Raw genomic sequence first — 55,920 nt, 5'->3', positions numbered from 1 at the left:
TGATCCACACCTGCGGCAGCGACTCCAACATCGGCAAGAAGACCGCCGCCCTGCAGATCTGGAACGAGGCCAACCGCAGCGGCATCAGCACCGGCTTCGCCGCCACCGGCCAGAGCGGCATGCTGATCTCCGGCCACGGCATCGCGGTCGACGGCGTGCCCGGCGACTTCATGGCCGGCGCCGTCGAGCAGGTCGTCCTGGAGGCCGCGGCCGGCAAGGAATGGGTCGTCGTCGAGGGCCAGGGTTCGCTCAACCACATCGGGTTCAGCAGCGTCGCCCTCGCCATCCTGCACGGTGCCCTGCCGCACGCCCTGGTCTTCTGCCACCGCCTCGGCGCCGAGCGCACCAAGGTCTGGAACACGCCCATCATCCCCATCCCCGAGCTCATCCGTCTGAACGAGGAGCTCTCCGTCTTCGAGCGGCCCGCCAAGGTCGCCGCCATCAGCGTCAACAGCTTCGGCTACTCCGACGAGGACTACCGCCGCGAGGCCGAGAAGCTGGAGGTCGACACCGGGCTGCCCGTCGTCGACCCGGTCCGTGAGGGCGGCGCCCGGCTCGTGGAGATCCTCCGCGCCCACCAGCGCGAGACCGCGGCCCTGCACTCCGCCCGCCGGCGCTGAGGGCGACCGAGGAACTGCGAGGAGATGCACCGATGAAGCGAGCGATCCTGCTCCTCATGCACCAGGGCAAGTCGTACACCGAGGAGATCGCCGCGGCGGCCGCCGGGCTCGGCCTCGCCCTGGTCGCCCTCAGCTCCCGGCCGGAGACGCCGGGGGTCCTGGAGGCGAGCCGCCCGCACCTGGCGGACTGCGTGGTCACCGAGGAGCCCGAACTGGGCTCCGGAGACCTCGACAAGGCCGTGTCCGAACTCGCCGACCGGGGCTACCGGGTCGAGGCCGCCCTCGCCACCTTCGAGGGCTACCGGCTGCTGATGGCGGAGCTCAACGAGCGGCTCGGTGTGGCCGACTCCGCCGAGTCCGTGCTGCGCCTGTGCCTCGACAAGTACGAGCTGCGCCGCCACCTCTTCGCCGAGGGGCTGAGCGAGGTCCGGCTCCACCGGCTCACCCCCGGCGTGACGCCCGATCTCGATCCCTCCGCGCAGTGGTTCGTCAAGCCGGTACGCGGTGCCTCGTCCTTCGCGACCTTCGTCCTGAACGACGTCGCCGACCTGGCCGACCTGCCCGCTCTTCAGGAGCAGATGCGCGCCGACCAGCGCATGAAGGCCATCTTCATGGACCGCTACGACTTCCTCGTCGAGGAGTACGTCGAAGGCCCGGAGTTCAGCTTCGAGACCGTCGTCATCGACGGCCGGGTCCACCACCTGTGCGTCCACGAGAAGGCCCGCGTGGAACGCCTGGAGCGGACGGTCCTGGAGGGCATGTCGGTCAGCCCGCCCGTGAGCCTCGACCCCCGGCTCGTCCTGGAAGGAGCCGACCACGTCACCCGCTGCCTCACCGCGCTGGCGGAGCAGGGGACGGTCGCCGGCGTCTTCCACATCGAGGTCAAGTACTGGGAGTCGAGGAAGCGCTGGGAGATCATCGAGATCAACCCCCGGATGGGCGGCAGTCTCATCGACGCCAGCGTCCAGACCGTCACCGGGCACTCCCTCCTGGACCTGTGGACCGAGTCCCTGGTGCTGCCCGACGGCGAGCGGGACGCCTTCCACGACCGGCTCACCGGCGCCTCCCAGCTGGAGGCCCTGCGCACCGGCGCACCCACCCGGGCGGCCGTGTTCCTCAGCAAGTACGGGGAGAAGGGGCGGACCGTCGATGCGATCCGCTTCGAGCCGCCCACCCGCCCGCCCCGGATCCTGCGCATCCACGTGGCGGAGGGAACCGAACTTGACGCGTCCGACCGGGGGATCTGCCTGATGGACGCCCTGTGGGACGTGGCGGCCGACGACCTCGAGGCCGAGACCGCCTTCCTCGACCGACACGCGACGGAGCACTTCCAGGTCGGCTACCGCTGACCTGTGGCAGCACCCTTCGTCCCTTCCGTGAACATCCCCTCGAACCCTCTTGTGAAGGAGAACGCGATGAACCGCGTGCAGAACTCCGGGATCGCCTACCCGAAGCCGTTCTACAACGAGGAGCAGAGCCGTCTGAAGAAGGCCGAGCTCGACAGCTACCTGGACAAGAAGATGGCGGAGTGGAAGGCCACCGTCCCCTTCGCGTCCCACCTGACCGAGCCCGAGCTCCACCAGGCGTACTACCGCCGCACCCTCATCGAGCACGTGTGGCGCATCCGCCTCTCCCGGGTCAGCCAGTCCAAGGCCATCTACAAGATCGCCCAGGTCTCGCCCCGTGCCGCCCGTGACTACGCGCAGTACCAGGCCGACGAGATGCTCCACGACAAGCTGTACGTGAGCGACGCCGCGGCGGCCGGCGTCACCGAGGAAGAGATCCAGGCCACCGAGCCCTACCTCTCCACCCGTCTGCTGGAGGGCTTCTTCTACTACACGCTGGAGCACGAGTCGTACCTCGCCCCGGTCGTCTCCAACTACCTGGTCGAGTACACCCAGATCAAGCTCCAGCCGGCCATCGTGGAGAACCTCCAGGACCGCCTCGGCAAGGAGAACGTCAAGGGGCAGGCCGCCCACCTCCACGTGGACTCCACCGAGGACCACTCCCAGGAGATGTGGGACATCCTCCACCAGCTGCTCTTCAGCGAGGAGGACTTCCAGCAGGTGCTCAAGTACATCGACGACGTCCAGGACATCCTCGCGATGTTCTTCCGGGAGATCTACGAGGACACCGTCGCCAAGCACGCGCAGCCCGCCGCCGTGTGACCCGCACCTCCCCGGACCCACGCCGACGACAGAACCGGCACCCGGGGACGCCGGGCGCCTGAGGAGTGAACCGTCCGAGGGATTCGCGGGGGCCGTCCGTGCCCCCGCGTCGGACCGGAGACACAACGGGCAGTCCGCGAGCGCCCTGGCCGAGGGGCGCTCGCGGCCGCCGTCCCCGGCCCGTACGGGGCCCGGCCGCGATGCCGGCCGATGGCTCCTTGGAGCCGTCCCGTCTCCGCCGGGCGGCCGTCGCCGGGCGGACCCGTACGCGCCCCACCCCACCGCGCCCCCGCCACGCAGCAGAGAGGAACCCCGCCATGCCCGCAATTGACACAGCCGCGTTCGTCAAGGAATACCGCGAGAACGGCTTCGCGGTCGCCGAACGTCTCTTTGACCCGAGCGAGGTCGCCGCGCTCAACACCGCCATCACGGAGATCCTCGACGTCTCCGACATCGGCTCCGTCGCCGAAGTGGAGCCCGGCGACAACGGCATGGCGCGCCGGATCTGGTCGCCCACCAAGCAGCACGTCGCGTTCGAGCGGGCCGCCGCCCACCCCGGACTGCTCGACCACGTCGAGGCACTCATCGGCGGCAACATCCTGTTCCACTACAGCAAGCTCCACCTCAAGGCCCCGCAGGTGGGCAGTGTCGTGGACTGGCACCAGGACTTCGCCTACTACCCCCACACCAACACCGACCTGGTGACGGCGCTCGTCTATCTCGACGACACCACCACCGAGAACTCCGCCCTCCAGGCCGTCCCCGGCTCCCACCTCCGCGGCCTCGCCGACCACTACGTCGACGGCCACTTCCGCGGCAAGGTGGTCGGTGCCGACGCCCCGGACGCGGCGGACGCCGTGGCCATCGAGGCGCCCGCGGGCAGCGTGGTCTTCATCCACCCCCTGCTCCTGCACTACTCCTCCGCGAACCGCTCCGACCGCTACCGCCGCGCCTTCCTGCCGGCCTACCGGGCGGCCGACGCCTACCCGATCCACTTCGGCCCGCACGCCGGCCACAACGAGGCCGGGGTCAAGCTGCTGCGCGGCGAGGTGTCGGACACGGCACGTGTGGAGGCCGGGGCATGGCGTCTCCCGCTCGCGGAGCGTCCCTTCGGCTCGCTCTTCCAGCTCCAGGAGGGCGCCCACCAGACCGAGGACGCGGCGACCACCGGGTACGCCACACTGGAGGACGCGAAGTGACAGCCTCATGAGCACGCCGAACGTGACGGTCGTCCGCGCCTGCCTGCGGGGCGACGCGGGCGGCAGCCCGACGGTCGTCGTCCTGGAGGACGACGCGGACGGCGCGCCGCTGGGCGACGACGAGCGGCGCCGGATCCCGGTCGCCCACGGCACCTCGCACGCCGTTTACGTACGTCACGTCGGCGACACGACCGAGCTGCGCTTCTTCACCGCGGAGGAGGAATTGCCCGCCTGCGGGCACGGCACGGTCGCCGCTCTCGCCTTCCTCGCGGCACGGCACGGCGGCGCCGGGCCCTACCGGGCCACCCTCCGTGCCGGGGGGCGCGTCTTCGCCGGGCGGGCCGAGCGCGCCGGTGAGCTGATCACCGCCGCCTTCGACCCCGGCCCCGTCGATCTGCGCGAACCCACCGCGGAGGAACGCGCTCTCGTGCTTCCGGCCCTCGGTCTCGCGCCGCACGAGGCCGGGCCGGACGTCCGGATCGCCGGTGTGGGCCGCGAACGCGTTCTGGTGCCGGTCCCCACCCGGGACGTGCTCGCCGGGCTGCGTCCGGACCTCGACCGCCTCAGGGCGGTCTGCGACCGGTTCGGCCTGCTCGGCGCGTACGTCCACTCGGAGCCTTCGCCCGAGGGCGCGCTCGCGGCCAGGATGTTCGCCCCTTCGATCGGTGTCCCGGAGGACCTCGCCAACGCCAACAGCACGGCCTGTCTCGCCGCGCACCTGGCCGGCCGGGGAGTCCACCGGATCGCCGTCGACATGGGCGATTCCCTCGGCAGCCCGGCCACGGTCACCGCCACGGCGGGAGTGGACCTGAGGGTCGAAGTCGGCGGTCCCGCGCGGGTGATGACGGAGCGAGCGGCCGACCGGCTCTCCTGAGCGCGGCCGGGCCGTCTCGGCCGCGGCGCCGGCACTCCGGCCGGCCGGGCCGGTCACGCTGTTCCGTCCCCATCGAGGGCGGCGTCCGCCACAGGGCTGCCTGACGCGCGGACCGTGCTCACCGCCCGGCCCGACAGGCGTGGAGGACCCGACGCGTGAGGGCGCCCGAGCACAGCCATCACGGAGTTGGAGGGACAGCCAGTTGGACACCACCAGTCAGCGCCAGCCCGGCGAACGGATCGAGCCGCCGGGCGGGCAGGGCACCGAACGGGGGGCACTGGCCTGGCTGGTGGCCCGCGGCCTCATACCCGAGACGGCCCCCAAACGCGCCTTCGCCGTCGCGACCTTCATCAGCCTGATCGGCAAGGGCCTCTTCATGGCCGGGGCCGCGCTGTTCTTCACCCGCTCCGTGGGCCTCCCGGTCGGCCAGGTCGGACTGGCCCTGGGCGCCGCCGCCCTGATCGGACTCGGCGCCGGCATCCCCGTGGGCCACCTGGCCGACCGGTACGGCCCGCGCGAGGTCTTCCGGCTCACGCTCGTCGTGCAGGCCGTCGCCGTGGCGGGACTGCTGCTCGTGCGTTCCTTCCCGTCGCTGGTCGCGTGCCTGTGCGTGACCGAGCTCGCCGTCTCGGCCGGCACGGCCGCCCGCGGCCCGCTGAACCGCGCCCTGGGTGCCCCGAACCCCACCCGCTACCGCGCCTACCTGCGGGCCCTCAACAACATCGCCGCCGGCTGCGGAGCCCTCGCGGCCGGTGTCGTCATCCAGGTGGACACCAGGGCCGCGTACGTGTGCCTCATGCTCGGCATCGCCGTCCTGTTCCTCGCCTCCGCTGCCGCCTGCTCCCGCGTCCCGTCCGTGCCGCCGGTGGAGGTCCCGGCGGGAGGCAGCCGCTGGCCGGTGCTGAAGGACAAGCCGTACGTGGTGCTCACGGTCCTGGACGGCATCATGGCCATCCAGAACCAGGTGCTGGTCTTCGCCCTGCCGCTGTGGATCGCCGGACACATCGACGCACCACGGTGGTTCGTCGGCGCGAGCGTGGCCATCAACGCCGCCCTCGTGGTCTGCCTGCAGGTGCGGGTCAGCCGCGGTGTCGTCGACAACATGTCGGCCGGCCGCACCATGCGCCGCGCGGGGGCCGTGCTCCTCCTCGCCACCGCCCTCCTCGCGGCGGCGGGCGGCGCGCCCGGGTGGGTCGCCATGGTCGTCGTGCTGCTCGGCGTGATCTCCCTGACCTTGGGCGAACTGTGGTACGCGGCCGCCTCGTTCGAGCTGTCCTTCGGCCTCGCTCCCGAGCACGCGCAGGGCCAGTACTCGGGTCTGTTCGCCATCGGCCAGGGCCTGTCCAACGCGGTCGGCCCGCCGGTGCTCGGCCTGCTCTGCCTCGGCTGGGGCGAGCCGGGCTGGCTCGTCGTGGGAGCACTCTTCCTCGTCGCCGGCCAGTTCGTACCGCTCGTCGTGAGGTGGTCCGACCGCACGCGCACCCACACCCCGGGCTAGGCCGGCGCGGGACACGCCCCCGCCGGCCGTACCGGCCTGTGGATAACCCATCATCGGGTCCACTTGGGGAAGGATGGGGGACATGCCGAACCGCCTGGCGCATGAGACGTCCCCCTACCTCCTCCAGCACGCCGAGAACCCGGTCGACTGGTGGCCGTGGTCGCCCGAGGCATTCGAGGAGGCGCGGCGCCGCGATGTGCCCGTGCTGCTCAGCGTCGGGTATTCGAGCTGTCACTGGTGTCACGTGATGGCTCACGAGTCCTTCGAGGACGCGGAGACCGCCCGTTTCCTCAACGAGCACTTCGTCTCCGTGAAGGTGGACCGCGAGGAGCGGCCCGACATCGACGCCGTGTACATGGAGGCCGTCCAGGCCGCCACCGGGCAGGGCGGCTGGCCCATGACCGTCTTCCTCACCCCCGAGGCCGAGCCCTTCTATTTCGGCACCTACTTCCCGCCCGGGCCCCGGCCCGGCTCCCCGTCGTTCCCGCAGGTCCTGGAGGGCGTACGGGCCGCGTGGGCGGACCGCCGGGCGGAGGTCGGACAGGTGGCGGGGCGGATCGTCCGTGACCTGTCCGAGCGCACCCTCGCCCTCGGCATGGCCGAAGGGAAGGACGGTGCGCGGCCGCCCGCCGCCGAGGATCTGCACCAGGCGCTGATGGGCCTGACCCGGGACTTCGACGCCGTGCGCGGCGGGTTCGGCGGCGCGCCGAAGTTCCCGCCGTCCATGACCCTGGAATTCCTGCTGCGCCACCACGCCCGCACGGGCTCCGAGGCGGCCCTCCAGATGGTGCGGGCCACCTGCGAGGCGATGGCGCGCGGCGGGATCTACGACCAGCTGGGCGGCGGCTTCGCGCGGTACGCGGTGGACGCCACCTGGACGGTGCCGCACTTCGAGAAGATGCTCTACGACAACGCCCTGCTGTGCCGCGTCTACGCGCACCTGTGGCGGGCGACGGGATCGGACCTCGCGCGGCGCGTGGCGCTGGAGACCGCCGACTTCCTGGTGCGTGAGATGCGCACGGAGCAGGGCGGGTTCGCGTCCGCGCTGGACGCGGACAGCGCCGTGGCCGACGGTTCCGGCGCGCACGCGGAAGGGGCGTTCTACGTCTGGACCCCCGCGCAGCTGCGGGAGGTCCTCGGCGAGGAGGACGCGCTGTTGGCGGCCGCCCACTTCGGTGTCACCGAGGAGGGCACTTTCGAGGAGGGCGCGTCCGTCCTGCGACTGCCCGACCGGGAGCAGCTCTTCGACGCCGGGAAGCTCGCGTCGGTGCGGGCCAGGCTGCTGGCGGCGCGCGAGCAGCGGCCCCGGCCCGGCCGTGACGACAAGGTCGTGGCCGCGTGGAACGGCCTGGCCGTCGCCGCGCTCGCCGAGACCGGCGCGTACTTCGACCGCCCGGACCTCGTCCAGGCCGCGACGGACGCCGCCGACCTGCTCGTGCGCACCCATATGGACTGGCACGCGCGGTTGTTCCGCACCTCTCTGGACGGGACCGCGGGCACCCACGCGGGTGTCCTGGAGGACTACGCCGATGTGGCCGAGGGCTTCCTGGCGCTCAGCGCGGTCACCGGCGAGGGTGTCTGGGTCGACTTCGCGGGGCTGCTGCTGGACACCGTGCTGATCCACTTCACCGGTGAGGACGGCAGCCTCTTCGACACCGCCGACGACGCCGAGACCCTCATCCGCCGCCCGCAGGACCCCACCGACACCGCCACCCCCTCCGGCTGGACCGCCGCTTGTGGCGCGCTGCTGACGTACGCCGCGTACACCGGCAGCGGCGCGCACCGGGATGCGGCGGAGCGCGCGCTCGCTGTCGTACGGGCGCTGGGGCCGCGCGCCCCGCGCTTCATCAGCTGGGGGCTGGCGGTCGCCGAGGCGCTGCTCGACGGGCCGCGGGAGGTCGCGGTCGTCGGCCCGGAGGACCACCCGGCCACCCGTGAGCTGCACCGCACGGCCCTGCTGTCCACCGCGCCCGGCCTTGCCGTGGCGGTCGGCGCCCCGCCCGCGGACGGTGACGCGACGGGCGCCGAGGTGCCGTTGCTGGCGCACCGGACCCTGCTCGACGGCCGCCCGGCCGCCTATGTGTGCCGTGCCTTCACCTGCGAGGCGCCGACGAGCGATCCGGAGGTGCTGGCGGAGCGCCTGGCGGGGGAGGCGTGAGCGCCGTCAGAGGGTGAGGCCGCGGTCGAGGACGTCCAGCGTGCGGGTGATGAGCGGGATGAGGTCTTCCCGCTGGCCCTGTTCGACCCAGTACATGAGCGCTTCGTGCATCGCTCCGAGGATCGCGCTGGTGACGACCCGCAGCTCCATGTCGTCCGCGTCGCGCCCGGAGCGCTCGGCGAGGACGGAACAGAGCATCCGGGCCGACCGGCTCATGCTCTCGGCCTGCCGGCCGCGCAGGGAGGGCACTTCGCGGACGAGCCTGGTGCGCTGCCTGAGCTCGGCGATGTCGTGGTCCATGATGTGGCGCATGGCTTCGAGCACGCCCTGCCGGATGGCCTCGACCGGCGGTTCGTCGGCGGGCCGGGCCCGGATGGCGGCCTCCATCACCGGGTCGTACTCGTCGGAGAGGACGATGTCCTCCTTGGTGGGGAAGTAGCGGAAGACGGTGCTGGGGGAGACGTCCGCGGCCTCGGCGATCTGGTCGATCGGCGTCGCGTCGTATCCCTGCCGCTCGAAGAGCAGGTAGGCGGCGCGGCGGATCGCCTGACGGGTCTGGATCTTCTTCCGCTCGCGCAGCCCGAGCCGGGGCTCTGACGGCATGGCGGACGAGGTGTTCGCGGGGGCCATGCCTGCATTCTCGGGCATCGGCCTTCTCGGGGACCACAGCCTGACCGGGGGCGGACGACCGGCCGGGGCGGATGTCGGGCGGGAAGGCGGCGGTGGGCCTCGCGGCCACAGTGGCGGCGCTGCCGGTGACGGGCGGGGCGAGGTCCACGCCGTGGAGGTACGCGGCGTCCGCCGACCGGGTGCGGGCCTCGCCGCTCAGGCGGGCCGCCACCTGGCGCGCGGCACCACCGGAGGCGCCTGCCGGGCCGGCCGCCGACGGCGGGAGCCCGGCCGCGCCGGGGCCGGGGGCGCGCGCGACCGCGATCAGGCCGCCGAGCGCGGCGACGCCGACGGCGCCCGCGACCTGACGTAGCGTCACCCGCGGTCCCGAGCCGTTGCCCGCGCGGTCGCGCGGCAGGGCGGCCGGCGCGCCGTCCAGGGCGCGACGCTGCGACAGTGACTCTCAAAAGGAAGTAACCGTCAATCACTACGGGCTCTTAATGACATGCTGATTGTCAGTGGGGTATGTGACGCTGGGTGCTGGGCAGGGGTGGGAAGAGTGATGAGCCGAAGGGGGTGGCGGCCGTGCTGGCTGTGATGAAGCTGCTCGCTGTGCTGGTGGGAGCGCTGTGTGTCGGGGGCTATGTGATCGTCGGCGAGATCGCCGTGCTGCTGGTGGTGCTGGCCGGTGTCGGTGGCCTGACATGGCGAGTGGCCGTGGCATCGAGGCCACGGCCACTGGGTGCGGCTGGCGGGGGGCGCGCCGCGCGCCCTGCGCTCAGGGGCTCAGGCGTGCGAATAGGCGACGAGCGAGATGCCCACGTAGTGGACGACGAAGGCCGCCAGCGTCAGTGAGTGGAAGACCTCGTGGAAGCCGAACCAGCGCGGTGACGGATTGGGGCGCTTGATCCCGTAGATCACGCCGCCCGCGCTGTAGAGCAGGCCGCCGACGATCACGCAGACGAGCACGGCGATGCCGCCCGTGCGCAGGAAGTCGGGGAGGAAGAAGACGGCGGCCCAGCCCATGGCGATGTAGCAGGGGGTGTAGAGCCAGCGCGGCGCGCCGACCCAGAAGACGCGGAACGCGATGCCCGCGGCCGCCGCCGCCCACACCGCCCACAGCAGCACCTGCCCCCGGCCGCCGGGGACGAGCAGCATGGTCAGCGGGGTGTAGGTGCCCGCGATGATCAGGAAGATGTTGGCGTGGTCGAGGCGGCGGAGCACGGCGTTGGCGCGCGGGCTCCAGTCGCCGCGGTGGTAGAGCGCGCTGATGCCGAAGAGCAGGCAGGCCGAGAGCACATAGACCGCGCAGGCGATCCGGCCGCGGGTGCTGTCGGCGAGCGCGGTCAGGAAGACGCCGGAGATCAGCACGGCGGGGAACATCCCGGCGTGCAGCCAGCCGCGCAGCCGCGGCTTGGCGGGGAAAGCGGAAGCGTCGGGCGAGCCGTCGGCGGAGGCCGCGACGGCCTGGCCCGAGGCCGGTCCGGGAGTCCGGTCGGCGGTCCGGTCGGCGGCCTGGCCCGGGGGCGGGCCCGCGGGCCCGCCGTGCGCGGCGGTGGACGCCGCTCCGGTCGCTGTCGGTCCGTTGGCGTGGGGAGGTGCGGCGGGAGGTTCGGCGGCCGCTGCGCCGGCGGAGGCGGGGTGCGCGGGAGGCGCTGCGTCGGGCGCGGAAGTCATGGCCGTCATGCTACCTACGCAACCGTAAGTTACGGATCAGTATCACGTGGCGATGGTCACGGGGGTGCCCCCTGGACAGAACGGAAGCGGAGTCGGATGATCAAATGAGTGCGGGCGGCACCGGATGAGCGGTCACGAAGCGTCTGGGTCGCAGCCCCCAAGGGGCAATCCATCCAGGGAACATCCAGAAGAAACGGACCACGCCGTCGGAGCAGCTGCCGCGGCCTGGCCCGTCAACCCTCAACATCTACGCCGGGGCAGCGTGGTCTCCGGCGGGACGGAGCGATCGTGGCGCGCAGCAATGCGGCTCCCACCACCCCCACCAACCACCAGGAGCTGATCTCCTGGGTCGACGAGATCGCCGCCCTCACACAGCCGGACCGAGTGGTCTGGTGCGACGGTTCCGAAGCCGAGTACGAGCGCCTGTGCGAGGAGCTCGTCGCCAAGGGCACCTTCAGGAAGCTTGACCCGGTCAAGCGCCCCAACTCGTACTACGCCGCCTCCGACCCCAGCGACGTGGCCCGCGTCGAGGACCGCACGTTCATCTGCTCCGCGAAGGAGGAGGACGCCGGCCCGACCAACCACTGGAAGGCCCCCGCCGAGATGCGGGAGATCTTCGCCGGCGAGGGTGGGCAGGGCGGGATCTTCCGGGGCTCGATGCGCGGCCGCACGATGTACGTCGTGCCGTTCTGCATGGGCCCGCTCGGCTCCCCGCTGTCCGCGATCGGCGTCGAGATCACCGACTCCGCCTATGTCGCCGTGTCGATGCGCACCATGACCCGCATGGGCCAGGCCGTGCTCGACGAGCTCGGCACCGACGGCTTCTTCGTCAAGGCCGTCCACACCCTCGGCGCCCCGCTCGCCGAGGGCGAGGCCGACGTGCCGTGGCCCTGCAACACCACGAAATACATCTCGCACTTCCCCGAGGACCGCGAGATCTGGTCCTTCGGCTCCGGCTACGGCGGCAACGCCCTGCTGGGCAAGAAGTGTTACGCCCTGCGCATCGCCTCCGTCATGGCCCGCGACGAGGGCTGGCTCGCCGAGCACATGCTCATCCTCAAGCTGACCCCGCCGCACGGCGAGTCGAAGTATGTCGCCGCCGCCTTCCCCTCGGCCTGCGGCAAGACCAACCTCGCCATGCTGGAGCCCACCGTCTCCGGCTGGACGGTCGAGACCATCGGCGACGACATCGCCTGGATGCGCTTCGGTGACGACGGCCGCCTCTACGCCATCAACCCCGAGGCCGGCTTCTTCGGCGTCGCGCCCGGCACCGGCGAGCACACCAACGCCAACGCGATGAAGACCATGTGGGGCAACTCCGTCTTCACCAACGTCGCCCTCACCGACGACAACGACGTCTGGTGGGAGGGCATGACCGAGGAGCAGCCCGCGCACCTCACGGACTGGAAGGGCAACGACTGGACCCCGGCCTCCGGGACCCCGGCCGCCCACCCCAACGCCCGCTTCACCGTCCCCGCCTCGCAGTGCCCGATCATCGCGCCCGAGTGGGAGGACCCCAAGGGCGTCCCGATCTCCGCGATCCTCTTCGGCGGCCGCCGCGCCTCGGCCGTCCCGCTGGTCACCGAGTCCTTCGACTGGCAGCACGGCGTCTTCCTCGGGGCCAACGTCGCCTCCGAGAAGACCGCCGCCGCCGAGGGCAAGGTCGGCGAGCTGCGCCGCGACCCCTTCGCCATGCTCCCCTTCTGCGGGTACAACATGGGCGACTACATGGGCCACTGGCTCGAGGTCGGCAAGGGCAAGGACGCCGCCAAGCTGCCGAAGATCTACTACGTGAACTGGTTCCGCAAGGACGCGGAAGGCCGGTTCGTGTGGCCGGGCTTCGGCGAGAACAGCCGGGTCCTGAAGTGGATCGTCGAGCGTCTGGACGGCACGGCCGAGGGCGTCGAGACGCCGATCGGCATCCTGCCGTCGAAGTCCGCGCTGGACACGGCCGGTCTCGACCTCGACGACGCCGACCTGGACTTCCTGCTCAGCGTCGACAAGGACGTGTGGCGCGAGGAGGCGTCCCTGATCCCCGAGCACCTCAACACCTTCGGTGACCACACGCCGAAGGAGCTGTGGGACGAATACCGCGCGCTGGTCCAGCGCCTGGGTTGATGTCGCCGCCCGCCCCGACACGCGGGGCGGGCCCCGGATCCCTCAGAGCTGCTGACGGCGTACGGCGGTGACGAAGGCCGCCCATGCGGTGGGGGAGAGGGCGAGTACGGGGCCGGTGGGGTTCTTACTGTCGCGTATGGGGACGCAGTCGGGGATAGCGAGGGCTGCTTCTATGCAGTTGCCGTGGTCGTCGTCGCTGTGACTGCTCTTGGTCCACGTCACGAATGACGTCCAAGCGGTGGGTGGCATGGCCAGCATCGGGCCGGTGGGGTTCTTACTGTCGCGTATGGGGACGCAGTCGGGGATACCGAGGGCTGCTTCTATGCAGTCGCCGTGGTCTTGATCGCTGTGGCTGCTCTTGGTCCAAGTGGCCGCGCTGAGTTCGGTCCTCTTCATCGTGCCCGTACCCTTCCATCGCCTCGCTGATGAGGGTTGCTGACTCGCTGGCCGACAGGGCGTCAGCCCTGAGCAGATCGTACCTCTGGGTATGGCGGGCGACGACGGCTGGATCGTCGTTGAAGTGGCCTCGGTGCAGCGACTCCGTGTAGATCCACTCATGCCCATCGGGGAGTCTGATGATGGACATGGAAGCCTTGGGGCGCACGATGTTGGGCGCGTGTGCCGGGGCGACCTGAATGCGGACGTTGGGCTGCTTCGCGAGGTTGAGCAGATGGGCGCACTGCCCCTGCATGATTTGATGACTGCCGACCACATTGCGGATGCAGCTCTCATCCAACACGGCCATAGTAGCGGCCCGTCCGGGCAGAGGAAGCGCTCTTGTCTACTCATGCGAGCGCGTACGCGTTCTTCCGTTTCGGTTCGATCGACTCTGGAGAACAGCGCCCGTGCGTATTCCTCCGTCTGAAACAGGCCCAACACGATGTGCGACTCGTACTCATGGATGGACACAGCCTCCTGCTCCATCGCCACCCGCCGCTTGAACCAGTCCGGCCGCTCCACTTCTTGGTACCAGTCGATGCGAACCCATAGCCGCATCAACATCCCACCCGTGCCGAGCTTTTCGTCGCACCGCTTGACGAACCCCTCCTTAGGGACGCGCGTCGCCGCCTCCACCCGTGCCACCTGCGAGCGGTCGCACGGGATCAGCGCCCCCAGCGATTCCTGTGTGTGGCCCGCCGCCTCGCGCAGGTGCTTCAAGAGTTCACCGAAGACGGCCGCCGTACTCGCACCCGGTTCCGGCCTCGCCGTGGACGTGTGTCGATTCACTGGTTCCCCTCCGCGTCTGTGACAGATGACCTTGGAACGCCGGGAGCGTTGCGGCCCCCTCCCCCGACACGCAAACCTGTTGTGGGTCAAGGAAGTTACTGCCCACGGGACCGAAATGCGTGAGGAACCCCGCATGCCGCACACGACTCCCTCTCCCTATGTGCCGGAAATCGGCGAGACCGTGCTCGATGTCGCACGGGACCGCGTGGGAGAGATCATGGCGAAGGGCAATGAGAAATACGCTCTGCGTCCGCTCGGAGGTGGACGCGAATGGGATGTCGCACCGTCGGACATTCGGCCGTTGTCACGGGAAACAGCATTGAGCATCCGGGTCGCGGAGGCCAATGTTCGTTCCACGGGGCGTGTTTCCTGCCGGTATTGCGACCGATTGCGAGTGGAGAAAGTCGTGGCGTGGCGGGAGCTCGACCGGGAGCAAGTGTTCCGGATCGACGAGGAATTGGAGGAGCACGCCAGGACGGGGCACCCGCCACTGCGCGCCGAGGGTTTCGGCCCGTCTCGGAGGTGACCGCTTCTTCCATGCGACCCTGTCCCCATGACCGACGACATGCGTGACAAGGACCTGCCGCACCGGCTGCTGACTGCCGAGCGCGACGTCTTCATCCCCCTCCTGCGCCGTACCGCGCCGGAAGCGTTCGCGCTCCGTACCGCGGGATGCCCGGACTGGACCGTGCGGCAGGTGCTCGCCCACTGCCAGGCCGTGCTCGCCCGCGTCATCGAAGGCCGGCTGGAGCCCGGGGTGTTCTCGCCCGCCTCCAACGCCGCCGACGTGGCCGAGCGCGACGCGTGGCCGCTGGAGCGGCTGGTGGACGAGCTGGAAGCCGGCATGACCGAGGCCGGGCCCGCGATCGCCGCACACGAGAACCAGAGGCTCCGCCTCGTCGCCCTCGGGGAGTGGGTGCACGCGGGGGACGTCCGCGACACCCTCGGGGAACCGGGCGCGTACGCCGCCGCCGACGATGCCGTGTTCGACCTCCTCGCCTTCGGCAGCCGTGGCCGCAAGGGTCCCTTGGTGCACGCCGAGTTGACCGACCGCGCGGAGCCGCTGGTTCTCGGTGTGCAGGATGCGGACCGGGCGCCCGCCAGGCTCGTCACCGATACGCCGACCCTCATCCGCCTCTACGCCGGGCGCCCCTTGAACGGTGCGCACTTCGAACTCACCGGAGCGGAAGCGGAAGAGCTGAATATATTCGGCTGACCCACGTGCGCTGTGGCAGCTGAGATCATGGATGTATGAGTCTTGTCGTGTATCGCATCTGTGCCCTGGCCACGCTCGTCGCCGGAGTGATCCTGGGCCTCTGGGTCATCTTCGGCGAACCGCACGAGTGGGAGGGAAACCTGAAGTTGCTGCGGTTCGCCCTGGGGCTGGCGGTGCTGGGTCTCATAAGCGGCAGTGCGAAGCTGATGTTCCCGAGCGCCTCCGAGGAAAGGTAACCTCCGCGCCCGGCCGGGCCGTTCAGCCCGCGTCCGCGATGCCCAGTGCCGCCGCGTGGGCGCGCAGGCGCTCGGCCGCCAGGGCCGCGCCGGGGGAGTCCGCGCAGGAGGTCGCCACGACCAGCGCCTGCCCGGCGAGGGTGTGGGCGCGCTGGTGGAGGGCGGCCAGGCGGGACGGGGCGGCGCCGCTCGCCGTCGGGGTCGCCCTCAGCGGCGGGCGGCCGGCGCTCAGGGCCGTCACCCGGTCCGCCAGGCGCTGCGCCGCCTCGTCCAGTGCGGGCGACGGGGCGAGCGCGCGGAGTTCGTCCGTCACGGTGAGCAGCGCGGTCAGGTGGCCCGCGAGCCGGATGTCCAGCTCCTCCTCGCGGGAGCGCTGCGGCCCACGGGTCCTGCGGCACGGTTCGCCCATGGTGTGGACCGACTTCGTGCGGATCGGCTCGTACATGGATGGCCTCCTGCAATCGCTAAGAAGGCCATCCTAACTTAGACGGCGTCTAAAGTTGTTCTGCTTACAGATCGGGCGCGGGCTATGGCTGGCTGTAACCGTCCAGGAAGGTCCCGATCCGGGTCACGGCCTCCGCCAGGTCCTTGGCGTTCGGCAGCGTGACCAGGCGGAAGTGGTCCGGCTCCGGCCAGTTGAAGCCCGTGCCGTGCACCACCATGATCTTCTCGGCCCGCAGCAGGTCCAGGACCATCTGCCGGTCGTCCTTGATCTTGTAGACCTTCGGGTCGAGGCGCGGGAACGCGTACAGCGCGCCCTTCGGCTTCACACACGTCACGCCCGGGATCCGCGTCAGCAGGTCATGCGCGACATCGCGCTGTTCCAGCAGCCGGCCGCCCGGCAGCACCAGGTCCGTGATGCTCTGCCGCCCGCCGAGCGCCGTGGCCACCGCGTGCTGCGCGGGCATGTTGGCGCACAGCCGCATGTTGGCCAGGATCGTCAGGCCCTCGATATAGCTCTCGGCGTGCGCCTTCGGGCCGCAGACCGCCAGCCAGCCGCTGCGGTAGCCCGCGACGCGGTACGACTTGGAGAGGCCGTTGAAGGTGAGCGTCAGCAGGTCCGGGGCGATCGCGGCGGTCGGCGTGTGCGTCACGCCGTCGTAGAGGATCTTGTCGTAGATCTCGTCGGAGCAGACGATCAGGTTGTGACGGCGGGCGATCTCCGTCAGCCCGCGCAGCATCTCGTCGTCGTAGACCGCACCCGTGGGGTTGTTGGGGTTGATGATGACGATGGCCTTGGTGCGGTCGGTGACCTTGCGCTCGATGTCGGCGAGATCCGGCATCCAGTCCGCCTGCTCGTCGCAGCGGTAGTGCACGGCCGTGCCGCCCGCCAGTGACACCGACGCCGTCCACAGCGGATAGTCCGGGGCCGGCACGAGCACCTCGTCGCCGTCGTCGAGCAGCGCCTGCATCGACATCTGGATCAGCTCCGAGACGCCGTTGCCCAGATAGACGTCCTCGACGGAGAGTTCGATGCCCTTGGTCTCGTAGTGCTGCACCACCGCGCGCCGCGCGGACAGCAGGCCCTTCGCGTCGCCGTAACCGTGCGCGTCGCCGACGTTGCGCAGCATGTCCTCGAGGATCTCGGGCGGACACTCGAAACCGAAGATGGCGGGGTTGCCGGTGTTGAGCTTGAGGATGCGGTGACCTGCCGCTTCCAGCCGCATCGCCTCCTCGAGCACCGGGCCACGGATTTCGTAGCAGACGTTGGCGAGCTTCGTTGACTGGATCACCTGCATGACGGCCACCTTACGGGGGCGTAAACGGGGTCGCGCGCGCATTAACGCCGCCCGGGTTCGCCCCGGACGGGCCCGGCGCGCCCCGGGTCACCCGGCCGGCGTGCGCCGGACCGTGCGCCCCGCGATCACGTCCGTACGCCTGCCGTCTTCCATTACAAAGCGCCCGTCAATCAGGACAAAAGGAATGCCGGTCGGAAGCGTCCTCGGGGCTTCGAAAGTGGCACCGGCGGAGACCGTCTCCGGATCGAAGAGAACGAGATCGGCGCGGTATCCCTCCCGCACGAACCCCCTGTCCGGCAGCCGCAAGCGCGCCGCCGGACGCGACGTGAGATGCGCCACGCACTCCTCCAGCGACAGCACGCCGAGCTCGCGCACGTAGTGGCCGAGGTAGTGCGGGAACGTGCCGTACGCCCTCGGATGCGGCTTGCTGCCGTGCAGGATCCCGTCGCTGCCCGCCGTGTGCACACGGTGCCGCATGATCGCCCGGACGTTCTCCTCGTGCCCCACGTGCTGGAGGATCGTCGGCCCCAGCCGGTCGGCGATCAGCAGCCGGCGGGCCGTCGTCCACGGCTCCTCACCGCGCAGCCGGGCCGTGGCGGCGACGGTCCTGCCGACGTGATCGCGCAGAGCCGGATCCGTGACTCCGGAGATCTCTATGCGGTCCCAGTCGATCGGTACGCCGTGACAGCCGTCCGCGCCCTCGACCTCCATCACGTGCCGGATCCGCTCGGCGGCCGCGTCGTCACCCAGCCGCGCGAGCGTCGCCTCCGGGCCGCCCTCGCCCGCCCAGCTCGGCAGCATCGCGGCGAGCGTGGTGCAGCCGGGGGTGTACGGATAGGTGTCCAGCGTGATGTCCGCGCCCCCGGCGAGCGCCTTGTCGAGCAGGGCCAGCAGCTCCGGCGCGCGGCCCTTGTTGACCCCGAAGTTCATGGTGGCGTGCGCCAGGTGCAGCGCGCAGCCCGCCTCCCGGGTGAGGGTGATCATCTCCTCGTACGCGGCGAGGGCGCCCGCTCCGTACGAACGGTGGTGCGGGCAGTAGTAGCCGCCGTACGCGGCCACGACCCGGCACAGTTCCGTCAGTTCGGCATCGGTCGCATACATTCCAGGTGTATAGGTGAGTCCGGACGAAAGCCCGACCGCACCCTGCGCGAGACCCTCTGCCACAAGCTGCCGCATCCGCTCGGTCTCGGCGGCCGTGGCCGGCCGGTCCTCCCAGCCGACCACCATCGCGCGGACCGTGCCCTGGGGCACGAGGTACGCGGCGTTGACGGCCGTCCCCTGACGGTCGAGGCGGTCCAGATACCCGCCCACGGAACGCCAGTCGAAGTCGATACCGCCGCCGTCGCCGTTCCACCCGGTGATCTGGGTGCGCACCTCTTCGAGCGTCCGGTCGGTGACGGGCGCGTACGAGAGGCCGTCCTGCCCGATGACTTCGAGGGTGACGCCCTGCGCGGCTTTCGCGGTGTGCGCCGGGTCCTGGAGGAGGGCGAGGTCGGAGTGGGCGTGCATGTCGATGAAGCCGGGCGCCAGCGCCAGGCCGTGGGCGTCCAGGGTGCGTTTCGCTGTGGGGCGGTTCGGGGTGCCTTCGGGGTGGATTTCTTTGATCCGGCCTTCGGCCAGGGCGATGTCGGCTCGGTAGGCGGGGTTTCCTGTGCCGTCGATGATGGCGGCGTTCTGGATGACGAGATCCATGGGGTACGCCTTTCGTTGTGGCGGGGAATTTGTTCCCCGGTCCCGCCCCTTCCCGAAACTGGGGCTCTGCCCCAGACCCCGATGTGCGGGTCCATTGCCGCCTGCGGCGGCGGGAGCGGCCTGCGGCCGCGTCGGTCTGGGGCGTAGCCCCCTTTCAGGAAGGGGCGGGACCGGGGGATAAAGCCCGCCGCGGGCGCCCTCTCGCGATCAGAAAAACGTCCGGACATACCCCGTAACCACACCCGACTCCGCCGCCAACGGAATGAGCTGCCACCTGTCGAAGACCGTGCACGGATGCGAAAGCCCCAGCCCCACCCAGTCACCGACCTCAAGCTCGGAATCCTCCGCCAGAGAAACGAACGCGTGCTGATCCGCGAGCCCCACCACGCTCATCCCCGTCGCAGGACGCAGAGAGCCGTCACGGGCCGAGCGGACGACCTGAGGTTCGGGGAGGTCCAGGTCGTACGACGCGTCCCGCTTGCCCGCGTTGAGGTAGGCGCGGCCCGGCTCGGGGCGGGAGACGACCTGGGCCCAGAGGCGGAAGGCGGGCCGCAGGGCGCCCTCTTCGGGGTGGCGGTTGAACGGCGTCCTGCGGCGGTACGAGCCGTCGTCGTGCGTCACGTACGCCCCGGAGCGCAGCAGCTTCAACACCGGTGCGGAGAGCGGCGGGAGCTCGCCGAAGACCTCGGCCACGGCGTCGAACCACGCGCTGCCGCCCGCGCTGACGACGATCTCCTCCACGCCCGCGAAGCGGCCCGCCCTGTCGAACTCCACCGCCAGCGCGGTCATCCGCCGCAGCCAGGCGCGCACGAGATCGCCGTCGGCGTTCGGGATCTCCGCCTCGTACCCCGCGACGCCCACCAGGCGCAGCGTGTCCGTGGCCGCCACGGCGTCGGCGACGGCCCTGCCGTCGGCGTCGGTGCGGATGCCCGTACGGCCGCCCTCGGCGCCCAGTTCGACGACGACGTCCAGGGGGCGGGTCGCGTCGGCCGCGCGCAGGGCGGCGTCCATCAGCTCGACGCCGCGTATGGAGTCGACGTATGTGATCAGGCGGAAGTCCGGGTCGGCGGCGAGCTCGGCCGCCAGCCAGCGCAGGGCCGCCGCGTCCACGACCTCGTTGGCGAGGAAGACGCGCTGGATGCCGAAGGCGCGGTACACGCGGACCTGGGTGGGCACGGCGGCCGTGATGCCCCAGGCGCCGTGTTCCAGCTGGCGCTTCAGCAGCTCCGGGGCGAGGGAGGTCTTCCCGTGGGGCGCGAACGCGAGGCCGTGCTCGGCGGACCAGCGCTCCATGAGCGCGAGGTTGTGGTCGAGCGCCTCGGCGGAGAGGGCGAGCACGGGCGTGGTGAAGCCGCCGGTGAACAGCGAACGGCGCCCCGCCGCCAGCTCACCGACCGTCAGGCCCTCGGCGTCCGGGGGCAGGCCCTTGAAGCGGTGGTCGACGCGCTCCTCGGCGAGGCGGGCGAGGGCGTCTCCGGCGGCGGCCATGGAGCCTCCAGGGTGTGAGGACGGCGTTGCGATATGTGCAACTTCCATTGCGTATAACGCTTGCCGCTGTTTAACATCCCGGCAAGCGCCGGGTCAACGGTTCGCCGGGCTCGCGAGGGGACCGTGACACAGCGCGCACACAGCGCGGAACGAGGGGGGGATCATGGCTGCCGACCCTGGGGATCCGGACGTCGTCTGCCTCGGTGAGTCCATGGTCACCTTCCACCCCACCCGGCCCGGCCGTCTCGCCGATGTACCCGCCTTCGAGCGCGGCATAGGCGGCGCCGAATCGAACGTCGCCTGCGTGCTGGCCGCCGCCGGGCACCGCGCGCGGTGGGTCGGCCGGGTCGGCACGGACGGCTTCGGCGACCACCTGGTGGAGGCGATCGCCGCGTACGGCGTCGACGTCACCCGCGTGCGGCGCGACCCCCAGCGGCCGACCGGCGTCTACTTCCGCACGGCGGGCGAGCGCGCGGTGGACGGCCTGCCCGGGGCGGGCGCGTCCGAAGTGGTCTACTACCGCGCCGGATCCGCCGCTTCGGCGATGTCCCCGGAATCCGTCCCGGCCGCCGACGTGTGCTCCGGGCGGATCCTTCATCTGTCCGGCATCACGGCCGCGCTGTCCGCCGACTGCCTCGCCCTCATGCGCGAGCTCACGGAGCGCCGGGACGGCCGGCCGCTGGTGTCCTTCGATGTGAACTACCGGCCGGCGCTGTGGAAATCACCGGCCGGTGACGTGCTCGCCGAGCTCGCCCGGGGCGCCGACATCGTCTTCGTCGGGGAGGACGAGGCCGAGGCGGTGTGGGGCGTCCGGGAGCCCGACGCGGTGCGTTCCTTCCTGCCGGAGCCGTCCGCACTGGTGGTGAAGCGGGGAGCGGGCGCGGCGGTGGCGTACGCGGCCCTCTGTGACACCGGCGGCACGTCGTCCGCACCCGCCGACCGCGTCGTCAGCGTGCCCGCCCTGCGCGTCGACGTCGTCGCACCGGTCGGCGCCGGGGACGCCTTCGCGGCGGGCTTCCTCTCGGCGACGCTGCGCGGGCTGCCGCTGGAAGCACGTGTGCGGAACGCGCACCTGACGGCCGCCGCCGCGCTGACCGTGCCGGGCGATCTGGGCGTGCCGCCGGAGCGCGCGTACGCCGACCACCTCGTGTCGCTCGACGACGACGGATGGGGGAGACTGCGACTCGGCCCCGGCTGGACCGGCCGGAGCGTCAGCGTGGAAGAGGGCACCGCCGTATGAGCCAGACCGTCGACCGTGCCCTCACGATCCTGCCGCTGCTCGCCGAGGGGCCCGCCAATCTCGAACAGGTGGCGCGGCGGCTCGACGTCCACAAGTCGACCGCGCTGCGGCTGCTGCGCACGCTGCACGAGCACGGGTTCGTCTACCGCCAGCAGGACCAGCGGTACCGCCTCGGCGCCCGCCTCTTCGCCCTCGCCCAGCAGGCCGTGGAGAGCCTGGACGTACGCGAGATCGCCCACCCGCACCTCGTCGCCCTCAACGAGGGCTGCGGCCACACGGTGCACCTCGCCGTCCTGGAGGACAACGAGGTCCTCTACATCGACAAGGTCGAGAGCCGTTACCCCGTACGGATGTATTCCCGCATCGGCAAGCCCGTTGCGATCACCGTCGCCGCCGTCGCCAAGCTGCTCCTCGCCGACCTGCCGGAACCGGAGCGCCGTGCCGTCGCCGAGCGGCTCGACTATCCCTCGTACACCGCCCGTTCCACGCCGAACGCCGCCGCTTATCTCAAGGAACTCGCGACCGTACGCGCGCAGGGGTGGGCCACCGACTTCGGCGGCCACGAGGAGTCCATCAACTGCGTCGGGGCACCGGTCCGCGGCGTCGACGGGCGCGTGGTCGCCGCGTGCTCGATCTCCGCGCCGAACGTCGTCGTCTCCGCCGAGGAACTTCTCCACCTGCTCCCGCAGTTGCGCCGCACCGCGGACGCCATCAGCGCGGAGTTCTCAGGAAACACCGCACCGCCCACCAACTCCCCCAAGGAGAAGGCATGACCGAGAAGCTCGAAAAAATCGCGATCACCCCGGCCGGTCACTTCGCGCCGCCCGCGAAGTTCTCGCACGGCGTGAAGAAGGGCAACATCCTCCAGGTCGCCGGCCAGGTCGGCTTCCTGCCCGCCGCGGAGGGCGAGGAGCCGGTGCCGGCGGGTCCGACGCTGCGCGACCAGACGCTCCAGACTCTCGCCAATGTGAAGGCGGTCCTGGAGGCGGGCGGGGCGGCGTGGGAGGACGTCCTCATGCTCCGGGTGTACCTGACGGATCCGGGGCAGTTCGACGAGATGAACGCCATCTACAACGAGTACTTCGCCGATCTGAAGTCGGTGCCGTCTGCTCGTACGACGGTGTATGTGGGACTGCCGGGTGATCTCCTCGTCGAGATGGACGCGCTGGCGGTTCTCGGCTGACGGGGGTTTCCAACGGGGTGGGGGTGCGGACTGGTCGCGCCTGCGGCGGGCTTTTTCCCCAGCCCCGCCCCTTCCCGAAACTGGGGGCGAGCCCCCAGCCCCCCCGGCAACACGGCTTCGCCGCGTTGTCCTCAAACGCCGGACGGGCTGAATTGCGCACCCTGGGCAGCAGAATCACGACTACGGTCCGCACATTCAGCCCGTCCGGCGTTTGAGGACGCGGCCGCAGGCCGCTCCCGCCATTGGGGGCACCCCCGGACGGAGTCTGGGGGAGGAGCTGGGGGAGGCAACGAAACGCGCGGCCGGGGGTCTGGGGCACGAGCCCCCCCACGCGGCGGAGCCGCACATCAGATGCAGCCGGGAAGGGGCGGGGCTGGGGACAGCCCGCCGCAGGCGCAAGCGACCCGCCCCCCCCAACGGCCCCGCCGGCAGGCGACGCGGCGGCGAGCCCCACGAGGGAGCCACATGCAAAGCACCCCAGCCCTCCTCGCCATAGCCACCCTCGGCATGGCCCTGCTCCTCCTCCTGATCATCAAGATCCGGCTCCAGCCCTTCGTCGCCCTTCTCACCGTCTCCCTCGCCGTCGGCCTCGCCTCAGGTCTCTCCGTCTCCCAACTCCTCGGCACGGTGCAGAAGTCGGACGCCGTCTCCGTCGTCGAATCCGGCATGGGAGGCACGCTCGGGCATATCGCGGTCATCATCGGTCTGGGCACGATGCTGGGGTCGATCCTGGAGGTGTCCGGCGGGGCGGAGGCGCTGAGTTCGCGGCTGCTGGGGCTGTTCGGCGAGCGGCGGGCGCCGCTCGCCATGGGGCTCACCGGGGTCGTCTTCGGCATCCCGGTCTTCTTCGACGTCGGCATCTTCGTGCTCGCGCCGATCGTGTACGCGGCGGCCAGGCGCGGCGGCCGGTCGATCCTGCTGTACGCGCTGCCGCTGCTGGCCGGGCTGTCGATGACGCACGCGTTCCTGCCGCCGCACCCGGGCCCCGTGGCCGCCGCCGGGCTGCTGCGGGCGGATCTCGGGTGGGTGATCCTGATGGGTGCCGCGGCGGGCCTCCCGGCGGTGCTGGCGGCGTGGGCGTACGCGGCGTGGATCGGTGAGCGCCTCTTCGTGCCCGTGCCCGAGGAGATGGTGGAGGCGGCCCGCGAGGCGAAGGCCGCGGTCGCCGGGGACGGCGCGCCGGACGCGGTGCCCGTGCCGCTGGGCACGCTGCTGGCGATCATCGGGACGCCGCTGGTGCTGATCCTCCTCGCCACGTTCTCCTCCGTGGCGTTCGACCCGAGCACGGGCCGCTCGGTCGTGGAGTTCCTCGGGCACCCCTTCGTCGCCCTGACGATCGCGCTCTTCCTCGCGTACTACCTGCTGGGCATCCGGCGCGGCTGGTCGCGCCGGTCGCTGGAGAAGGTGTCGACGGCGTCGCTCAAGCCGGTGGGCAACATCCTGCTCGTCGTCGGCGCGGGCGGGGTGTTCGGTGCCGTGCTCAAGGCGAGCGGGGTGGCCAAGGCGCTGGCGGACACCTTCGACAGCGCGGGCCTGCCGGTTATCGTGCTCGCCTGGCTGATCGCCGTCGTCCTGCGGGTCGCGCAGGGGTCGGCGACGGTCGCGATCGTCACCACGGCGGGCATCGTCGCGCCGCTGGTGTCGGAGGCGCACTACACGCAGCCGCAGCTCGCGCTGGTGATCGTCGCGATCTCGGCGGGCTCGATCTTCGCCTCGCACGTCAACGACGGCGGCTTCTGGATGGTCGCGACGTACTTCGGCATCTCCGAGCGGGACACGCTCGCCTCCTGGACGGTGCTCGAATCGGTGCTGTCGGTCGCGGGGTTCGGGGTGGCCTGCGCGCTGAGCGCCGTCGTCTGACCGCTGCCGTACGTGCCGGTTCCGGACAACTTCCCTTTCACTTATGGCTGATTGATTGCGCCGGACCCCACCACCCCCAACAATGCACACGTCAAAACCAAGCACGTCGTCCCGGATGCCTCCAGAGAGGACCCACCCCCCATGACGCGCATCAGCAGACCCCTCGTCGGTGCCCTCGCGACCCTCCTGCTCACCGGGGCCACCGCCGTCGGCGCCGGTACGGCCTCCGCGGCCCCGCAGGCCCCCGCGGGCAAGGCCAAGGCCGTCGGCTTCGCCGGCACGGTCGCCCTCAGCAACTGCTCCGGATCGCTGGTCAAGCTGCCCAACTCCGGTGACAACGACCCCGGTCTCGTCATGACCAACGGCCACTGTCTGGAGACCGGCATGCCGGGCCCCGGCGAGGTCATCACCGACCAGCCCTCGTCGCGTACGTTCACGCTGCTCAACTCCTCGGCGGGCAAGGCCGGTACGCTGCGCGCCACCAAGGTCTCGTACTCCACGATGACCGACACGGACGTCACGCTCTACGAGCTCGACCAGACGTACGCGCAGATCAAGCAGCGCTACAGGATCGACGCCCTGAAGGTCTCCGGCGACCACCCCACCGCGGGCACGCCGATCAAGGTGGTCTCGGGCTACTGGAAGAAGATCTACTCCTGCGACGTCGACGGCTTCGTCTACCGTCTGCGTGAGGCCGACTGGACCTGGAAGGACTCCCTCCGCTACACGTCGACGTGCGACGTCATAGGCGGGACGTCCGGTTCGCCCGTCATCGACGCCAACTCTGGCCAGGTCATCGCCATCAACAACACGGGCAACGAGAACGGCGAGCGGTGCACCGAGAACAACCCCTGCGAGGTCGACGAGAACGGCCAGGTGACCGTTCACCAGGGCACCAACTACGCCGAGGAGACGTACGGCATAGGCAAGTGCTTCGCCCCGGGCAACAAGCTGGACCTGTCCCTGCCGGGCTGTGACCTCCCCCGCACGGACGAGGGGCTGGCGCGGCACCGGTAGCCGGGTAGCGGCCCGCCGGAGCGCGAACGCCGGACGGGCGGAAAGCCGCCCGCCCGGCGCCGGGAAACGCGCCCCGTCCGCTACGGCAGCGCGTGCACGTGCGGGCCGACGCCGCTGGACCAGGCGTCGCCCGCCGCCGCGTCCCAGTTCGTCGACCACGTCATCGCTCCGCGGATCCCCGGGTACGTCCGGGACGGCTTGAAGGAGCCGCAGTTCGTGCCGTTCGCCAGGCAGTCGAGGGCGTTGTCGACCACCGACGGTGCCACGTAGCCGCCGCCCGCCGCGCGGGCGGAGGCGGGCAGGCCGAGGCCCACCTGGGCGGGGTCGAGGCCGCCCTCCAGCTGGACGCAGGCGAGGGCGGTGAGGAAGTCCACCGTGCCCTGGGAGTAGACCTTGCCGTCGCAGCCGTTCATGGAACCGCTGTTGTAGAACTGCGTGTTGACGACCGTCAGGATGTCCTTGATGTTCAGCGCGGTCCTGAAGTAGCCCGCGGACGGCGACTGCATGTCGATGGTCTGCGGGGCCATCGTGATGACGAGCTTGCTGCCCGCCTTCGCCGACAGGGCGCGCAGCGCCTGCGTCATGTAGGTGGGGTTCAGCCCGTTCTCCAGGTCGATGTCGACGCCGTTGAAGCCGTACTTCTGCATCAGGGCGTAGACGCTGTCGGCGAAGTTGGCCGCGGAGGCCGCGTCGTTGACGGAGACGCTGCCCTTCTCGCCGCCGATGGAGATGACGACGCTCTTGCCCGCCGCCTGCTTGGCGGCGATGTCGGCCTTGAACGCGGCCTCCGAGTAGTTCAGCGCCGGGTCGAGGGTGAAGCTCACCGCTCCGGGCGTGGCCGTCGCGTCGGCGAAGGCCACGGCGATGATGTCGTACTGGCTCTGGACGTCGCTGATCTTCTGGACCTTGGCGCCGTTGTCGAAGTTCTGCCAGTAGCCGGTCACCGCGTGCTTCGGCACGGACGGCCCGCCGCCGCTGCCCGCGCCTGTCGTGACGGTGACGGCCGTCGATCTCGCGGACTCGCCGGCGGCGTTCGTGGCCGCCACCTCGAAGCGGTACGAGGTCGACGGCGCGAGCCCGGTCACGGTGGCGGAGGTGCCGCTGACGGACTGCGCCTTGGTGCCGTCCTGGTAGACGTTGTAACCGGTCGCGCCGGAGACGGGGTTCCAGGTGAGCGCCACCGACGAGGAGGACGCCGCCTTGGCCGTGAGTCCGCCGGGCGCGGCGGGCACGGGGTCACCGGGATCGCCCGGGTCGCCGGGGCCGGTCAGGGCGACGTCGTCCGCGACGTACGCCGGCTGGCCGTACCAGCCGTGTGTGTAGACGGTGACGGACGTGGTGTTCGCGCCCGTGCTGAACGTCGTGCTCAGCTGCTGCCAGCCGCTCGCGGACGGCGTCCACGTGGAGACGTCCGTGGTGCCGGTGCCGCTCGCCCCGAGATAGACATACGACCCCTGCACCCACGCGCTCAGGGTGTACGAGGAGTTGGGCCGCACGCTGACGGTCTGCGCGCACCGGGCGTCGTCGGAGCCCGCCGGAGTGGCCTTCAGCGCGCTGGTGCCGCTGTGCGCGGGTGAGGTGACGGTGGTGCCGCTGTCGCTCGAACAGGTCCAGTTGGAGAGACCGGACTCGAATCCCGGATTCCTGACGAGGTTCACGTCCGCGGCATGCGCGGGCGAACCGCCGAGCGCCGTCAGGCCGGCGGCCGCGAGGGCGGTCGCCAGCAGTGTGCCCAGGCGGCGTCTCGTTCCGGTGCGGTTGCTGCGTATCGGGTGTTCCACTGCGGCCTCCGGTGGGACGGGAGTTGAGGGCGTGACGTCGGGGAGTGCACCTGGGGGGTCGCCGCCGTCTGGCGTAAAGATGGTCTAGTCCAATGCGTCCGTCAATACATCCGTCACGGCTTTCCGCACAGACCCCCAGGCCACCGCGTGGGCACCCCGGCCAAACCCCGAAGGGCGGTTCTCAGCCGCTCCATTCGTGGATAAAGTGCGGAGGCGCCAGCACAGGGCGGTATCGAACTGCGTCCGCCGCGGCCCCCCGCGGCCGGAGTGAACGGGGAAGCCGACGTGCCCATTGCGATAGCGGTCACCAGCCCCGATCTGGTGCTGCCGCCCGCCGACGGACAGACCCCCGACGCCGCCGTCTTCCAGCCGCCCGAGGCACAGCCGCTCGACACCGCGGTCACCCAGACCGCGATCCTGCTCGACCAGTGCGGCTATGTGGCCGCCCTCTACCCGGACTCGCTGCCCGCCCCGTACGTCCGGCGCCTGCGCACCGTCCGTTCCGTCCTGGAGAGCGACAGGATCGCTCTGCTGCCCGTCGCCCTGCCGCCCCTGGCCGTCGCCGTGCTGGCCCGCCAGCTCCGTCAGCTGTCCGTCTCCGACCTCAGCCCCGGCGTGCTCGCCTCCGCGGCCCGGCTGCTCGCGCACTACGTCTACGCGGGCGCCCAGCTCGCCAGCGTCGCCCGGCTCGACCGGGTGGACGTCGGGCTCGGCGCCTACCTCGGGTCGTTACTCCCGGGCGCCCGGTTCGCCGCCCTCGTCAACCCGGTGCCCCGCCTGATGAGCACCGCCGGTGACGAGGCGCCCGACGGCCCCGGATTCGGCACCCGGCTCACCGTGGCCCGCGGCAGGGCCCTCAGGGGCGACGACTGGGTCGTGGACACCCTCGCCCCCCACTGGCGCGTCCAGGGCGTCCAGGAGGCCGCCCTGCCCGCCGAATCGGCCCGCTGGTGGGGCACCCAGCGGGCCGTCGAGTTCGCGGCAGCCATCCCCGACCCCTCGGTGCTCTACCAACTGGTGTCGTCCGTACGGCGCGAGGAATGCCACTGGTGCGGACTCGAACTCATCGGGGACCGCTGCGCGTTCTGCGCCGGACCGCTGCCGCGCGCCGCCGGCGGGCACACGCTCGACCCGCCCGCCCGGCAGCGCCTCACGCCGGCCGGAGGCTGAGCCGGCATGCCGCCGCACCCGCCCGCCCCCTCGCGTCACTGCCGGCCCCATCCCCGAACGAGGTCCGCCGCCCCATGAACTCACGCCAGCGCCGCGGGATCATCCTCCTGCTCCTGTCGGCCCTTTGCGCCCTCGGCGCGTTCGCCGGGGTCTTCTCGGTCATCCACGACGCGGAGTCGAAGACCGGCCCCGGGGCGACCGCCTACCGGCTGCGCGCCGACATCCCCGCCTATCAGCCGCTCGAAGAGGCCCGTGACCGCTTCGAGAGGATCTCGATGCCCAAGCGCTGGCTGCCCTCGACCGCCGTCACGGACCTCGGCCGGCTCACCGGCAAGATCGCCGTCACACCGCTGCGCAAGGGCTCCCTCCTCCAGGAGGACATGATGGCCGCCCGGCCCGAACTCAAGCCGGGACAGCAGGAGATCGCCATCATGATCGACGCGGCGACGGGCGTCGCGGGGAAGATCAACGCCGGCTCGAAGGTCAACATCTTCGCCACCTTCGACGGCAAGGACCAGGGCACCAAGCCCGTCTCCAAGGTCATCGTGAGCGACGCGCAGGTCATCGCCGTCGGCAGGCTCAAGGCCCTCGACCGCGACAGCGGCTCCACCGGGGCCACCACCCGACGCGCGGGCGAGGCCGTGCCGATCACCTTCGCCCTCGACACCAAGGACGCCCAGCGCGTCGCGTACGCGGAGTCTTTCGCCTCCCATGTGCGGCTCGCCCTGGTCGCCCCCGGCGACGACTCCGGGGTCAGCGGCGCGGACCGCACCTACACGCTCGACAGCGACAAGTGACGGCGACGGACAGCGGTCAGGAGAGGCAAGGGACACGGTGACGATCAGAATTCTCCCGGCCATCGGCGACCCGGACGCCGCCCGTGCAGTCGGCGGCCTCCTCGGCCAGCTCCCCGGTGTCGAACCCCTGCCGACCGCCGGGGACTCCACCCGGCTCCTCGACACGCTCGCCGTCCTGGGCGCCGCCTCGGTCGAGGAGCTCCCCGAGGTCGTCCTCGTCCACGAGCGCCTCGGACCGTTACCCGCGCTCGAACTCATCCGTGAAGTGGCCCTCCGCTTCCCCGCCACCGGCGTCGTCCTGGTCACCGCGGCCCCCAGCCCCGCGCTCTACGCCGCCGCCATGGACTCCGGCGCCCGCGGCCTCGCGGCGCTGCCGCTCTCCTACGACGAACTGGGCGCCCGGGTGCAGGCCGCCGCGCAGTGGGCCGCGGGCGTCCGCCGTCACCTCGGGGGCGGTGGCGAGGGGACGGCCGGCGCGGCGGGGCCGGGCGGCACGCTCCTCGCGGTCACCGGCGCCAAGGGCGGTGTCGGTACGACCGTCACCGCCGTCCAGCTCGCGCTCGCCGCCTGTGCCGCCGGGCGCAGCGTCGTCCTGGTCGACATGGACCTCCAGTCCGGCGACGTCGCCTCCTATCTGGATGTGCAGTTCCGGCGGTCCATCGCCGATCTGGCGGGCATCAGCGACATCTCCCCGCGCGTCCTCCAGGACGCCGTCTTCCCGCACCCGGCCGGGCCCGGCCTGCTGCTCGCGCCCGCGGAGGGCGAGCGCGGCGAGGAGGTCGGCGACCTCGCGTCCCGGCAGATCGTGGGCGCCCTGCGGGGCCGCTACGAGCTCGTCGTCGTGGACTGCGGCACGCAGATCACCGCCGCCTGCGCGGCAGTTGTCGAGACCGCCGACGTGGCCCTGCTCGTCACCACACCGGACGTGGTGTCCGTACGGGCCGCCAAGCGCATGGTCCGGCTCTGGGAGCGGCTCCAGATCCGCAAGGCGTCCGAGACGGTCACCGTCGTCAACCGGCACACCCGCAGCGCGGAGATCCAGCCGTCCCTGGTCGAGCGCGCCACCGGCACCCGGACGGCCCGCACGACCGTCCCCGCCGGCTACAAGGAACTCCAGGCCGCCGTCGACTCCGGCCGCATGCAGGACCTCGACGCCCGGTCCGCCGTCCGGCAGGCCCTGTGGACCCTCGCCGCCGAACTCGGCGTCGCCTCCGGTCCGTCCACCGCCCAGTCCGGCAGACCGCGCGCCGCGGCGCACGCGGACCGCTCGCTCACCGGGGGGCTGCGGAGGCGGCGGGCGGCGATAGGGGCGGGTGGGGGTACGGGCGGCTCCGGGGGTACTGGCCCCGATCAGCTCGCGCCTGTTCCGACCAGTCGCTTCCGACGGCGCGGTGGTGGTGACCGGGGGCAGGTGGCTGTGGAGTTCCTCGGCATCCTGCCGTTGATTCTGGTGATCCTGGCCGTGGTCTGGCAGTGCGTACTGATCGGCTACACGTATTCCCTCGCCGGGGATGCCGCCGACAAGGGCGCTCGGGCGGGTGCGGCGGGGGGTGACTGCGTGGCGGCGGCTTCCGCGGACGTACCGGGCGCTTGGGGGAGTGATGGCGTGGGGTGCGGGGTGGAGGGCGGTGTTTACCGGGCGAGGGTTTCGCTGTCTGTGCCGGTGCTTTTTCCTGGGGCGGTGAGTTGGCCTTGGCGGGTGTCCGGGTCGGCGGGGGCGGCTTCCGAGGAGGAGGGGTGAGGGGGGTGCGGGGTGCTCTGGGGGCTCGCCGTTGCTGGGTGCGGGTTGCTTGCGCCTTTCGGTGGGGTGGCCTCAAGCGCCGGCCGGGCTGGTCTGTGGTGGGTGTCGGGGGTGGGTCTTCCGGGCTGGGGACCTGGAACGCGGTGCGGGTGCCGTTTCGCGTATGGAGTGCCCCGAATTCGCACCGCGTTCCGGAACCCCACCCTCCAGCCCCACCCCCTCCCGCCGGAGGGCGACAGCGGGTTGTGGGGGCACGCCCGTCACTTCTCTTCAGCCCGTCCGGGGTGCTCATTTCAGCCCGTTGGGGGCACCTCTGGGGGCGCCCCCGGACGGAGTCTGGGGGAGTTGGCCGGGGGATTTTGCGGACAACGCGCGAAGCGTGTCGCGGGGTCTGGGGCGCAGCCTCCCCACGCGGCGGAGCCGCATATCGGATGCGGCCGGGAAGGGGCGGGGCCGGGGAACAAGCCCGCCGCCGCGACCAGGGATCCGCCTCCATCGAGCTGCTCGGCTTCCTGCCCGTCCTGCTCCTGGTCGGGCTCGCCGCCCTGCAACTGGGGCTCGCCGCCTTCGCCACCCAGCAAGCCGGAAGCGCCGCGAGAGCCGCGGCCCGTACCGCCACCCAGGACGACCCCAGGACGACACCGGCGGACGCCGGACGGGCGGCGCTGAGCGGCTGGTTGCGGACCGACGGCGCGCCCGACGCGGCGCCCTGCGAGGGCGCGGGGGAGACCACCGCCACCGTCACCGTGCGCATCCCGGCCGTCCTGCCGCTGCTGGGCGACCGGTCCGTCACCCGCCGGGCCACCATGCGCTGCCCGGCGGGACCGCTGCCGGCACCGAGGAGTGCGCCATGAGCCTGCGGGCGCGGATCGTCGCACCGGAAGTGCCCACGGACGGCCGGGAGTCGAGCCACCTCGTCCCCGTCTACCGTGCGAAGTTGCTGGAGGAGATCGACCTCGCCGAGATGTCCGCGCTCGCCGCCGCCGAGCGCCGCACGCGGCTGGAGCGGGTCCTCGGGCACATCCTCAGCCGGGAGGGGCCGGTCCTCTCCACCTCCGAGCGCGACCGGCTCATCCGCCGCGTCGTCGACGAGGCCCTGGGGCTGGGCGTCCTCGAACCGCTCCTGGAGGACCCCTCGATCACCGAGATCATGGTCAACGGCCCCGACCAGATCTTCGTGGAGCGCGCCGGCCGCGTGGAGCTCGTACCCGTACGGTTCGCGTCCAACGAGCAGCTGATGCAGACCATCGAACGCATCGTCTCCACGGTCAACCGGCGGGTGGACGAGTCGAATCCGATGGTCGACGCCCGGCTGCCCAGCGGTGAGCGCGTCAACGTCATCATCCCGCCGCTCGCGCTGAACGGCGCGACGCTGACCATCCGCCGCTTCCCCCGCGCGTACACCCTGCCGGAACTGATCGGCATGGGGACGCTCGACGAGCGGATGCTGGTGCTGCTCTCCGCGCTCGTCCGGGCGAAGTTCAACGTCGTGGTCTCCGGCCCGACCGGTTCCGGCAAGACCACCCTGCTGAACGCCCTCTCCGGGCTCATCCCGGAGGGCGAGCGCATCATCACCGTCGAGGACGCCGCCGAGCTCCAGCTCCAGCAGGCCCACGTCATCCGGCTGGAGTCGCGTCCCCCCAACGTCGAGGGCCACGGCCGGATCACCATCCGCGACCTCGTCCGCAACTCCCTGCGGATGCGCCCGGACCGGATCATCGTCGGTGAGGTCCGCGGCGGCGAGACGCTCGACATGCTCCAGGCGATGTCGACCGGCCACGACGGCTCGCTCGCCACCGTGCACGCCAACAGCGCGGAGGACGCCCTGATGCGCCTGCAGACGCTGGCATCGATGTCCGAGGTGAAGATCCCGTACGAGGCGCTGCGCGACCAGATCAACAGTGCCGTCGACTGCGTCGTCCAGCTGACCCGGCACGCGGACGGCTCTCGGCGGGTCGTCGAGATCGCGCTGCTCGACTCGCACGGCCGGGAGGACTACCGCCTGGCCACCGTCTGCCGCTTCGACGCCCGGCCGATGGACTCCGACCGCATCGTGCGCGGGCGGTTCACGTGCTTCCCCGTCCCCGAACGCGTCGCCGAGCGGCTGCGGATGGCCGACGAGGCCGTACCGGCGGCGTTCGGGGTCGCCGCGTTCCCCACCGAGCTCACCGTCCGAGAAGCGAGGCAGAGGTAGCCGCAGATGAACGCACTTGTACTGCTGACCGCCGGCGCCACCCTGCTGTGCTGCGCGCTGGGCACGGCGGGCGTGCTGGTGTACGCGGCCGGGAAGGCGCGGCGGCGGTCGCTGGTGGCGCGGCTCTCCGATGCCCCGGCCCTGCCGCCCGCCGGGCGCGTGCGGCACTTCCGGGGGCTGGACCGGCGGCTGCGCGCCACGCGGGCGGGGCGCCGGCTGGAGCGGCGGCTCGCGTCGACGGGACTGGACGTCACACCGGGCGAGTTCACCGTCTGCGCGCTCGCCACGGCGGCCGGACTGTGGTTCGTCGCGGCCGCCGCCCTCGCGCCCTTCTTCGGCCCCCCGGCCGCGCTGGCCGCCCTGTGGTCCGCGTCCGCCTTCCTGGGGCTGCAACGCCGCAAGCGCATCGAGCGGTTCATCAACCAGCTGCCCGAGCTGTCCCGCATCCTCGCCAACGCCACCCAGGCCGGACTGGCCCTCCGTACGGCCCTCGCCATGGCCGCCGACGAGATGGAGGCACCGGCGGGCGAGGAGCTCGCCAAGGTGGCCGACAAGCTCGCGGTCGGACACTCGGTCGACGACGCACTCGGCGAGCTCGCCGAACGGCTTCCCTCGCGTGAACTCGGCGTCCTGGTGACGACCTTGGTGCTTTCGAACAGAGCGGGTGGCACGGTCGTCAGTTCGCTGCGCAACCTCACCAGGACGCTGGAGGAGCGGAAGGAGACCCGCCGGGAGGTGCGCACCCAGCTGTCGCAGGTGACCGTCACCGCCTATGTCGTCCCCCTGATGGGCGTCGGCACGCTGCTGCTGATGGACCGCATCGCACCCGGGTCGATCGACCGCATGACCTCCACCTTCCTCGGCCAGGCCGCCGTGGTCGCCGCGTTCTGCCTCTACGCCCTGGGCATCGTGGCGATCCGCCGCCTTTCCAGGATCGAGGTCTGAGGGGTGGGCACGGGCCTTGCGCTGGGGCTGCTCGCCGCGCTGTCCGTCGCGGGTGCCTGCGCGGGCGTCGCGCTCTACCGCAGCGAGGTCAAGCTGCCGACGGACCTGACCGTGGCCCTGGAGGTCGGCTCCACCCGGACCACGGCCGTGGGTTCGGCGCTCGACCGGCTCGGCATGCGGTACGCGCCGCTCGTGCTGCGGATGATGGGCGAGAAGCGGGTCGCGAAGGTGCGCACCCGGATCGACCGCGCCGGGAACCCCGGCGGCCTCACCGTCGACCGCTACGCCGCGCGCCGTGCCGTCTACGGCTTCCTCGGCTTCGGCGGTGCCCTCGTCATGCTCCTCGCCGGACGGATGATCGTCGCCCTGCTGCTGGTCGCCTTCGGGCTCTTCTGGATCGAGGTCGGCATCTGGGCCGCCGTACGCGAACGCAAGGACGCCATCGACCGCACCCTGCCGGACTTCCTGGACGTCCTCGCGGTGGTCGTGAGCGCCGGACTGAGCTTCCGGCAGGCCCTCGACCGGGTGGCGGAGAAGTACGAGGGCCCGTGGGCCGACGAACTCCGCATCACCCTGCGCCAGCTGGACATGGGCGTCAGCAGGCGGCAGGCGTTCGAGGGGCTGCGGGTCCGCAACGACTCGGAGCAGGTCGCGCGGTTCGTCACGGCCTTGCAGCAGGGCGAGGAGCTCGGCGCGCCCATCGTCGACACGCTGATCGCCATCGCCGACGACATGCGCCGCACGGACGCCCAGCGGGCCCGCCGCCGCGCGGCCCGCGCGGTGCCGAAGGCCACGGTCGTGATCACCACCTGCATGGTGCCGGGCACGATGATCCTGATGGTGGCGGGATTCTTCCTCGGGTCGGGCGCGGACTTCGGTTCGATCACGGGGCGTTGAGCCCGGGTGGGGGTGGGATGTGTGGACCGCGTGGGTTCTGTGAGGCGCGTCTGTTCGATGGTGTGCCAACTCCCCGCCAAGGGAAGGGAATGGTGCCGGACGCACTGTTCCGCGGTCACCGTTCCGGCGTACTTTTCATGTGGCGTGAGCCACACCACGCACCACACCCGGATTCCGTACCGCACGGAGGTTGCCGTCGATGGAGGGGAACAGCATGGAGACGTCGCGCGAGCACATCCCGGGAAACTTACCGGGCCCGGGGAGAGGCTCAGGGGAGCGCCGCCGTGGTCTACGGGGCGACCGGGGGCAGACCGCGATCGAGTACCTGGGCATCATCTGCGTGGTCGTGGCGATCGTCCTGGTGCTGACCCGGACGGACTTCGGCAGCGCGATCGCCAGCGCCATCTCCGACAAGATCTCCCAGGTCACGGGCGGCTGACGCGCGCCGCCCGCCGTGCGCACGGCGACGCCGGACAGGCGTTCCCGCTCTACGTCACGGCGGTCGCCGCCCTGCTCTTCCTCGCGCTGGCGTTCTTCGCCGTGGGTCAGGCGGGAGCGAACAAGAACGGCGCGCAGACGGCCGCGGACGCCGCCGCCCTCGCCGCGGCCCAGAGCTACCGCGATCAGCTGCGTACGGGGCTGCTGGCGGCCCTGGGGGCCGGTGGCGGCTGGGCGGACTGGCTGGACGGCCGCACGGGCGACGTGGCCGCCGCCTGCGGCGAGGCCGACGCGTACGCCCGGAGCAACGGCGCCGAAGTCGTGGGCGGGTGCGGCACGTCCGCCCCGGGGACGCTCCCCGCCGCCTTCACCGTCACCGTCCGCTCCTCGGCGGCCGTCGGCCGCTCGGTCGTCCCCGGCACCGAGGACGTCCACGCGACGGCCACGGCGCGCGCCGTGGTGGAACCGCGCTGCGCGGCGCTGTCCCCGGAGACGCGGAAGCCACCCGTCGACATCGTGTGCGACGGGCGGGTGGTGCCGATCGACCCCAAGCGCCCCGACGACCTCGCGAGAGCGGTCGGAGCGCTGTTCGCCGTACGCCTCGCCGACTGAAGCGGCCCGCCGCGCGGTTGCCCTCCGCCGGTGACCCCTCGAAAGCCGGTGACTCCTCGAAAGGACGCGCCCTCATGAGCACGCGGCACATCACGAAGACCCGCGGACGCGCGGCAGCGGCGGCGGTCGTGGCCCTCCTGGCCCTCGCCGTGTCCGGCTGCGGCGGGGACAGCGGCGGGAAGGACGCGGACGCCACCCCGGACAGGAAATCGGCCGGTCCTCCGGGCAGCGCGAAGAACGCTCCCGCGGCTCGGCCGGGCGAGGTCATAGGCGAGATGAAGGGCCCTGACGGTGTCGTCATCGCCGTCAATTCCGCGGTACGGGACAGCGGCGGCTTCGTCACGGTGAGCGGCACTCTGACGAACGGCGGCAGCAAACCGTTCAACGCCATCCACTGGCTCTCCCAGGAGACGGACATGAAGTCCCGCTCCTCCATCTCCGGCGCCTCACTGGTCGACGGGGCGAGCAAGAAGCGCTATCTGGTCCTGCGGGACACGGACGGCGAGTGTCTGTGCAGCACGGGCCTGACCAACATCAAGCCCCAGGAGAGCCGGCCCGTCTTCGCGCAGTTCCCGGCGCCACCGGAGAACGTCACGGACGTCGACTTCCAGGTGCCGACCATGCCGTCCGTCCGTGTGCGGATCTCGGAGTGAGCCGGATGACCCGGACCGCGTACGTTCCCCGGATCGGCCGCGGGGCGGCCGTCGCCGTGGCCCTGTCCACCGCGCTGCTGGTCACCACCCCGGCCGCCCCGCCCGCCCGCGCGCAGAGCGGTCCCGGCGGCAAGGCCGACACCGCGCCGCCCGTGAAGATCGACGGTTCCGCCCACGGGCTGCGGATGCGGCCGGGCGCGCGACTCGCACCCGGCCGGGTGCTGGACATCAAGTCCGTCGTCGAGACGGACGACGGGGGCGAGCGGCGGGAGGACACCAACGTCGACGTCACCTTCGCCCTCCAGGCGGAAGTGCTCTTCGACAAGGACAGCGCGACGCTCGGCGCGGAGGCGGGCAAGCGGATCCGGGTCATCGCGGACGAGGTCAGGAAGCGGCACGCGACCACGCTCCGCGTCTTCGGCTTCACGGACAACCTCGGTTCCGCCGAGCACGGCGTGGAGCTGTCGAAACAGCGGGCCAACGCGGTGCAGCGGCAACTGGCCCTGGACATCGGATCGTCGGGCGTCTCGTACCAGATACGGGGGTACGGCGAGGACTACCCCATCGCGGACAACTCCTCGGAGGACGGCCGCCGTCGCAACCGCCGGGTGGAGATCAGCTTCCCCACGCGTGGCTGAGGGCCCGACGGAGCCTCGCGCCCCCGTCCGCCAGGCGGCAGGATGAGGCCCCGGATGCCGGGACGCGCCAGGGAGGCGGAAGATGTGCCGGGGGAAAGCGAGAGGCGGACTCGCCGGGGCGGCGGCCCTGGGCATGCTGATCGCGGCGGCCGCGCAGGCGGCCGCGGGGGCGGCGGAGGCCGCGCCCGCCGCCGCGTACAGGATGGCCCCGGACGCACAGCAGTTGAACGGCTCCGGGAACACCGCCGACGCCCCCCTGCTGAAGCCCGGCGCGCACACCTACAAGGACAGCGTCGCCCCCGGACAGCGGAAGTACTACGCGGTGCGGCTGGACGCCCGCTCCAGCGCGTACGTCTCGGCCGTGGCCGCCCCCGCCCCCGGCAGCTCGATGGGGGCCCGGGACGGGATCTCGGTGTCCCTGGAGGCACAGGACGGCACGCAGTGCGGCGTGGGCCGCCACCGCACGTTCCTCTCGGCCGGTGGCGCCTATCCGGTCGCCGACTACGCGGAGCGGGTGACCGCCACGGGCGGTGCCTGCAAGGCCGCGGGGACCTACCGCTTCGTCCTGGAGCGCGGCGACGCGGCGGGCGGGGACACGGCCGCCGTGCCGGTCGAGCTGAAGTATGTGAGCGCGCCCGCGGATCCGGCGTCCACGGGCGACCCCGGCGGGGACCGGACGGCACGGACCGCGCCCGCACCGGGCGGCGGGGGAGTGGGCGCCCAGGGCGGCGGCGTCCGTGGCGGGTCGGGCTTCAACGACGCCGCGGAGATCCGCCCCGGGGTCTGGACGGACGAACTCCGGCCCGGCGAGACCCACTTCTACCGCGTCCCGGTCGGAGCCGGTCAGCAACTCGCGGCGAACGCGCGGTTCGGGGCCGACCGGGACGCCGGGAGCGCGCCGTACGTGATCGCCGGGATGCGGATGGGGCTGAGCAACGAAGCCCGCGGCTACGTCATGAACAGGACCGGCGGCTATCAGGGCAAACCCGCGGACCTCTCGCTGACCACGCCCGCCGCCGCGGCCGGCGACGGCGCGGGCGGGGACGCCGCCCGGGGCATGCGCCTCGCGGGCTGGTACTACCTCCAGGTGAGCCTCAACCCCAAGGTGGGCCAGGGGAAGCCGAGCCGGGTGCCCGTCACGCTCACGGTGGACGTCGGCAAGGCGCGCGAGGAGGCGCGGGCACCCGGCGGAAGCATGCGCCCGGCCGGCGCGGTCACCGGGCGGCACCGCGACCGGCGGCTGCGCGCCGTCGGGTACGCGGGCATCACCACAGGGTCGCTGCTGCTGCTCGGGCTCGGCGGCTGGACGCTGGCGGCCCGGCGTGGGCAAGGGGTGAGCCCGGGGGCGGACAGCGAGGACAGCGAGGAGTGACCTCAGGGGCGGATCTCGACGCGTACGCCGGGCCGCAGGCCCCACAGCCGCATGGCCCCCGCCGCCGCCTCCAGCGCATGGCGCGAGCGGACGCGCGGCGCCCCGAGGCGCCAGGGGCGCATGGTGCGTACGGCCAGGACGGTCAAGTGCCGGTCCAGATAGGCCACGTCGATGGGGAAGCGCATCCGGAAGGTGTGCACCGAGGACGCGGGGGTGAGGAGCAGCGCGCCCTCGATGTCGTCGCGGCCGAGGAGGCCGCGGGTGCGGGCGCGGTAGGAAGCGGCCACCTCCAGCGGGACCACGAGAGCGCTGCCGTGTTCCGCCTCGGGCCCGGCGCTCCCGGGCGGGACGTACAGGCTCGCGGTGCCGTCGCGCCGACGAAAGGTGCCGTCGCGCCGAGGAGGCATGCCGTCGTGCCGATGAGACGTGCCGTCGTGCCGACGAGGCATGGGAGGTCCCTTCGGCCGTGACCCGTGGAGTGTGTGGTGCCCTGGAGGCACTTTATCCACAGGCCCCCACGGGCATCGCCGCTTCTGCGTAACCTCGGTCCATGGCCGCGCTGTTGATCGTCCTCGCCGCCCTGTACGGGGCCGTGGCCGGGGTGTCGCTGCCCCGGGCGCACTACCGCCTGAGTGTGGAGCCGGAGCGGGCGTGGCGGTCGGCGGGTCCGTGCGGGCACGCGTTCACGGGCTGGCTGGGGCGGGGCCGCTGCGGGGAATGCGGCGAGCGGTACGCACCGGGCGCGCTCTGGTGGGCCGGGGCGACCGGTGCGGTGTGCGCGGCGCTCGCCGCCGTGGTGGGGGCGCGGCCCGAGCTCGCCGTGTGGCTGCTGGCGGTGCCGGTGGCGGTGCTGCTGGCGGGGGTCGACCGGTCGGTGCGACGGCTGCCGGATGTGCTGACGCTGCCGCTGGCGGCGGGCGTCGCGCTGCTGCTGGGCGTCGCGGCCCTGATACCGGGGTCGGCGGGTTCCTGGCCGGGGGCGCTGCTGGGCGGAGCGGTGCTGGGCGGCTGCTATCTCGCGCTCTTCCTGATCCACCCGAGCGGCCTGGGCTTCGGCGATGTGAAGCTGGCGCTCGGCCTGGGGTGCGCCCTGGGGTGGTACGGCTGGCAGGTCCTCTTCCTGGGCGCCTTCGCGGGCCTCCTGCTGGGCTCGCTCCACGGCACGGCGCTGCTCCTGACCCGCAGGGCCACCCGCGGCACGGCCCTGGCGCTCGGCCCCTTCATGCTCGCGGGCGCCTGGCTGGGCCTCCTGCTGGGAGGCGCCACGGGGACGTGAACAGGGGGAGGCGCCCATAGGGCGTGGTGATGGGCACAAGCTATTGGACCGCGTGATCCAAAACGGGTACGGTTCGACGCATGGCCCGGCCGAGGATGTTCGACGAGGAGCGGGCGGTCGACGCCGCGTTGCAGGCGTTCTGGACCGCCGGATACGAAGCGACCTCCACCCAGGATCTGTGCGATGTCACGGGGCTGGGCAGGAGCAGCATCTACAACACCTTCAAGAGCAAGCACGACCTCTTCCGCCGGGCCCTGCTGCGCTACATGGACGCCAGGGCGGAGTTCCAACAGGCCCTGTTCGGCGGCGATCTGCCGGTGCGGGAGAAGTTCCGCACGATGCTGGAGAGCGTCGTCGAGGAGGAGTGCGGGTCGTCCGGCGGCCATCGCGGCTGTCTCGTCGTCAACACCGCCGTCGAGCTCGCCGGCCGCGATGCCGATGTGGCGCGCGATCTGGAGCGCGACTACCGCAAGCGGCTGGAGCTCCTGACCGCCGCCATCGCCGAGGGGCAGCGCGCCGGTGACATCGACGCGGCCAAGGACGCCCGCGCCCTCGCGCACTTCGTGATCGCCGCCATCGGCGGCATGCGCGTCTCCGCCCGCGCGGGGGTCGGCCGCACGGCGCTGGAAGGCATCGCCCGCGCCACGCTCGACGCGATCTGACGCCCTTTACCCCCCTGTTCACCCCGCTGTCTCCACCCCTGCCCTTTTCGTACCCGAGTTTTGAACTGCACGTTACAGAAAATGACAAGGTGACCGCTGTGCCACGAGCCATATACGTCCTCGCCCTGGGCATCTTCGCCATGGTGACCAGCGAGTTCGTCGTCGCAGGACTGATGCCGCAGATGGCGGAGGGGCTGGACGCGACCATCCCCGAAATCGGCTATCTCATCACCGCGTTCGCGGTGGCCATGGCGGTCGGGGGCCCGTTCCTCACCGTGGCCGTGCTGAGGCTGCCGCAGCGGCGGGCACTGATGGCGCTGTTCGCCGTCTTCCTGGCCGGCAACGTCCTGGCCGCCACCGCGTCCACGTACCCGGCCATGCTGGTGGCCCGCGTGGTCACCGGTACCGCCTCACAGGCGTTCTTCGGCGTCGCCCTCTCGCTGTGCGCCCGCCTCGCCCGCCCGGAGGTGCGCGGTCGCGCCATCGCGGTGGCCATGAACGGCCTCATGCTGGGCACCCTGCTCGGCCTGCCGCTGGCCACCGTGACCGGTGAACACCTCGGCTGGCGCGCGGCCTTCTGGGGCATCACCGTGCTCACGGTCGTCGCCGCGCTCTGCACCCTCGCCGGCGTACCCCGCCTGGACCGGGCCCCTGCCGAGGGCGGCGGTGGCGTGCGGGGCGAACTGGGCGTCTTCCGCCGCCCCCGGCTGTGGCTGGCGCTCTCCACCAGTACCTTCATCATCGGCGCGACGTTCGCCGCGTTCAGCTACCTCAACCCGATACTCACGGAGGTCACGGGCTTCGCCACCGGCACCGTGCCGTTGCTCCTCATCGCCTACGGCGCGGCCACCGTGGTCGGCAACACCGTCGTCGGGCGCCTCGCCGACCGGCACACCCTCGGCGTCCTGCTCTGCGGCCTCGCCCTGAACCTGGTGTTCCTCGTCGGCTTCGCGCTCTTCGCCCACCTGCCCGTACCGGCGGTCGTGTTCATGCTGGGGATCGGCCTCGTCGGCGTCACGATGAACCCCGCGATGGTCACCCGGGTCCAGCGCGCGGGCAACGCCGGGCCGCTGGTCAACACGATCCACTCCTCGTTCATCACCCTGGGCATCGTCATCGGGACCTCGGCCGGCGGGCCGGCCATCGACGCCTTCGGGCTGCGCGCGCCGCTGTGGATCGGGGCGGGCATGGCCGTCCTCGGCCTGCTCACCCTCGTCCCCGCCCTCGTCCGTCGCCCGGTCGGCCCAGCGGACGGACAAAGCACCGCAAAAATCATGATCTGCCAAGAAACCGCCGTGCGGCAGACTCGGACCGCCTGACGTCAAAAGGCGTCAAACGCATCAACCTGCCGATGAATTTTCAGGAAGTTTTCGTAAGGGCCGAGGGCAGACATCCGGCCGAGCGTCGAATGGCTTGTTCTACGCCGTAGGTCCAGCGCTGACGGGCCCTGCGCGGTCCTGGGTGATCTTGATCCGCCGCCGAGTTCAAGATCAATAAGGTCACCGAGCGTCAGCATCGCGCGCGCCGTCACCCTTGTCGGTGCGCGGAGCAGGGCCTCAGAGCGGTTAAGGTGGAAACCCCCCCTCGGGCCGGTCCGTATCCCCCCCACGGACCGGCCCGTTTTCTTTCCCTCACATCACGGTGCGTGATGATTCGTATGAGGTTTGAGAGACGGTCTAGGACCCGTTGCGGTTCGCCCAGATGTTGACGCCCTCGGTGCTTACCGCGAAGGAATCGATCTCGGACAGCTCTTCCTCGGTCAGCTTCGGAGCCCCGAGCGCGGCGACGTTCGCCTCCAGCTGGCGCACGCTGGACGCGCCGATCAGCGCCGAGGTCATCCGCGGGTCGCGCAGCACCCACGTCAGGGCCAGCTGGGCGAGCGACTGGCCGCGCCGCCGGGCGATCCCGTCGAGCCCGCGCAGCCGCCGCACGACGTCCTCCGTCAGCAGCCCCGGGTCCAGCGACTTGCCCTGCGACGCCCGCGAGCCCTCCGGGATGCCGTCCAGGTACTTGTCGGTCAGCAGCCCCTGCGCCAGCGGCGCGAAGGAGATGCAGCCCATGCCCTCCGCCTCCAGGGCGTCGAGCAGCCCGTCGTCCTCCGTCCAGCGGTTGATCATCGAGTAGGACGGCTGGTGGATCAGCGCGGGCACGCCCATCCCGCGCAGGATGCGCGCCGCTTCACGGGTGTTCTCCGCGCTGTACGAAGACACGCCCGCGTAGAGCGCCTTGCCCTGCTGGACGGCGGACGCGAGCGCGCCCATCGTCTCCTCCAGCGGGGTCTCCGGGTCGAAGCGGTGCGAGTAGAAGATGTCGACGTGGTCGACACCCATTCGGCGCAACGAGGCGTCGAGGGAAGAGAGCAGATATTTCCGGGAGCCCCACTCGCCGTACGGGCCGGGGTGCATGAGATAGCCGGCCTTGGTGGAAAGGACGATTTCGTCGCGGTACGGACGGAAGTCCTGGGCGAAGATCTTGCCGAAGTTCAGCTCCGCGGAGCCGGGCGGCGGACCGTAGTTGTTGGCCAGGTCGAAGTGGGTGACGCCCAGGTCGAAGGCCCGGCGCAGAATGGCGCGCTGTGACTCCAGGGACCGGTCGTCGCCGAAGTTGTGCCACAGACCCAGCGAGATGGCGGGCAGCTTGAGGCCGCTGTGCCCCGTGCGGCGGTACTCCATCGCGTCATAGCGATTTCCGGCCGCACGATAGTGAGTGGAATGAGTGGGTTCGGTCATGTGTATCTGACTATCACGGTCTTGTGACAGACCGAGTTGGGTCCTCGTGACACGCGGGCAGTAGTGTGGCGCCCTCGGGGCGACCGCCGTGGCATGGAGGGGCTGGAAGACGTGAAGTTGCGCGACCTGGTGTACAGGCTCTACGCACGCCGGGTGGAAGGCCGCCTCGACCACGCCCAGGTGCCCAAGCACATCGGCGTCATCCTCGACGGCAACCGCCGCTGGGCACGCGCCGACGGCCGCACGCTGGAGCAGGGCCACCAGGCCGGCGCCGACAAGATCCATGAGCTGCTCGGCTGGTGCGCCGAGACCGATGTCGAGGTCGTCACGCTCTGGATGCTCTCCACCGACAACCTCGACCGCCCCGCCGACCAGCTCAACCCCCTGCTCGGCATCATCGAGAACACGGTGCGCGGCCTCGCCGCGGACGGCCGCTGGCGCGTCCACCACGTCGGCACCCTCGACCTGCTCCCCGCCCGCACACAGTCCGTGCTCAAAGAGGCGGAGCAGGACACCATCGGCATCGACGGAATACTGGTCAATGTCGCGGTCGGCTACGGCGGTCGGCAGGAGATCGCGGACGCGGTGCGTTCGCTGGTGCTCGAAGCGGCCGACAACGGCACCTCTTACGAGGAACTCGCCGAGATGGTCGATGTGGAGCACATTTCCAAGCACCTCTATACGCGCGGCCAGCCCGACCCGGATCTGGTGATCCGCACCAGCGGCGAACAGCGTCTCTCCGGCTTCATGCTCTGGCAGAGCGCGCACTCGGAGTACTACTTCTGCGAGGTCTTCTGGCCGGCCTTCCGAAAGGTCGATTTCCTGCGCGCGCTGCGTGATTACGCCGCGCGGCACCGCCGCTACGGCTACTGATCGCGGCCCGGGAGCGGGCTGAGGGGTACGGAGTTCGGGCACGGCTACGGCCCCTGACGGATCGGGCGTTCACCTCGCCGTCGCATATGCCGTTGCATGGTCAAGCGGTCCAGCGGGAATATCCCCTCCAGGCCGACGGTCTGTCCAAAGACCGTCGCTCTGCCAGCGGGTGGCATGGGGCCGCCCGCCCGGGAGGCCCTTTGCAACACGGACGACGACCGTGCGGACCGAGCGGACCCGCGGGTCCGCCCGGACGACGCGGAGGGCCGGCGTCCGGCCCTCGAAGGGCATGGACCCGGCCCAGTTCCCCGGCGACGTCGTCGCGCCCCGACCTCTCCCCGAGGGGGTTCGTCCACCCGTGGTGACCAGCAAGAAGCGCCGTGAGAACGACCGGCGCACCTATGTCCTCGACACCAGCGTCCTGCTGGCCGATCCAGGCGCCATGGCCCGCTTCGAGGAGCACGAGGTCGTGCTGCCCGTGGTGGTGGTCACGGAGCTGGAGGCCAAGAGGCAGCACCCCGAGCTCGGTTACTTCGCACGGCAGGCGCTCCGCCTGCTGGACGGCTACCGGGTGCAATTCGGCCGCCTCGACTCACCGATCCCGATCGGCGAGCTGGGCGGGACGCTCAGGGTCGAGCTCAATCACTCGGATCCCGGCATACTGCCCGCCGGTTTCCGCCTCGGTGACAACGACTCGCGCATCCTCGCCGTGGCCCGCAACCTCCAGGCCGAGGGGTACGACGTCACCGTCGTCTCCAAGGACCTGCCGCTGCGGATCAAGGCGTCCGCGGTCGGGCTGCTCGCGGAGGAGTACCGCGCCGAGCTCGCCATCACCGACTCGGGCTGGACGGGGATGGCCGAACTCGCCGTCACCGCCGAGCAAGTGGACGAGCTCTACGCCGCCGAGGTGGCATATCTGCCGGAAGCGTCCGAACTGCCCGTGCACACCGGGCTGGTGCTCCAGTCCGAGCGCGGCAAGGCGCTCGGCCGGGTCGCGGCCGACGGCTCGGTGCGGCTGGTGCGCGGCGACCGCGAGGCGTTCGGGATCCATGGGCGCAGCGCCGAGCAGCGGGTGGCGCTCGACATGCTCCTCGACCCGGACATCGGCATCGTGTCGATGGGCGGCCGGGCCGGCACGGGCAAGTCGGCGCTGGCGCTGTGCGCCGGTCTGGAGGCCGTCCTGGAGCGCCGGCAGCACCGGAAGGTGATGGTCTTCCGCCCCCTGTACGCCGTCGGCGGGCAGGAGTTGGGGTATCTGCCGGGCAGCGAGGCGGAGAAGATGAGCCCCTGGGCGCAGGCCGTCTTCGACACCCTCTCCGCGGTGACGAGCGCCGAGGTGATCGAGGAGGTCGTCGGGCGGGGCATGCTGGAGGTGCTGCCGCTGACGCACATCCGCGGGCGGTCGCTGCACGACGCCTTTGTGATCGTGGACGAGGCGCAATCGCTCGAAAGGAATGTGCTGCTGACCGTTCTGTCGCGCATCGGGGCCAATTCGCGGGTGGTCCTCACCCATGACGTGGCGCAGCGCGACAACCTCCGCGTCGGCCGCTACGACGGCGTGGTCGCGGTCGTGGAAAAGCTGAAGGGGCATCCGCTCTTCTCCCATGTCACGCTGACGCGTTCGGAGCGTTCGCCCATCGCGGCACTGGTGACCGAAATGCTGGAGGAAGGCCGCATCTGAGGGAGTGGGCAGGCAATTGCCCCACCGCGGGTGAGGTGACGGGGCAGCGCGCGGCGAAGCGAAGGAGCTTAGCCGCGCGTTGTCGTGCCGCGCCGCACTTTCCGTAAAACGGCTGGAGTAAACGGCATGTGAGCTTTCCCACGCAACGTGGAATTGCCTCGGGGCGTCCCCGTCGGGCAGAGTCTGGGTCCTGTCAGGCCCCGCATACGGCACTTCGGCACCCCCCGGGTGCCGCACCACAAGAACTGAACAGCGTCGCCGTATGCCGCCCGAGCATCACGCGGACCTCCCTGCGGAGGGCCCACCGGGTCAGTGCCTCCTGTGACCGGCCGGTCCCGCCCCTGGTGGTGCCGCGCAAGACGGAGGCCAGCGCCAGGGGCACGATTGCGCCCGCGAGGTCACCTAAGCGGGCGATGCTGGAAGGAAACCGTGTGAGCCGGATCTCGGTCCGGGGGTTCGCCGTGGCATCCGCCACCGCGGTCACCACCGTTGGCGCCGTCGTAGGTGTCGCGTCGGGCAGCGACCATGGCACAGGCCAGGTCGAGGCCACCGCGGCGGACACGACCCTCCTCGCGGACATCCCCGCCGGACAGAACGTCCAGCAGCAGGCGTCCTTCCTGACGCAGCAGGCGGACACCCAGTCCGACGCCGCCGACACGGTCGCGAAGAAGGACGCCGAGGAGACCGCGCGCAAGCAGGCCGCCGACGACGCCACCGCCAAGAAGGAGGCCGCGGACGCCGCGGCCAAGAAGGAAGCGGAAGAGAAGGCGGCCAAGGACGCCAAGGAGCGCGAGGACAAGGACGCGGTCAGCAGCCGCTCCGCCTCCCGCGACGCCTCGTCCTTCGCGGTCAAGGGATCCTACTCCACCGCCGAGGTCCAGGCGATGGCCCGGCAGATGATCCCCGGCGACCAGTTCCAGTGCTTCAGCAACATCGTGAACAACGAGAGCGGCTGGGACTACACCGCCACCAACGCCTCCTCCGGCGCCTACGGCCTGGTGCAGTCGCTGCCCGGTTCCAAGATGGCGTCCGCCGGTGCCGACTGGCAGACCAACCCGGCCACCCAGATCAAGTGGGGCCTCGGCTATATGAACGAGCGCTACGGCAGCCCCTGCGGCGCCTGGTCGTTCTGGCAGGCCAACCAGTGGTACTAGGCTCCGGCCCGCCGGTGCGCCGGTGACTTCCACGTCTCACTCAGCCCCCGACCTCAACCGGTCGGGGGCTTTGTGTGTCTTCCCCCGGGGACGGCTGGCGGACGTGCTGACAGCGGGCCCGGGTAACGTCGTCTTGATGGCCGCGGGGAGTGGGGTAGAGGAAGAGAAATGTCGAGATTGCCGAAAATGATCGGCGGCATGGGGACGGGGCTGACCCGGCTCGCCGAGCTGCTCGAACGCCGGAGGGCGCAGGCGCAGCAGGAGGACACGCCGGCCTCCGCCGCCGAGCCCTCGCCGGTCCCCGTGCCCGCCGCCGCACCCGAACCGGCTCCGGAGTCCGCGCGGACCGGGGCCCCCGAGTCGGCACGGGCCGCCGCGTCCGTCCGAGCCGGGGCCCCCGAGTCCGCGGGCGCGGAGCCGGGCGGGGCCGAGCCCGCGCCGGAGCACGTCCCGGCGCCGCCCGGCTATGCCCCGGCCGTCGCGGCGCGCCCCGACCCCGTCGCCGCCGTGCCCTGGGGCGTGCGGGTCGCCGCCGAGGTGGCCTGGCGGCTGCTCATCCTCGCCGGGACGCTGTGGGTGCTGATGCGGGTGATCAGCTCCGTGCAGCTGGTGGTGCTCGCCTTCACCGCCGCCCTGCTGATCACGGCGCTGCTCCAGCCCACGGTCGCCTGGCTCAAGCGGCACGGCGTGCCCCGGGGCCTGGCCACCGCGATGACCTTCATCGCCGGCTTCGTCATCATGGGCCTGGTCGGCTGGTTCGTGGTCTGGCAGGTCACCGAGAACATCGACGACCTGTCCAAGCAGGTGCAGCAGGGCATCAAGGACTTCAAGCACTGGCTGCTGAACAGTCCGTTCCACGTCACCGAGGACCAGATCAACAGCATCGCCGACAACCTCAGTCAGGCGATCGGCAGCAACACCAAGGACATCACCACGGCCGGCATAGAGGGTGTGCAGGTCATCATCGAGGTGCTGACCGGCATCCTGCTGGCGATGTTCAGCACGCTCTTCCTGCTCTACGACGGCCCCAAGATCTGGCAGTGGCTGCTCAAGCTGTTCCCGGCGGCGGCGCGCGAGGGAGTGGCGGGCGCCGGTCCGCGCGCGTGGGCGACGCTGACCGCCTATGTGCGCGGCACGGTGATAGTGGCCCTGATCGACGCGATCTTCATCGGCGTGGGGCTGTTCTTCCTCGATGTCCCGCTGGCCGTCCCGCTGGCCGTCTTCATCTTCCTCTTCGCCTTCATCCCGCTCGTCGGCGCCGTGGTCTCCGGCGCGCTCGCGGTGATCGTGGCGCTGGTGACGCGGGATGTCTTCACAGCGACGATGGTGCTGGTGGTGGTGCTCTCGGTGCAGCAGATCGAGGGCCATGTCCTCCAGCCGTTCATCCTCGGCCGCGCCGTACGGGTCCACCCGCTCGCGGTCGTCCTCTCCGTGGCCGCGGGCTCGCTGATAGCCGGCATCGGCGGCGCGGTGGTCGCGGTGCCGCTGGCCGCCGTCACCAACACGGTGGTGGGCTATCTGCGGGCGCACGCCAGGGAGAACGCCGTCGGGGCGGTGGCATCCGCCGGCCCGGACCGCGCACCCGCACCGGATCCGGTGCACCGCGGCTGATGACGACGAAGAGGGCCCCACCAGGCGAATGCCTGGTGGGGCCCTCTTCGTGTTGCCGTGCGGCGGACCGGTTACCCGGCCAGGACCGCCTCGGAGTCGAGCGTCGCGCCGACCGCCTGGAGAACGGAAGCGATCTTGAACGCCTCCTGGATCGTCTCGCGGTCCACGCCGGCCTTGCGGAGCACCTGCTCGTGCGAGTCGAGGCACATGCCGCAGCCGTTGATCGCGGAGACGGCCAGCGACCACAGCTCGAAGTCGACCTTCTCCACGCCCGGGTTGCCGATGACGTTCATCCGCAGGCCCGCGCGCAGGTTGCCGTACTCCGGGTCCGACAGCAGGTGCCGGGTGCGGTAGTAGACGTTGTTCATCGCCATGATGGCGGCGGCCGACTTGGCCGCGCCGTACGCCTCGGCGGAGAGGTTGGCCTTGGCCTCCGGCTCCAGTTCCCGCAGCACGATCGGCGAGCGGCTCGCGATCGCGCAGGCGAGGACGGTGCCCCACAGCTGCTGCTGCGGGAGCGGGGAGTTGCCGATGACCGAGCCGAGGTTCAGCTTCAGGTCCTTGGCGAAGTCCGGTATCCGGGACTTCAGCTCGTCGAGGGCCATGTCAGGTCACTCGCCCGCGAGCAGCGCGACCGGGTCGAGGGTCGTCTCGCCCTTGTTCCAGTTGCACGGGCACAGCTCGTCGGTCTGCAGCGCGTCGAGGACCCGCAGGACCTCCTTGGGGTTACGGCCGACGGAACCGGCGGTCACCATGGTGAACTGGATCTCGTTGTTCGGGTCCACGATGAAGACGGCGCGCTGGGCGTAGCCGTCCTCGCCCTCGACGCCACAGGCCTGCATGAGCTCGTGCTTGGCGTCGGCCAGCATCGGGAAGGGCAGGTCACGCAGGTCGGCGTGGTCCTTGCGCCAGGCGTGGTGGACGAACTCGGAGTCGCCGGAGACGCCGAGGATCTGGGCGTCACGGTCGGCGAACTCGTCGTTCAGCTTGCCGAACGCGGCGATCTCGGTCGGGCAGACGAAGGTGAAGTCCTTCGGCCAGAAGAAGACGACGCGCCACTTGCCCTCGTAGGACTTGTTGTCGATCTGCGCGAACGCCTTGTCCGCGTCGAGGTCCACACAGGCGGTCAGGTCGTACTGGGGGAACTGGTCACCGACAGTGAGCACGCGCTCTCCTTGCATCGAGGAAGACCATGGTGGCGCTTCCTGCGGGGTTGGACTCAGGCCACCCTGCCACAGGAGGCATTGATAACGGAAATAGCTAGACTGAGTGAAGTTGATCGGAGGTGGTTATCAGTCATGTCGTCCATAAGCCCGGAGGCGGAGCCCGCCGGTACCCCCGCGGCGACCCCGCGGGCCGGTGCCGGGAAGGCCGCACCGTCCCGCCCCCGCCAGCCCAGCCTCGCCCAGCTCCGCGCCTTCGTCGCGGTCGCCGAGCACCTGCACTTCCGCGACGCGGCGACCGCCATCGGCATGAGCCAGCCCGCGCTCTCCGGTGCCGTCTCGGCCCTGGAGGAGGTCCTCGATGTGCAGCTTCTCGAGCGTACGACGAGAAAGGTGCTGCTCAGTCCCGCGGGGGAGCGCCTCGCCGTGCGCGCCCGCGCCGTCCTCGACGCCGTCGGCGCGCTCCTGGAGGAGGCCGACGCGGCCCGCGCGCCCTTCACCGGAGTGCTCCGCCTCGGGGTGATCCCCACGGTGGCGCCGTATCTGCTGCCGACGGTGCTCCGGCTGGTCCACGACCGCTATCCGGACCTCGATCTCCAGGTGCACGAGGAGCAGACCTCCTCGCTGCTGGACGGGCTGTCCCAGGGGCGGCTGGATCTGCTGCTGCTCGCCGTCCCGCTCGGCGTGCCCGGGGTGGTCGAGCTGCCGCTCTTCGACGAGGACTTCGTCCTGGTGACTCCGAGTGACCACTGGCTGGCCGGGCGGGGGGACATCCCGCGGGCCTCGCTGCGCGAACTCGATCTCCTGCTGCTCGACGAGGGCCACTGTTTGCGCGACCAGGCCCTCGACATCTGCCGCGAGGCGGGGCGCACGGTGGGGATGCCCGTCACCACCAGCGCCGCCGGGCTGTCCACCCTGGTCCAGCTCGTGGGCGGCGGCCTGGGCGTCACACTGCTGCCGCGTACGGCGCTGCGCGTGGAGACCAGCCGCAACGACCAGCTCGCCACGGGCTACTTCGCGGAACCGGCGCCTTCGCGCAAGGTGGCGCTCGCGATGCGGGCGGGGGCGGCGCGGCAGGGTGAGTTCGAGCAGTTCGCCGAGGCGCTGCGGGAGGCGCTCGCCGAACTGCCCGTGCGGATTTCCCGGGACTGAGCGAAAACCGGGCTGGATAGGCCGCGTTCGGCCTCCAGCCCGGTCCGCATTTATTCCGTGCGCAATCCATTCGTGCGCATCATGCGCCACAGGGGTGGCAGGCTCAGGAGGGTCACCAGGAGGATGACCGCCGTGCCGGCGCCCACCAGTGGCAGGAAGGACAGCCAGTCCTTCACCCGGCGGTCGATCAGCCTGAGCATCGTCCAGCCGAGCCCGAGGCCGCCGGCGACCGCCAGGATCATGCCGAGTACGACCGGGACGGCGGTCTGCCAGAGCACCGACCAGCCGATCGTGGAGCGCCGGGTGCCCAGCGCCACCAGCGCGGACAACAGGCGGCTGCGCTCGCGGAGTTGCTCCAGGGTGGTGACGAGCATGCTGCCGCCGATGAGGAACAGCGTGAGGGTGCCGCCGACCAGCAGCCCCCGCTGGATCGCGGCGTAGTGGTCGTCCTTCACCACCCCGCCCATCCGCCATACGCGCACGGCCGGGTCGATGCCGGCGGCGGTGTTGCGCACCCGCTCGATGGCGTCCAGGTCGCCCTGACGGAACTTCACCGACGCCACCGTCCTGCCCTCCGGCATGGCGCGCACGTCGATCGCCGAAGGCGTGGCCAGCACGCCGAACCGGTGCTCACCGGTCGGGTCCGGGCGGGTCGCCACCACGCGCGCCGAGGCGGGCACGGTCCACCGGTACGCCTTCTCGGAGCCGCCCGAGGAGTCCCACCGCGCCATCTCCAGCGGGGTGCCGGGCGGGAAGTTCCGCGCCGTGGGGACGTCACCGTCCGGCTCCTGGGCGACGAAGACGTCCCCGTCCGCGCAGGAGTCCAGCCGTGCCAGCTCGCGCAGCGTGGCGCAGTCGGCGACCCGGACGGTCGCGACCCCGCCGCGCCCTTCTCCGCCGTGCGCGTCGGCGTAGCTCTCGACCGTGGCGACCGCCCCGGTGACCCCCTCGGTCGCCCGCAGCCGCTCCTGCCAGCCGCGTACCTCCGCGGCCGTCCCCGTGCGGTACATGGCCTGTATCCGCGAATGCGTCGCCGGGACCTCGTCGGGCTTGCCGACGTAGTCGTTCTGCGTCCCGGCGAAGAGCATCTGCACCGCGATCGCGCCCGCCACGGCGACGGTGATGCCGCTGACCGCGCGGGCCGCGGAGCCGCCGCTCAACTGGAGCCGCCGGACGGCCAGCTGCCAGGGCAGCGGCCCGCCGCGCAGCCGGGCCACGCACGCCTCGACCAGCCAGGGCAGCAGGGCGGTCACACCGACCAGCACCAGGACGGCGCCCACGGCGACCCGCACCGTCGGGACCGTACCGCCGTAGCCGTACAGCGAGACGCTGCCGGAGAGCGGTACGAGCAGGACGAGGCCCACGGCCGGGAGCAGCAGCCGCCACCACAGCCTGCGGCGCCGGGCGACGGCGTTCCGCACGATGCCCAGCGGCTCGATGGCGACGCCGCGCAGCGCGAGCAGGGTGGTCACGACGGCCAGGGCGGGCACGGCGACGGCGACGAGCGCCGCCGGAGCGGGCGCCGGGGCCAGGTCGGCGGGGAAGACGCTGGTGTCCTGGATCGTGATCCCGGAGGCGAACCGCCGGGCGGAGAGGAACAGCCCCGTGCCGACGGCCAGTCCGATCAGCGCGGCACACAGCGCCTCGCCGGCCGCGATCCGCCGTACGGCCTTGATGTCCGCGCCCACCAGCCGCAGCGCGGCCAGCCGGCGGTCGCGGTGGTCGCCGCCGAAGCGCACGGCGGTGGCGATGAAGACGGCCACCGGCAGCAGCAGCACGACACACACCATGACGACCAGCAGCAGGAGCGCCGGGCTCAGCGGGGGGTCGTCCTGGTCGGAGCCGTAGCGGTTGACGCGCAGGACGCGTTCGCCCTGGCCGTAGCGCACGGCGGGGTTGTCCGTGCTGAGGTGGTCGCTGCCGATGTAAAAGAAGAGCTCGCTGGGGCCGATGAGTCCCGCATCGCCGATGGTGCCCACGGCGCGGTAACGGAACCGCTCGCGCAGCAGCTTTCCCTCGTCGGACTTCAGCAGTCTGTCGAGCGCGGGGGAGACCACCATCTCGCCCGCGCCGGGTATCCGGTCCACGCCGGGCGGGGCGGGTGCCTTCGGGCCCTCGGCCCGCAGCAGCGCGCCGCTCACGGGCTTGTCGCGGTAGTCGGTGCCGACCGACTGATAGAGAAGGGTGTCGGCCCGCGGTCCGCCGGCGGTCGAGGAGGTGACGTCGCGTGCGGCCTGACGCTCGTCACGCTGGGACAGCATCTCCGGCACGGAGGCCGCGATCAGCAGCAGGACCACGCCGATGCCGACGCCCACCGCCGTGAGCCCGGTGCGCAGCCAGCCCTCGCGGCCGCCGGTCAGCGCGAAGCGGGCGCCGGTGGCCAGGTCGCGGGCCCAGGCGGTGAGCCCGGTGGGGCCGGTCGGCCTGTCGGCGGGGCCGTGGCCGGGGCGCTCGTCGTGCGTGCGGGTCATGAGACACCCGCCATGTCCCGCGCGACGCCGTCCCGCACGACGATCTCGCGGTCGGAGTACGCGGCGACCCGCGCCTCGTGCGTGACCAGGACGACCGCGGCCCGCGTCTCCCGGGCGGCCCGCGTCAGCAGCTGCATCACGCGCTCGCCGTTGAAGGAGTCGAGGGCGCCGGTCGGCTCGTCGGCGAAGATCACGCGCGGCCTGGTGACCAGCGCGCGGGCGACGGCGACCCGCTGCCCCTGACCGCCGGAGACCTCACCGGGCCGCTTGCCGCCGACCTCGGTGACCTCCAGCCGCTCCAGCCACTCCAGGGCGACGGCCTCGGCCTGCTTGCGCTTCATGCCGTTGAGCCGGAGCGGCAGGGCGACGTTCTCGGAGCAGGTCAGCTCCGGCACCAGCTGCCCGAACTGGAAGACGAAGCCGAACTCGCTCCGGCGCAGCGCGCTGCGCTCGCTGTCCGACAGCTCCGACAGCTCGCGCGCGCCGTAGCGGACGGTGCCGGAGTCGGGCCGCACGATGCCCGCGAGGCAGTGCAGCAGCGTCGACTTGCCCGAGCCCGAGGGGCCCATCACGGCGACGACCTCGCCGGGGTGGACGGAGAAATCGGCCCCGGCGAGCGCGGGCGTGGGCCCGTACGCCTTGTGCAGTCCGGTGGCGGCGAGCAGGGAGCCCGAGGGGGTCACGCGCCCACCGCCTTGGCGAGCTGGTCGAGCCGGGCGGCGGTGAGTTCCAGCCACCGCAGATCGGCCTCCAGATGGAAGAGCGCGTGGTCGCAGATGAGCTGGTCGGCGAGATCGCCCGAGCTCTTGCGCCGGGTGAGCTCGCGCATCAGCCGCAGGTGCTCCGCGCGCTGGGCGTCCAGCAGGCCGTCCGCGTCGCGTCCGGTCAGCAGGGCGACGACCACCTTGGTGTAGAGCGTCGACTGGAGATACGGCTCGGGCTTCTCGGGCTGGACGAGCCACTGCTCGACGTCCGTGACCCCGGCGTCGGTGATGGCGTAGCGCTTGCGGTCCGGGCCGCCGCCCTGCTCTATGCCGTCCACCTCGACGAGGCCGTTCTTCAGCAGCCGCGACATCGTCGAGTAGACCTGGCCGTAGTGGAGCGGGCGGTCGTGGCCGAAGCGTTCGTCGAAGGCGCGCTTGAGGTCGTAGCCGTGGCTCGGGCCGGCTTCGAGGAGGGCGAGCAAGGTGTGTCCGATTGACATGCGGAGGACTGTACACCGGGTGTATACGCTCGATGTATACAGGGGGTGAACAGGTGGCTCGATCCTTTCGGTGGTCGGCGCATGCCGAGGCGGGCCGGTCCACCACCGGGTTCAGCTGTGGACCGGCCCGCCTCGGGGTCTTCTAATCCGTCTCCGGGTCCTTGCGCGGACGGCCGCGGCGCGGGACCGGCCCCGTGCCCTGGGGGAGCCGGCCCGCGTCGGCCAGCGCCTTGCGCAGCAGGAACTCGATCTGCGCGTTGGCGCTGCGGAGCTCGTCGCCCGCCCAGCGCGTCAGGGCGTCGTGCACGAGCGGGTCGAGCCGCAGCAGCACCTGCTTGCGCTGCCGCGGCCCCCGCTGCTGTGGGGGGTGGTCCTCCGTCACTGGTAGAGGGTGCCCGTGTTCAGAACCGGCTGGGCGGCGCGGTCACCGCACAGCACCACCATCAGATTGCTCACCATGGCCGCCTTCCGCTCCTCGTCCAGCTCCACGAAGCCCTGTTCGCTGATTCGCGACAGCGCCTCCTCGACCATGCCGACCGCGCCTTCCACGATCAGCTTCCGGGCGGCCACGACCGCCCCCGCCTGCTGTCGCTGGAGCATGGCAGAGGCGATCTCCGGCGCGTACGCGAGGTGGGTGAAGCGCGACTCGATGATCTGCACGCCGGCCGCCTCGACGCGCGCGTGCAGCTCGACCGCGAGCTTCTCGGTGATCTCCTCGGCGTTGCCGCGCAGCGACAGCGCGTCGTCGTCGTGCGCGTCATAGGGGTACTCGATGGCGATGTGCCGGACGGCCGCCTCGGTCTGCGTGGCGACGAACTCCTGGAAGTCCTCCACCTCGAACATCGCCTGGGCGGTGTCCTCGACCCGCCACACCACGACCGCGGCCA

General features: G+C 71.5%; 54 protein-coding genes and 1 pseudogene (2 of these 55 running past the window's edge). 37 read left to right on the top strand and 18 right to left on the bottom strand.

The genetic code is table 11. The features are described 5' to 3' along the window. The 7 genes from ACH427_RS21790 to ACH427_RS21760 form a co-directional block, all read left to right on the top strand. Positions 1 to 620, top strand: partial view of a DUF1611 domain-containing protein gene (locus ACH427_RS21790; protein ID WP_398871477.1) — the 3' portion only. It extends 472 nt beyond the left edge of the window; the window shows 620 of its 1,092 coding nt (coding positions 473-1,092); its start codon lies off the left edge, out of view; it ends in the stop codon at positions 618 to 620. Positions 621 to 652: 32 nt separating this feature from the next. After that, on the top strand, positions 653 to 1,969 hold the full coding sequence (locus ACH427_RS21785) for an acetyl-CoA carboxylase biotin carboxylase subunit family protein (RefSeq protein ID WP_398871475.1): 1,317 nt from the start codon (positions 653 to 655) through the stop codon (positions 1,967 to 1,969). Between the two features lie 66 nt (positions 1,970 to 2,035). After that, positions 2,036 to 2,788: an iron-containing redox enzyme family protein gene (locus ACH427_RS21780; protein WP_398871473.1), complete on the top strand. Its 753-nt coding sequence runs from the start codon at positions 2,036 to 2,038 to the stop codon at positions 2,786 to 2,788. A gap of 317 nt (positions 2,789 to 3,105) precedes the next feature. After that, on the top strand, positions 3,106 to 3,987 hold the full coding sequence (locus tag ACH427_RS21775) for a phytanoyl-CoA dioxygenase family protein (RefSeq protein WP_398871471.1): 882 nt from the start codon (positions 3,106 to 3,108) through the stop codon (positions 3,985 to 3,987). A gap of 7 nt (positions 3,988 to 3,994) precedes the next feature. Beyond that, positions 3,995 to 4,861, top strand: a complete 867-nt coding sequence (locus ACH427_RS21770) for a PhzF family phenazine biosynthesis protein (protein WP_398871469.1) — start codon at positions 3,995 to 3,997, stop codon at positions 4,859 to 4,861. Positions 4,862 to 5,063: 202 nt separating this feature from the next. Next, entirely contained in the window at positions 5,064 to 6,359 is a 1,296-nt protein-coding gene (locus ACH427_RS21765) for an MFS transporter (protein ID WP_398871467.1), read from the top strand. 82 nt (positions 6,360 to 6,441) lie between these two features. Beyond that, on the top strand, positions 6,442 to 8,517 hold the full coding sequence (locus ACH427_RS21760; protein ID WP_398871465.1) for a thioredoxin domain-containing protein: 2,076 nt from the start codon (positions 6,442 to 6,444) through the stop codon (positions 8,515 to 8,517). A gap of 6 nt (positions 8,518 to 8,523) precedes the next feature. Here ACH427_RS21760 and ACH427_RS21755 read toward each other — a convergent pair whose 3' ends face one another. Further along, a complete protein-coding gene (locus ACH427_RS21755) occupies positions 8,524 to 9,147 on the bottom strand; it encodes a TetR/AcrR family transcriptional regulator (protein WP_398871463.1) in 624 nt (207 codons plus the stop codon). Here ACH427_RS21755 and ACH427_RS21750 point away from each other — a divergent pair. After that, positions 9,146 to 9,499 (top strand): hypothetical protein, encoded by a 354-nt coding sequence (locus ACH427_RS21750; protein WP_398871461.1) that lies wholly within the window; start codon positions 9,146 to 9,148, stop codon positions 9,497 to 9,499. The genes ACH427_RS21755 and ACH427_RS21750 overlap by 2 nt on opposite strands. A 413-nt stretch (positions 9,500 to 9,912) precedes the next feature. On the opposite strand, the gene ACH427_RS21745 is transcribed toward ACH427_RS21750, so the two are convergent. Then, a complete protein-coding gene (locus ACH427_RS21745; RefSeq protein ID WP_398871496.1) occupies positions 9,913 to 10,509 on the bottom strand; it encodes a hemolysin III family protein in 597 nt (198 codons plus the stop codon). A 582-nt stretch (positions 10,510 to 11,091) separates the two neighbouring features. Between ACH427_RS21745 and ACH427_RS21740 the strand changes: the two genes are divergently transcribed. Beyond that, positions 11,092 to 12,921, top strand: coding sequence for a phosphoenolpyruvate carboxykinase (GTP) (locus ACH427_RS21740; RefSeq protein WP_398871459.1), 1,830 nt, complete (start codon positions 11,092 to 11,094; stop codon positions 12,919 to 12,921). Positions 12,922 to 12,963: 42 nt separating this feature from the next. Here the strand turns inward: ACH427_RS21740 and ACH427_RS21735 are convergent, their stop codons facing one another. Both ACH427_RS21735 and ACH427_RS21730 read right to left on the bottom strand, forming a co-directional pair. After that, complete coding sequence (locus ACH427_RS21735) at positions 12,964 to 13,245, bottom strand: DUF397 domain-containing protein (RefSeq protein ID WP_398871494.1); 282 nt, start codon at positions 13,243 to 13,245, stop codon at positions 12,964 to 12,966. After that, positions 13,196 to 14,079 (bottom strand): annotated as a pseudogene (locus ACH427_RS21730) (helix-turn-helix domain-containing protein). The gene ACH427_RS21735 and the pseudogene ACH427_RS21730 overlap by 50 nt, the downstream one beginning before the upstream one ends. A gap of 202 nt (positions 14,080 to 14,281) precedes the next feature. Here ACH427_RS21730 and ACH427_RS21725 point away from each other — a divergent pair. Genes ACH427_RS21725 through ACH427_RS21715 form a run of 3 tightly spaced genes read left to right on the top strand, consistent with a single transcriptional unit; the run spans position 14,282 to position 15,600 of the window. Next, on the top strand, positions 14,282 to 14,674 hold the full coding sequence (locus ACH427_RS21725; RefSeq protein WP_398871457.1) for a hypothetical protein: 393 nt from the start codon (positions 14,282 to 14,284) through the stop codon (positions 14,672 to 14,674). Positions 14,675 to 14,701: 27 nt separating this feature from the next. Further along, positions 14,702 to 15,364, top strand: a complete 663-nt coding sequence (locus ACH427_RS21720) for a maleylpyruvate isomerase family mycothiol-dependent enzyme (RefSeq protein WP_398871455.1) — start codon at positions 14,702 to 14,704, stop codon at positions 15,362 to 15,364. Positions 15,365 to 15,399: 35 nt separating this feature from the next. After that, positions 15,400 to 15,600, top strand: a complete 201-nt coding sequence (locus ACH427_RS21715; protein ID WP_398871453.1) for a hypothetical protein — start codon at positions 15,400 to 15,402, stop codon at positions 15,598 to 15,600. A gap of 22 nt (positions 15,601 to 15,622) precedes the next feature. On the opposite strand, the gene ACH427_RS21710 is transcribed toward ACH427_RS21715, so the two are convergent. The 4 genes from ACH427_RS21710 to ACH427_RS21695 form a co-directional block, all read right to left on the bottom strand. After that, positions 15,623 to 16,045: a hypothetical protein gene (locus ACH427_RS21710; RefSeq protein ID WP_398871451.1), complete on the bottom strand. Its 423-nt coding sequence runs from the start codon at positions 16,043 to 16,045 to the stop codon at positions 15,623 to 15,625. Between the two features lie 82 nt (positions 16,046 to 16,127). Continuing rightward, positions 16,128 to 17,339: a pyridoxal phosphate-dependent aminotransferase gene (locus tag ACH427_RS21705; RefSeq protein ID WP_398871449.1), complete on the bottom strand. Its 1,212-nt coding sequence runs from the start codon at positions 17,337 to 17,339 to the stop codon at positions 16,128 to 16,130. 87 nt (positions 17,340 to 17,426) lie between these two features. Then, a complete protein-coding gene (locus ACH427_RS21700) occupies positions 17,427 to 19,106 on the bottom strand; it encodes an amidohydrolase family protein (protein WP_398871492.1) in 1,680 nt (559 codons plus the stop codon). 132 nt (positions 19,107 to 19,238) lie between these two features. Next, complete coding sequence (locus ACH427_RS21695) at positions 19,239 to 20,519, bottom strand: amino acid deaminase (RefSeq protein WP_398871447.1); 1,281 nt, start codon at positions 20,517 to 20,519, stop codon at positions 19,239 to 19,241. 163 nt (positions 20,520 to 20,682) lie between these two features. On the opposite strand from ACH427_RS21695, the gene ACH427_RS21690 reads away from it, so the two are divergent. The 5 genes from ACH427_RS21690 (at position 20,683) to ACH427_RS21670 (ending at position 25,819) form a co-directional block, all read left to right on the top strand. Further along, a complete protein-coding gene (locus tag ACH427_RS21690; protein ID WP_398871445.1) occupies positions 20,683 to 21,759 on the top strand; it encodes a sugar kinase in 1,077 nt (358 codons plus the stop codon). Beyond that, the gene (locus tag ACH427_RS21685) at positions 21,756 to 22,532 is read left to right on the top strand and encodes an IclR family transcriptional regulator (protein ID WP_398871443.1); all 777 of its coding nucleotides are present in this window, start codon (positions 21,756 to 21,758) and stop codon (positions 22,530 to 22,532) included. Before ACH427_RS21690 ends, ACH427_RS21685 begins: the two co-directional genes overlap by 4 nt. Then, positions 22,529 to 22,942, top strand: coding sequence for a RidA family protein (locus ACH427_RS21680; RefSeq protein WP_398871441.1), 414 nt, complete (start codon positions 22,529 to 22,531; stop codon positions 22,940 to 22,942). The genes ACH427_RS21685 and ACH427_RS21680 overlap by 4 nt, the downstream gene beginning before the upstream one ends. A gap of 465 nt (positions 22,943 to 23,407) precedes the next feature. Further along, the gene (locus ACH427_RS21675) at positions 23,408 to 24,802 is read left to right on the top strand and encodes a GntP family permease (RefSeq protein ID WP_398871439.1); all 1,395 of its coding nucleotides are present in this window, start codon (positions 23,408 to 23,410) and stop codon (positions 24,800 to 24,802) included. A 150-nt stretch (positions 24,803 to 24,952) separates the two neighbouring features. Next, positions 24,953 to 25,819: a trypsin-like serine peptidase gene (locus ACH427_RS21670; protein WP_398871490.1), complete on the top strand. Its 867-nt coding sequence runs from the start codon at positions 24,953 to 24,955 to the stop codon at positions 25,817 to 25,819. Positions 25,820 to 25,899: 80 nt separating this feature from the next. Here the strand turns inward: ACH427_RS21670 and ACH427_RS21665 are convergent, their stop codons facing one another. Next, positions 25,900 to 27,600: a chitinase gene (locus ACH427_RS21665; RefSeq protein ID WP_398871437.1), complete on the bottom strand. Its 1,701-nt coding sequence runs from the start codon at positions 27,598 to 27,600 to the stop codon at positions 25,900 to 25,902. Positions 27,601 to 27,885: 285 nt separating this feature from the next. Here ACH427_RS21665 and ACH427_RS21660 point away from each other — a divergent pair, with 285 nt between their 5' ends. The 12 genes from ACH427_RS21660 to ACH427_RS21605 all read left to right on the top strand — a co-directional run bounded on the left by ACH427_RS21660 (position 27,886) and on the right by ACH427_RS21605 (position 39,057). Then, the gene (locus tag ACH427_RS21660) at positions 27,886 to 28,770 is read left to right on the top strand and encodes a hypothetical protein (protein ID WP_398871436.1); all 885 of its coding nucleotides are present in this window, start codon (positions 27,886 to 27,888) and stop codon (positions 28,768 to 28,770) included. A gap of 74 nt (positions 28,771 to 28,844) precedes the next feature. Continuing rightward, positions 28,845 to 29,567, top strand: coding sequence for a Flp pilus assembly protein CpaB (gene cpaB / locus ACH427_RS21655; RefSeq protein WP_398871434.1), 723 nt, complete (start codon positions 28,845 to 28,847; stop codon positions 29,565 to 29,567). Between the two features lie 37 nt (positions 29,568 to 29,604). Further along, the gene (locus ACH427_RS21650) at positions 29,605 to 31,308 is read left to right on the top strand and encodes a CpaE family protein (protein ID WP_398871431.1); all 1,704 of its coding nucleotides are present in this window, start codon (positions 29,605 to 29,607) and stop codon (positions 31,306 to 31,308) included. 431 nt (positions 31,309 to 31,739) lie between these two features. Next, complete coding sequence (locus ACH427_RS21645) at positions 31,740 to 32,162, top strand: TadE/TadG family type IV pilus assembly protein (protein ID WP_398871429.1); 423 nt, start codon at positions 31,740 to 31,742, stop codon at positions 32,160 to 32,162. Beyond that, entirely contained in the window at positions 32,159 to 33,502 is a 1,344-nt protein-coding gene (locus tag ACH427_RS21640) for a CpaF family protein (RefSeq protein WP_398871427.1), read from the top strand. The genes ACH427_RS21645 and ACH427_RS21640 overlap by 4 nt, the downstream gene beginning before the upstream one ends. Before the next feature lie 6 nt (positions 33,503 to 33,508). After that, positions 33,509 to 34,447 carry a type II secretion system F family protein gene (locus ACH427_RS21635; protein ID WP_398871425.1) on the top strand — a complete coding sequence of 313 codons (939 nt, stop codon included), beginning with the start codon at positions 33,509 to 33,511 and terminating at the stop codon, positions 34,445 to 34,447. Positions 34,448 to 34,450: 3 nt separating this feature from the next. Continuing rightward, a complete protein-coding gene (locus tag ACH427_RS21630) occupies positions 34,451 to 35,344 on the top strand; it encodes a DUF5936 domain-containing protein (protein ID WP_398871423.1) in 894 nt (297 codons plus the stop codon). A gap of 214 nt (positions 35,345 to 35,558) precedes the next feature. Next, complete coding sequence (locus ACH427_RS21625) at positions 35,559 to 35,783, top strand: hypothetical protein (protein WP_398871500.1); 225 nt, start codon at positions 35,559 to 35,561, stop codon at positions 35,781 to 35,783. Then, on the top strand, positions 35,780 to 36,394 hold the full coding sequence (locus tag ACH427_RS21620; RefSeq protein WP_398871488.1) for a pilus assembly protein TadG-related protein: 615 nt from the start codon (positions 35,780 to 35,782) through the stop codon (positions 36,392 to 36,394). Before ACH427_RS21625 ends, ACH427_RS21620 begins: the two co-directional genes overlap by 4 nt. A 74-nt stretch (positions 36,395 to 36,468) precedes the next feature. After that, the gene (locus tag ACH427_RS21615) at positions 36,469 to 37,047 is read left to right on the top strand and encodes a hypothetical protein (RefSeq protein WP_398871421.1); all 579 of its coding nucleotides are present in this window, start codon (positions 36,469 to 36,471) and stop codon (positions 37,045 to 37,047) included. 5 nt (positions 37,048 to 37,052) lie between these two features. After that, positions 37,053 to 37,685: an OmpA family protein gene (locus ACH427_RS21610; RefSeq protein ID WP_398871419.1), complete on the top strand. Its 633-nt coding sequence runs from the start codon at positions 37,053 to 37,055 to the stop codon at positions 37,683 to 37,685. An 82-nt stretch (positions 37,686 to 37,767) separates the two neighbouring features. Further along, positions 37,768 to 39,057 carry a hypothetical protein gene (locus ACH427_RS21605; RefSeq protein WP_398871417.1) on the top strand — a complete coding sequence of 430 codons (1,290 nt, stop codon included), beginning with the start codon at positions 37,768 to 37,770 and terminating at the stop codon, positions 39,055 to 39,057. Between the two features lie 2 nt (positions 39,058 to 39,059). Here ACH427_RS21605 and ACH427_RS21600 read toward each other — a convergent pair whose 3' ends face one another. Further along, the gene (locus ACH427_RS21600) at positions 39,060 to 39,464 is read right to left on the bottom strand and encodes a DUF192 domain-containing protein (RefSeq protein WP_398871486.1); all 405 of its coding nucleotides are present in this window, start codon (positions 39,462 to 39,464) and stop codon (positions 39,060 to 39,062) included. A gap of 143 nt (positions 39,465 to 39,607) precedes the next feature. On the opposite strand from ACH427_RS21600, the gene ACH427_RS21595 reads away from it, so the two are divergent. The 3 genes from ACH427_RS21595 (at position 39,608) to ACH427_RS21585 (ending at position 42,314) form a co-directional block, all read left to right on the top strand. Then, entirely contained in the window at positions 39,608 to 40,333 is a 726-nt protein-coding gene (locus ACH427_RS21595; RefSeq protein ID WP_398871415.1) for a prepilin peptidase, read from the top strand. A gap of 80 nt (positions 40,334 to 40,413) precedes the next feature. Then, complete coding sequence (locus ACH427_RS21590) at positions 40,414 to 40,995, top strand: TetR/AcrR family transcriptional regulator (RefSeq protein ID WP_398871412.1); 582 nt, start codon at positions 40,414 to 40,416, stop codon at positions 40,993 to 40,995. Between the two features lie 98 nt (positions 40,996 to 41,093). After that, positions 41,094 to 42,314 (top strand): MFS transporter, encoded by a 1,221-nt coding sequence (locus ACH427_RS21585; protein WP_398871410.1) that lies wholly within the window; start codon positions 41,094 to 41,096, stop codon positions 42,312 to 42,314. Positions 42,315 to 42,671: 357 nt separating this feature from the next. Here the strand turns inward: ACH427_RS21585 and mgrA are convergent, their stop codons facing one another. After that, positions 42,672 to 43,724: an L-glyceraldehyde 3-phosphate reductase gene (mgrA, locus tag ACH427_RS21580; protein ID WP_398871408.1), complete on the bottom strand. Its 1,053-nt coding sequence runs from the start codon at positions 43,722 to 43,724 to the stop codon at positions 42,672 to 42,674. A 111-nt stretch (positions 43,725 to 43,835) separates the two neighbouring features. Here mgrA and ACH427_RS21575 point away from each other — a divergent pair, with 111 nt between their 5' ends. From ACH427_RS21575 to ACH427_RS21560, 4 genes are all read left to right on the top strand, one after another. Further along, complete coding sequence (locus tag ACH427_RS21575) at positions 43,836 to 44,597, top strand: isoprenyl transferase (RefSeq protein WP_361527499.1); 762 nt, start codon at positions 43,836 to 43,838, stop codon at positions 44,595 to 44,597. 358 nt (positions 44,598 to 44,955) lie between these two features. Beyond that, positions 44,956 to 46,278, top strand: a complete 1,323-nt coding sequence (locus tag ACH427_RS21570) for a PhoH family protein (RefSeq protein ID WP_398871406.1) — start codon at positions 44,956 to 44,958, stop codon at positions 46,276 to 46,278. Between the two features lie 431 nt (positions 46,279 to 46,709). Further along, positions 46,710 to 47,432 carry a transglycosylase SLT domain-containing protein gene (locus ACH427_RS21565; protein ID WP_398871404.1) on the top strand — a complete coding sequence of 241 codons (723 nt, stop codon included), beginning with the start codon at positions 46,710 to 46,712 and terminating at the stop codon, positions 47,430 to 47,432. 168 nt (positions 47,433 to 47,600) lie between these two features. Then, positions 47,601 to 49,043, top strand: a complete 1,443-nt coding sequence (locus ACH427_RS21560) for an AI-2E family transporter (protein WP_398871402.1) — start codon at positions 47,601 to 47,603, stop codon at positions 49,041 to 49,043. Positions 49,044 to 49,114: 71 nt separating this feature from the next. Here the strand turns inward: ACH427_RS21560 and ACH427_RS21555 are convergent, their stop codons facing one another. Continuing rightward, complete coding sequence (locus ACH427_RS21555; RefSeq protein WP_398871400.1) at positions 49,115 to 49,648, bottom strand: alkyl hydroperoxide reductase; 534 nt, start codon at positions 49,646 to 49,648, stop codon at positions 49,115 to 49,117. 6 nt (positions 49,649 to 49,654) lie between these two features. Continuing rightward, positions 49,655 to 50,209: a peroxiredoxin gene (locus ACH427_RS21550; RefSeq protein ID WP_116213654.1), complete on the bottom strand. Its 555-nt coding sequence runs from the start codon at positions 50,207 to 50,209 to the stop codon at positions 49,655 to 49,657. Between the two features lie 132 nt (positions 50,210 to 50,341). Here ACH427_RS21550 and ACH427_RS21545 point away from each other — a divergent pair, with 132 nt between their 5' ends. Beyond that, on the top strand, positions 50,342 to 51,358 hold the full coding sequence (locus ACH427_RS21545; RefSeq protein ID WP_398871398.1) for a LysR substrate-binding domain-containing protein: 1,017 nt from the start codon (positions 50,342 to 50,344) through the stop codon (positions 51,356 to 51,358). 50 nt (positions 51,359 to 51,408) lie between these two features. On the opposite strand, the gene ACH427_RS21540 is transcribed toward ACH427_RS21545, so the two are convergent. From ACH427_RS21540 to ACH427_RS21520, 5 genes are all read right to left on the bottom strand, one after another. Next, positions 51,409 to 53,829 carry an ABC transporter permease gene (locus ACH427_RS21540; RefSeq protein ID WP_398871396.1) on the bottom strand — a complete coding sequence of 807 codons (2,421 nt, stop codon included), beginning with the start codon at positions 53,827 to 53,829 and terminating at the stop codon, positions 51,409 to 51,411. Further along, positions 53,826 to 54,512, bottom strand: a complete 687-nt coding sequence (locus ACH427_RS21535) for an ABC transporter ATP-binding protein (protein WP_398871394.1) — start codon at positions 54,510 to 54,512, stop codon at positions 53,826 to 53,828. The genes ACH427_RS21540 and ACH427_RS21535 overlap by 4 nt, the downstream gene beginning before the upstream one ends. After that, positions 54,509 to 55,033, bottom strand: a complete 525-nt coding sequence (locus ACH427_RS21530) for a PadR family transcriptional regulator (RefSeq protein WP_398871392.1) — start codon at positions 55,031 to 55,033, stop codon at positions 54,509 to 54,511. The genes ACH427_RS21535 and ACH427_RS21530 overlap by 4 nt, the downstream gene beginning before the upstream one ends. A 142-nt stretch (positions 55,034 to 55,175) precedes the next feature. Further along, a complete protein-coding gene (locus ACH427_RS21525; RefSeq protein ID WP_398871390.1) occupies positions 55,176 to 55,415 on the bottom strand; it encodes a hypothetical protein in 240 nt (79 codons plus the stop codon). After that, positions 55,412 to 55,920, bottom strand: partial view of an SPFH domain-containing protein gene (locus tag ACH427_RS21520; protein ID WP_398871388.1) — the 3' portion only. The gene runs 451 nt beyond the window's last position; the window shows 509 of its 960 coding nt (coding positions 452-960); the start codon falls outside the window, past its right edge; the stop codon is at positions 55,412 to 55,414. Before ACH427_RS21520 ends, ACH427_RS21525 begins: the two co-directional genes overlap by 4 nt.

It is taken from the genome of Streptomyces sp. NPDC020379, from assembly GCF_044387105.1.
Taxonomy (GTDB): Bacteria; Actinomycetota; Actinomycetes; order Streptomycetales; family Streptomycetaceae; genus Streptomyces.
The sequence above is the reverse complement of the archived record's forward strand: the minus strand, read 5'-3'. Positions and strand labels throughout refer to the sequence as shown.

What these genes read in the sequence shown, in the direction of transcription:
- ACH427_RS21615 (WP_398871421.1), top strand. Translation starts at nt 36,469, where the DNA reads ATGAGCACGCGGCACATCACGAAGACCCGCGGACGCGCGGCAGCGGCG.
- ACH427_RS21645 (WP_398871429.1), top strand. Translation starts at nt 31,740, where the DNA reads ATGCGGCCGGGAAGGGGCGGGGCCGGGGAACAAGCCCGCCGCCGCGAC.
- ACH427_RS21640 (WP_398871427.1), top strand. Translation starts at nt 32,159, where the DNA reads ATGAGCCTGCGGGCGCGGATCGTCGCACCGGAAGTGCCCACGGACGGC.
- ACH427_RS21770 (WP_398871469.1), top strand. Translation starts at nt 3,995, where the DNA reads ATGAGCACGCCGAACGTGACGGTCGTCCGCGCCTGCCTGCGGGGCGAC.
- ACH427_RS21780 (WP_398871473.1), top strand. Translation starts at nt 2,036, where the DNA reads ATGAACCGCGTGCAGAACTCCGGGATCGCCTACCCGAAGCCGTTCTAC.
- ACH427_RS21750 (WP_398871461.1), top strand. Translation starts at nt 9,146, where the DNA reads ATGCCTGCATTCTCGGGCATCGGCCTTCTCGGGGACCACAGCCTGACC.
- ACH427_RS21745 (WP_398871496.1), bottom strand. Translation starts at nt 10,509, where the DNA reads ATGTTCCCCGCCGTGCTGATCTCCGGCGTCTTCCTGACCGCGCTCGCC.
- ACH427_RS21725 (WP_398871457.1), top strand. Translation starts at nt 14,282, where the DNA reads ATGCCGCACACGACTCCCTCTCCCTATGTGCCGGAAATCGGCGAGACC.
- ACH427_RS21755 (WP_398871463.1), bottom strand. Translation starts at nt 9,147, where the DNA reads ATGGCCCCCGCGAACACCTCGTCCGCCATGCCGTCAGAGCCCCGGCTC.
- ACH427_RS21605 (WP_398871417.1), top strand. Translation starts at nt 37,768, where the DNA reads ATGTGCCGGGGGAAAGCGAGAGGCGGACTCGCCGGGGCGGCGGCCCTG.
- ACH427_RS21545 (WP_398871398.1), top strand. Translation starts at nt 50,342, where the DNA reads ATGTCGTCCATAAGCCCGGAGGCGGAGCCCGCCGGTACCCCCGCGGCG.
- ACH427_RS21600 (WP_398871486.1), bottom strand. Translation starts at nt 39,464, where the DNA reads ATGCCTCCTCGGCGCGACGGCACCTTTCGTCGGCGCGACGGCACCGCG.
- ACH427_RS21715 (WP_398871453.1), top strand. Translation starts at nt 15,400, where the DNA reads ATGAGTCTTGTCGTGTATCGCATCTGTGCCCTGGCCACGCTCGTCGCC.
- ACH427_RS21555 (WP_398871400.1), bottom strand. Translation starts at nt 49,648, where the DNA reads ATGGCCCTCGACGAGCTGAAGTCCCGGATACCGGACTTCGCCAAGGAC.
- ACH427_RS21690 (WP_398871445.1), top strand. Translation starts at nt 20,683, where the DNA reads ATGGCTGCCGACCCTGGGGATCCGGACGTCGTCTGCCTCGGTGAGTCC.
- ACH427_RS21625 (WP_398871500.1), top strand. Translation starts at nt 35,559, where the DNA reads ATGGAGACGTCGCGCGAGCACATCCCGGGAAACTTACCGGGCCCGGGG.
- ACH427_RS21760 (WP_398871465.1), top strand. Translation starts at nt 6,442, where the DNA reads ATGCCGAACCGCCTGGCGCATGAGACGTCCCCCTACCTCCTCCAGCAC.
- cpaB (WP_398871434.1), top strand. Translation starts at nt 28,845, where the DNA reads ATGAACTCACGCCAGCGCCGCGGGATCATCCTCCTGCTCCTGTCGGCC.
- ACH427_RS21595 (WP_398871415.1), top strand. Translation starts at nt 39,608, where the DNA reads ATGGCCGCGCTGTTGATCGTCCTCGCCGCCCTGTACGGGGCCGTGGCC.
- ACH427_RS21775 (WP_398871471.1), top strand. Translation starts at nt 3,106, where the DNA reads ATGCCCGCAATTGACACAGCCGCGTTCGTCAAGGAATACCGCGAGAAC.
- ACH427_RS21675 (WP_398871439.1), top strand. Translation starts at nt 23,408, where the DNA reads ATGCAAAGCACCCCAGCCCTCCTCGCCATAGCCACCCTCGGCATGGCC.
- ACH427_RS21610 (WP_398871419.1), top strand. Translation starts at nt 37,053, where the DNA reads ATGACCCGGACCGCGTACGTTCCCCGGATCGGCCGCGGGGCGGCCGTC.
- ACH427_RS21590 (WP_398871412.1), top strand. Translation starts at nt 40,414, where the DNA reads ATGGCCCGGCCGAGGATGTTCGACGAGGAGCGGGCGGTCGACGCCGCG.
- ACH427_RS21685 (WP_398871443.1), top strand. Translation starts at nt 21,756, where the DNA reads ATGAGCCAGACCGTCGACCGTGCCCTCACGATCCTGCCGCTGCTCGCC.
- ACH427_RS21785 (WP_398871475.1), top strand. Translation starts at nt 653, where the DNA reads ATGAAGCGAGCGATCCTGCTCCTCATGCACCAGGGCAAGTCGTACACC.
- mgrA (WP_398871408.1), bottom strand. Translation starts at nt 43,724, where the DNA reads ATGACCGAACCCACTCATTCCACTCACTATCGTGCGGCCGGAAATCGC.
- ACH427_RS21705 (WP_398871449.1), bottom strand. Translation starts at nt 17,339, where the DNA reads ATGCAGGTGATCCAGTCAACGAAGCTCGCCAACGTCTGCTACGAAATC.
- ACH427_RS21530 (WP_398871392.1), bottom strand. Translation starts at nt 55,033, where the DNA reads ATGTCAATCGGACACACCTTGCTCGCCCTCCTCGAAGCCGGCCCGAGC.
- ACH427_RS21560 (WP_398871402.1), top strand. Translation starts at nt 47,601, where the DNA reads ATGTCGAGATTGCCGAAAATGATCGGCGGCATGGGGACGGGGCTGACC.
- ACH427_RS21695 (WP_398871447.1), bottom strand. Translation starts at nt 20,519, where the DNA reads ATGGCCGCCGCCGGAGACGCCCTCGCCCGCCTCGCCGAGGAGCGCGTC.
- ACH427_RS21680 (WP_398871441.1), top strand. Translation starts at nt 22,529, where the DNA reads ATGACCGAGAAGCTCGAAAAAATCGCGATCACCCCGGCCGGTCACTTC.
- ACH427_RS21635 (WP_398871425.1), top strand. Translation starts at nt 33,509, where the DNA reads ATGAACGCACTTGTACTGCTGACCGCCGGCGCCACCCTGCTGTGCTGC.
- ACH427_RS21540 (WP_398871396.1), bottom strand. Translation starts at nt 53,829, where the DNA reads ATGACCCGCACGCACGACGAGCGCCCCGGCCACGGCCCCGCCGACAGG.
- ACH427_RS21710 (WP_398871451.1), bottom strand. Translation starts at nt 16,045, where the DNA reads ATGTACGAGCCGATCCGCACGAAGTCGGTCCACACCATGGGCGAACCG.
- ACH427_RS21720 (WP_398871455.1), top strand. Translation starts at nt 14,702, where the DNA reads ATGACCGACGACATGCGTGACAAGGACCTGCCGCACCGGCTGCTGACT.